Here is a 44,443-nt window from a genome sequence, read left to right as displayed (position 1 = left end):
GTCGAAAGACCCCGCCCTGTTCTAAAGGGATTGAAACTTGCTTGTTACTGCCCTTAACTCACCGAGGTTAGTCGAAAGACCTTGCCCTGTTCTAAAGGGATTGAGACCGCTAGAAGCCATAATTGAGGCGGTGTTCAGAGGTCGAAAGACCCCGCCCTGTTCCAAAGGGATTGAAGCATTTAAAGTGAAACCGGGTAAGAATCCGCAAGAGTGTGTGGTATGTAACACCCAAAAAACCGGTAATACGAAAGGTTGAACTTCAAATTGATCAGTAGGATGGTAAGTACAAAAGGGAGGTGAGTAACATCCCTTTTTATACTGGTTTTAGACTATTTAATCGCACAGCCTTATTAAGGTTTATATAAAAGGACTTGCACTACAAACAAATAAAACCTATGCTAAGGCATATAACATCAACTGCCTGGAGGGAATTATGGAAGAGCGTATTGCCAGTCTTTTTAAAAATGGGCGAAGTCAAGCCGTAAGATTACCTGTTGATTTTGAATTTGATGCGAAAAAAATTTATGTACGAAAAGAACCGAATGGGGATGTTGTTTTATCAATGCGATCAAAACAACAGGCCTTGTGGGATAAAATGTGGGCGGCCTTAGATAGCTTAGATAAAATGAATAGTCACGATTTTCTCACTTCGGAAGAACGTAATCAGGAGGTTTTTTCTCGTGATATTTTTGATGGAATTCCCTTATGATGTATATGCTTGATACAAATACTGTGAGTGATATTGTACGCAAAGATATCGGTGTACTTAGACACCTTAAATCAATTTCACCCAATAATATTTGTATTTCAGGGATTACGGCGGCAGAAATTATTTATGGGTTAGAAAAACGTCAAAGCACTAAATTAAATCAAATCATGCTTCCGTTTTTAGAGGCCGTGACCATTTATGATTGGCATTATTCCGTTGCACGTTGTCATGGTAAGTTAAGAGCGCAAATGGAGAAGCAAGGCTTTATTATGGGAACGTTGGATCTCATGATAGCCGCACACGCCCTTACTGAGAATTGTACGCTAGTAACAAGCGATAAAGCATTTAATATGGTACCGGGGCTGATTATTCAAAATTGGCGAGAAAGTATTTAATTTTCTACTGCTTAAAACAGGAGAGTCACAATGGATGCGCAACGATTTGGTTATTCCGTTGGCCAATTTTTTAAGAAAATTGACCGCACTTTTGACAATATCTCCACCTTTATAAGACTCTCGATTACCATTAGTAAATGAGGATGCTATATTCCTCAAATAAAATCCCGCCCAAGTCATCGCGCCAAACCACAAGTTCGGCAAAATAAGAAATAAGCTAGCCTGCTCCAAAGGGATTCCCCATTCGGCACCAAAGTGCGGTGTGTTTTTTTAATAAATTACACCTATCAAATTTCTACGAATGAATCAGTAAAACTAAATTTTTCATTTTTTCTCTTGAAATTACTCAAAACGATCTTATTTAAATTTGGCGAACAAATGTTCAACAGAACATTCATGGAACGAAGAAGGAATACTTATGAATATTGAAAAATTTACCACTAAATTCCAACAAGCCATTGCTGAAGCGCAATCTTTAGCGATTGGCAAGGATAATCAATTTATTGAACCGGTGCATTTATTAAGCGCCTTGTTAAATCAACAAGACGGCTCAGTGGCGCCAATTTTAACCGCAAGCGGCGTAAACGTTGCCGTATTGCGTAACGAACTCAACAATGAACTTGCCAAACTTCCGCAAGTGTCCGGCAATGGCGGTGATGTGCAACTTTCCCGTCAATTACTTAACCTGTTGAATTTATGCGACAAATTGGCGCAACAACGGAAAGATAAATTTATTTCCTCCGAACTCTTTTTACTTGCTGCCTTGGAAGAAAAAGGCACCGTCAGCGAGATACTGAAAAAGTGCGGTGCGAAAAAAGAACAAATTTTACAAGCCATCGATCATATTCGTGGAGGACAAAACGTGAATGACCAAAATGCGGAAGAAAGCCGCCAAGCCTTAGAAAAATATACTATCGACTTAACTGCCCGCGCGGAAAGCGGGAAGCTGGATCCAGTGATTGGGCGTGATGAAGAAATCCGCCGCACCATTCAAGTGTTGCAACGCCGCACCAAAAATAACCCTGTGCTTATCGGTGAACCGGGCGTGGGAAAAACCGCCATTGTGGAAGGGTTGGCACAACGTATTGTGAACGGCGAAGTGCCGGAAGGCTTGAAAAATAAACGCGTGCTTTCCCTTGATATGGGCGCGTTAATCGCCGGCGCAAAATATCGCGGTGAATTTGAAGAACGCTTAAAAGCCGTGTTAAATGAACTCGCCAAAGAAGAAGGCCGTGTAATTTTATTTATTGATGAAATTCACACCATGGTCGGTGCGGGTAAAACCGATGGCGCCATGGATGCGGGCAACTTGTTAAAACCAAGTTTGGCACGCGGTGAATTGCACTGTGTGGGCGCGACTACGTTAGACGAATATCGCCAATACATTGAAAAAGACGCCGCACTTGAACGTCGTTTCCAAAAAGTGTTTGTGGATGAACCGAGCGTGGAAGATACCATTGCTATTTTACGTGGTTTAAAAGAGCGTTATGAAATCCACCACCATGTACAAATTACTGACCCGGCTATTGTGGCGGCGGCAACCTTGTCCCATCGTTACATTTCCGATCGTCAGTTGCCGGATAAAGCCATCGACTTAATCGATGAAGCGGCTTCCAGCATTCGGATGGAAATTGACTCCAAACCACAGCCGTTAGATCGCTTAGATCGCCGTATTATCCAACTCAAATTGGAACAACAGGCGTTACAAAAAGAAGATGACGATGCCAGCCGCAAACGCTTGGAAATGTTAGAAAAAGAATTGGCGGAAAAAGAGCGGGAATATGCTGAATTAGAAGAGGTGTGGAAATCCGAAAAAGCGGCGCTTTCCGGTGCGCAACACATTAAAGCGGAATTGGAAAACGCCCGCACCCAAATGGAACAAGCCCGTCGTGCCGGTGATTTGAACAAAATGTCCGAATTGCAATACGGTAAAATTCCGGAATTGGAAAAACAATTAGCGGCAGCAGAAGGTGCGGAAGGCAAAGAAATGAGCCTATTACGCTATCGTGTTACCGACGAGGAAATTGCCGAAGTGCTTTCCCGAGCCACCGGCATTCCGGTCTCCAAAATGATGGAAGGCGAAAAAGAAAAACTCTTGCGCATGGAAGAAGAATTGCATAAACGGGTTATTGGGCAAAACGAAGCCGTGGACGCCGTGGCGAACGCCATTCGTCGTAGCCGTGCCGGTCTTTCCGATCCGAATCGTCCGATTGGCTCCTTCTTGTTCTTAGGGCCAACCGGTGTGGGTAAAACCGAATTGTGTAAAACCTTGGCAAAATTCTTGTTTGATAGCGAAGATGCCATGGTGCGTATTGATATGTCTGAATTTATGGAAAAACACAGCGTGTCTCGCTTGGTCGGTGCACCTCCGGGCTATGTGGGCTATGAAGAAGGCGGTTATTTAACCGAAGCCGTACGTCGCCGTCCGTATTCTGTGATTTTGCTCGACGAAGTGGAAAAAGCACACAATGATGTGTTCAACATCTTGTTGCAAGTGCTGGATGACGGTCGTTTAACCGACGGACAAGGCAGAACCGTGGATTTCCGCAATACGGTAGTGATCATGACCTCTAACTTAGGTTCCGATTTGATTCAAGGTAATCAAACCGAAAGCTACGATGAAATGAAAGCCTTGGTAATGTCCGTGGTGAGCCAACATTTCCGTCCGGAATTTATTAACCGGATTGATGAAACCGTCGTGTTCCATCCGTTGAATAAAGACAACATTCGCGCCATTGCGGAAATTCAGTTAAAACGCTTAATCAACCGCATGGAAAGCCGTGGCTATGTGTTGCACTTTACGGACAACACCCTCAATTTCATTAGCGAAATCGGCTATGACCCGATTTACGGCGCACGTCCGTTAAAACGTGCGATTCAGCAAGAAATTGAGAACCCGTTAGCGCAACAAATCCTTTCCGGCAGTTTGCTACCGGAAAAACCGATTAGCGTGGATTATGTTGACGGCAAAATTGTGGCTAAACAATAAGCTACAAATATGCTAAAAACAAAAGCCATTTAGTAAATGCTAAATGGCTTTTTTATGTGTTTTCAACGCAGTTATTCGCTGTGTTGCTCAAACCAACTTTCTAAAATTAAGCAGGCGGAAATGCCATCCACTTTGCTTTTATTTAAAGCTCGATAACCGCCGCGGCTGAAAATTTCACTGCGGGCTTCCGTGGTTGTGAGGCGTTCATCCTGTAATTCCACCGGTAAATTAAAGCGTCCGCTCAAGCGATTAGCAAATTTTTTAGCGCGTAAGGTCAGTTCTTGTTCGGTGCCATCCATATTCAGCGGCAAACCAACGACTAATCGTGCCGGCTGCCATTCTTTGATGACGTTACCGATAGCGTCCCAATCAGGAATGCCGTCTTGCGCTTTAAATGCCGGCAATGACTGCGCTGTGCCGGTGATGCTTTGCCCCACTGCACAGCCAATGCTTTTTGTGCCGAAATCAAAGGCTAAAACCGTCATTCCCATTAACAATGTCCTACTTGACCGACAAAATTATGCGTATCAATGCCAAGCAATTGATTGGCAGCAAACCAGCGTTGATCGCATGGCAAATCAAACAAAATTTGTTCCGTCGCCGGCACGACCAGCCAAGAATCATGGGCAATTTCTTGCTCCAACTGATTAGCTTCCCAACTGGCACAACCTAAAGCAACCAAATATTTTTCCGGTTCTTCAAAGGTGCCAAATGTATCTACTACATCGGCAGACGTTGTTAGCACAAGATTATCATTCACCTTATAACTGTGATTAAATACTTTTGGAACAGGCGTATGCAAAATGAAACCGCGATCAACGTTCACCGGCCCACCGGCAAGCACCAATTTATTGTTATAAGTGCGGTCGGTTACCATCATGAAATTCATTTTTGCACTCAGTTCTGCAATGGTTAAGTCAGTGGGCTGATTAATCACCAATCCCATAGACCCTTTTTCATTATGTTCACAAATATAAATGACTGTCCGATAAAAATAACTGTCCTCTAAATTTGGCATAGCAATGAGCAAATGATCTTGTAAATCCATCATAATGTTTCCCCCAAATCACCAAAACAGACTTGCAACGCGGTTATTGCTGCCATTGCTGCCGTTTCGGTGCGTAATACACGTTTTCCTAATAACACTTCCACAAAACCTTGTTGTTCGGTTTGTGCGATTTCTTGCGCTGATAAGCCGCCTTCAGAACCAATTAATAAGCGCACGCCGGCAGTAGGTATCTTTGGCAATGTGCGAATGGAATGTGTTGCTCTCGGATGAAGATTTAATTTCAGTGCGCCATCTTGTTCGGCACACCATTGTTGTAATTTCATTAATGGGCGAATTTCCGGAATTTTATTCCGGCCACATTGTTCACACGCCGCAATGGCGATTTTTTGCCATTGTTGGATTTTTTTATCCATACGATCACCGTCTAATTTCACGCCACAACGTTCCGACCACAGCGGTGTAATCACGTTCACGCCTAATTCAACGGATTTTTGAATGGTAAATTCCATGCGCTCACCACGCGAAATCACTTGCCCAAGGTGAATAAACAATGGGCTTTCCCGATCGTCAAATTGCTGGCTTAAAATTTCTACATCGACGCTTTTTTTACTCACCTGTGTAATCATCGCTTGGTATGTCTGGTTACTGCCATCAAAAAGTTCAAGGTGTTCACCGGGCTGCATACGCAAAACACGTCCCACATGGTTGGCACCGTCTTCAGACAAAGTGCAAAAAGTAAGATGATTCAACGATGTAGGATGATAAATTCTAGGTACTCGCATAATAGAACATTAACTAAAAATCATGGTTCTATCATAACAGAAAAGAAGAGAGCAAAGAGAGAAATGAGAAATTAATATTCCCATTTGGTCGGATCAATACCTAACTCACGCATAATTACTTTCGCTTCTTCAGGAATTTCATCGCTGCGCTCTTTGAGCAAATCTTCATCTGTTGGCAAAGGCTGACCGGTAAAGGCGTGCAAAAAAGCTTCACAAAGCAATTCACTGTTTGTTGCGTGGCGTAAATTACGAATTTGACGACGAGTGCGTTCATTTGTCAAAATTTCAAGCACTTTAATTGGAATGGAAACCGTAATTTTTTTCACTTGTTCGCTTTTTTTGCCATGTTCTGCATAAGGGCTAATGTATCGTCCGTTCCAATTCGCCATAATTGATTCCTGAAATAACCTTAGTAATTGTCTCAATATTCTAATAAAAAAGAATAAAAATAACAATCTAGCCGTGAAGACTGCTAGATTTCCATGTGATGCGTCTTCCCTAGACAACCTGACGTCTTCATCAACTCAAAAGTGCGGTCAGTTTTCTCAAGGTTTTTTCTGCTTCATGGCGAATTTTTAAGAAAATTTCTTTTACGGAGGACGACTAACCCCCATGAATTAACAGATAATGCGATTCTTTGCTTTAATAAAATCAATTAAGTCGGTAGAATACCTCTACTTTTTATCCATTTTTTAGAGGAAATCACTATGTCATTAGAAGTTTTAGATCAGTTAGAAAACAAAATTAAACAAGCCGTTGAAACCATTCAACTCCTTCAACTCGAAGTGGATGAATTAAAAGAAAAAAACGGCAGATCACAACAAGAAAACGATGCGTTACGCAGCGAAAACGAACAATTAAGAAGCGAACATCAAAATATTCAAGAACGTTTACGCTCACTTTTAGGCATCACTGACAGTATCTAATGATTCTTTATTAAACCAAGGCTTAGTTAATCTAAGCCTTCTTTTTTGGGAGAAAAAATGCAACCTCACATTTGCTTAATTACCGGCAGCACTTTAGGCGGTGCCGAATATGTTGCCGAACACGTAGAAAGCCGATTACAACAACAGGGTTTCAGTACTGAATTGCACCACGGCCCGGCATTAAATGACGTAATCAATGAAAAATTATGGCTAGTGGTAACTTCCACTCATGGCGCAGGCGAATTACCGGATAACCTCAAACCGTTATTTGAAGCTCTAGATGCAAGTGATAACGATCTTTCTCACTTAAGATTTGCGGTGATCGGTTTAGGAAATTCTGATTACGATACCTTTTGCCTTGCCGTGGACAAAGTAGAACAAAGTTTGTTGGCAAAAAGTGCGGTCAAAATAACCGATGCTTTACGCATTGATGTCTTAACAGTATCTGATCAAGAACAGTGCGCAGAAGACTGGTTACCTAATTTTACGCATAATATTTAATCAATAAAAAAGCAAACAGCATGTGGATAACTTCGTTGATTATTGTTAAAAATCTGTTTTTATGTGATGAATAAATTATGATACTAATCAACCTGTGGATAAATAAGGAAGTTATACACAAGAATTAACGGTATCGATCGGGAAGATCTTAACACGTTTGAAAATGATCTATGTGTTTCATTTACAACGTAAAAACGATCTTATTCAACGGTTTTGATGATCCTTATAATAGTAATAATAAAAGATCTCTATATAAAGATCTTATTTCTTATTAGAGAAGATCCTTCTCCCGATCCCTCTTTTTTCTTTCACTGAAACGCATCTTTTAACCACCTAAGATTTTCAGTAAAATAGCGACCAATTTTTTCAAGGATCAACAGATCCGTACCTCATTTAAAATAGAGATCATTCATAATCATGTTTTACACTGAAACCTATGATGTCATCGTGATCGGTGGCGGTCATGCAGGAACAGAAGCCGCATTGGCACCTGCACGTATGGGATTAAAAACCCTATTACTTACTCATAATGTAGATACTCTCGGACAAATGTCTTGTAACCCGGCGATTGGGGGAATTGGCAAAGGGCATTTAGTAAAAGAAGTGGATGCCATGGGCGGATTAATGGCGCATGCCGCCGATAAAGCCGGTATTCAATTTCGTACATTAAACAGCAGTAAAGGCCCGGCCGTACGCGCAACACGTGCGCAAGCGGATCGTGTGTTATATCGTCAAGCCGTCAGAATTGCCCTTGAAAATCAACCGAATTTAGATATTTTCCAACAAGAAGCCACGGATATTTTGATCGAACAAGATCGTGTAACCGGTGTTACAACGAAAATGGGGCTTACGTTTCATGCAAAATCTGTGATCCTAACCGCCGGCACCTTCTTAGCCGGTAAGATCCATATTGGTTTACAAAATTATGAAGGAGGACGTGCAGGTGATCCGGCTTCGGTAACCCTCTCTCATCGTTTAAGAGATCTTGGTTTACGTGTGGATCGCTTAAAAACCGGAACCCCGCCACGTATTGATGCACGTACGATCAATTTTGAAGTCTTAGCTAAACAACATGGTGATGCAGTATTGCCGGTGTTCTCTTTTATGGGATCCGTTTCTGATCACCCGCAACAAATTCCTTGTTATATCACTCACACCAACGAACAAACCCATGATGTGATCCGTAATAACTTGGATCGTAGCCCGATGTATACCGGTGTCATTGAAGGGATCGGGCCACGTTATTGCCCATCGATCGAAGATAAAGTAATGCGCTTTGCGGATCGTAATTCGCACCAAATTTATTTAGAACCAGAAGGCTTAACCAGCAATGAAGTGTATCCGAATGGGATTTCAACCAGTTTACCTTTTGACGTGCAAATGGGTATCGTCAATTCCATGAAAGGGTTGGAAAATGCCCGCATTGTGAAACCGGGTTATGCCATTGAATATGATTATTTTGATCCACGTGATTTAAAACCCACCTTAGAAACCAAATCCATTCAAGGTTTATTCTTTGCCGGTCAAATTAATGGTACGACCGGTTATGAAGAAGCAGCAGCACAAGGCTTATTGGCTGGGATTAATGCAGGTCTTTATGTACAAGAGAAAGAAGCCTGGTTTCCGCGCCGTGATCAAGCTTACACCGGTGTATTGGTGGATGACCTCTGTACATTAGGAACAAAAGAACCTTATCGTGTGTTTACTTCTCGTGCGGAATACCGTTTGTTATTGCGTGAAGATAATGCCGATATTCGTTTAACGCCAATTGCCCATGAATTAGGATTAATTGATGACGCACGCTGGGCTCGTTTTAACCAAAAAATGGAAAATATCGAGCAAGAGCGTCAACGCTTACGCAGTATTTGGTTGCATCCACGTTCTGAATACCTAGAAGAAGCCAATAAAGTATTGAATAGTCCATTAGTGCGTGAAGCCAGTGGTGAAGATTTATTACGCCGCCCAGAAATGACTTACGATATTTTGACTTCCTTAACGCCATATCAACCGGCAATGGAAGATAAAGAAGCGGTAGAACAAGTAGAAATCGCCATTAAATATCAAGGCTATATCGAGCATCAACAAGAAGAAATCGAAAAACAAAAACGTCACGAAAATACAGCTATTCCGGCTCACTTTGATTACAGCAAAGTTTCCGGTTTATCTAACGAAGTGCGGGCAAAATTGGAGCAACATCGTCCGGTCTCTATCGGACAAGCGAGCCGTATTTCCGGTATTACGCCGGCAGCGATTTCCATCATTCTGGTGAATTTGAAAAAGCAAGGCATGCTAAAACGTGGTGAATAATGACTAATTTAGAACTTCAATTAACGGATAAGCTAAAAACATTGTTAAAACAGACCGCACTTTCTGTGACAGAACAACAGCAACAACAGTTAGTGAAGCTGGTTTTGCTGCTGAATAAATGGAACAAGGCTTATAATCTAACATCTGTGCGTGATCCGCAGGAAATGATGGTTAAACATATTTTAGACAGTCTTGTGGTGAGCCCTTATTTACAAGGTGATCGTTTTATTGATGTCGGTACCGGCCCGGGCTTGCCCGGCTTGCCTTTAGCTATCATTAATCCGCAAAAACACTTTGTTTTGTTAGATAGCTTGGGTAAACGGATCAGTTTTATTCGCAATGCGGTATGTGAGTTAGAGCTTACCAATGTTGAAGCAGTGTTGAGTCGCGCGGAAGAATATAAACCCGATCACCAATTTGACGGGGTGTTAAGTCGTGCTTTTGCGTCGTTAAAAGATATGACCGACTGGTGCCATCATTTACCGAAAAAAGAGGGGCATTTTTATGCCTTAAAAGGCCTCTATCACAATGAGGAAGTTCAAGCCTTGGAGGGGAAATTTATGGTTAAAGAGGTGGTTAAACTCCATGTTCCTGAGCTTGTAGGTGAACGACATTTAATCATTCTGCATTAAATTTCTAAAAGTGTGATTTATTTAACAGTTTTTCCCCTTTTTTAAGTTGAATCTCTCTGTGCTAAATGTATAATTAGCCAGTTTTTGCATACTAAAAAATAATGTGATGTCTAGGGTTTTAACGCAAGCGAAGCATTGTTACCAAAAATCAATATGGATTGAAATGGGGATTTTACTCATTATCGGTGCGTTAATTTCACTTTGGCAGTGGAAAAGTGCGGTTGATTTCTGTCTTGGATTTTTCTGTGCTTTTCTGCCTTTTTGTGCTTTTGTGTATCTTATTTTTTATCGTAAACAGCATTTATCAACAAAATTGACCGCACTTTATCGTGGGGAAGCGGTAAAGTTTGCATTAACGATACTATGTTTTATTGCTGCGTTTAAAGGATTTCATGTAAGTGAATTCATTTTATTTTTTGCAGGTTTTTTCGTGGCATTAGTGTTGAACAATGTCGTTCCATTTTTGCTGAACAGGTCTTAATTTTAAGTTCTATATAAAGGGTCAACTATGTCCGGACAAACAACCTCTGAGTATATCGGCCACCATTTGTCTTTTTTAAAGACCGGTGAGGGTTTTTGGCATATTCATGTCGATACGCTGTTTTTCTCTATCGTATCAGCCATTATTTTCCTTTTCGTTTTTTCACGTGTTGCGAAAAAAGCGACACCGGGCGTGCCAAGCAAAATGCAATGTTTGGTCGAAATTTTAGTGGAATGGGTCAATGGTATCGTAAAAGAAAACTTTCATGGTCCACGCAATGTTGTTGCACCGTTAGCATTAACCATTTTTTGTTGGGTGTTCATTATGAATGCCATCGACTTAATCCCAGTCGATTTTCTTCCACAATTCGCAGGTTTGTTCGGTATTCACTATTTGAGAGCTGTGCCAACAGCAGATATTAGTGCAACGCTCGGCATGTCAATCTGTGTCTTTTTCTTAATTCTTTTCTATACAGTAAAATCTAAAGGTTTTGGTGGATTGGTTAAGGAATATACCTTACATCCATTTAATCACTGGGCGTTTATTCCGGTTAACTTTATTCTTGAAACCGTTACTTTACTGGCTAAACCAATTTCTCTCGCATTCCGTTTATTCGGTAATATGTATGCAGGGGAATTAATCTTTATTCTCATTGCTGTGATGTATTCTGCCAATATGGCAATTGCGGCATTGGGGATTCCATTACACCTTGTTTGGGCGATTTTCCATATTTTGGTCATTACGCTACAAGCATTCATCTTTATGATGTTGACGGTGGTTTACTTAAGTATCGCTTATAACAAAGCAGATCATTAATTTTATTTTTTTATTAACCGGCTCTAGGGCTAAACTTAACTTCTATTGGAGAACATTATGGAAACTGTAATTACAGCTACAATTATCGGTGCATCAATCCTTCTTGCATTCGCAGCATTAGGTACAGCTATCGGCTTTGCGATTTTAGGCGGTAAATTCTTAGAATCTTCCGCTCGCCAACCTGAGCTTGCTTCTAGCTTGCAAACAAGAATGTTTATCGTTGCAGGTTTATTGGATGCGATTGCGATGATTGCTGTTGGTATTTCTTTACTTTTCATTTTCGCAAACCCATTCATCGGTTTATTACAATAATCACCTTATTTGCTTATCAACGTAAAACAAGCAGATTAAGGAGGACGTTGTGAATCTAAATGCAACATTGATTGGTCAACTTATTGCATTCGCAATTTTCGTGTGGTTCTGCATGAAATTTGTTTGGCCACCAATTATTAGTGCAATTGAAAAACGTCAAAGCCAAATTGCGAATGCTTTAGCTTCTGCTGAAGCGGCGAAAAAAGAACAAGCAGATACTAAAATGCTTGTTGAAAAGGAAATTTCTGAAGCAAAAATTCAAGCCCAAGAAATTTTAGATTTAGCCAATAAACGTCGCAATGAAGTTTTAGACGAAGTGAAGGCAGAAGCCGAAGAACTTAAAGCGAAAATCATTGAACAAGGCTATGCTGAGGTTGAAGCTGAACGTAAACGTGTTCAAGAAGAATTACGTGTAAAAGTTGCGTCTTTGGCCATTGCAGGTGCTGAAAAAATTGTTGGACGTACTGTGGATGAAGCAGCCAACAATGACATTATTGATAAATTAGTTGCAGAACTATAAGAAGGTTGAGCTTATGTCAGAATTAACTACCATAGCTCGCCCTTATGCTAAAGCAGCGTTTGATTTTGCCGTTGAACAAAGTACATCTGACAAAAGTGCGGTAGAAAAATGGAATGAAATGTTAGGTTTTCTTGCTGAGTTAGTGAAAAACGAAACAATGCAGAATTATCTAACAGGTTCTCTTTCCGCACAAAAATTAGCAGATACGGTGATCTCAATTTGTGGTGAACAATTAGATCAATATGGGCAAAACTTAGTTCGGTTAATGGCTGAAAATAAGCGTTTAACTGTTCTTCCGCAAGTTTTTAAAGAATTCCAACATTATGTTGAGGAATATAAAGCTATTGCGGAAGTGAACGTCATATCGGCTCAACCATTAAGCGTCATGCAACAAGAAAGAATTGCAGCCGCAATGGAAAAAAGATTAGCCCAAAAAGTTAAGTTAAATTGCAACGTTGATAGCTCGCTCATTGCCGGTGTTATCATTCGTACAGAGGATTTTGTCATAGACGGCAGTAGTCGCGGACAGCTTGCTCGTTTAGCAAATGAGTTGCAATTATAAGAGGATTAGAAAATGCAACTAAATTCAACTGAAATTAGTGAATTGATTAAAAAACGCATTGCTCAATTTGATGTGGTGAGCGAAGCCCGCAATACAGGAACGATTGTTTCTGTTAGTGATGGGATTATTCGTATCCATGGTTTAAGCGATGTGATGCAAGGCGAAATGATCGCCTTACCGGGCAACCGTTATGCCATGGCACTTAACCTTGAACGCGATTCGGTTGGTGCGGTAGTTATGGGGCCTTATGCCGATCTTGCCGAAGGAATGGAAGTGCAATGTACCGGCCGTATTCTTGAAGTACCGGTTGGTCGTGGTTTATTAGGTCGTGTTGTAAACACCCTTGGTCAACCAATTGATGGTAAAGGTGAAATTGAAAATGACGGTTTTTCTCCGGTTGAAGTTATCGCGCCGGGTGTAATTGAACGTAAATCCGTTGATCAACCAGTACAAACCGGTTATAAAGCGGTTGACTCCATGGTGCCAATCGGTCGTGGTCAACGTGAATTGATTATCGGTGACCGTCAAACCGGTAAAACAGCATTAGCGATTGATGCCATCATTAACCAACGTAATTCAGGCATTAAATGTATCTATGTGGCAATTGGTCAAAAAGCATCAACAATTGCTAACGTAGTACGTAAATTAGAAGAACATGGAGCATTAGCTAATACTATTGTGGTTGCGGCGTCTGCGTCTGAGTCTGCAGCGTTGCAATATTTAGCGCCTTATGCCGGTTGTGCAATGGGTGAATATTTCCGTGATCGTGGTGAAGATGCGTTAATCGTTTATGACGATCTTTCCAAACAAGCAGTTGCTTATCGTCAAATTTCCTTATTATTACGTCGTCCGCCAGGTCGTGAAGCATATCCTGGTGACGTATTCTACTTACACTCACGTTTGCTTGAACGTGCTTCTCGTGTAAATGAAGAATACGTAGAAAAATTCACCAAAGGTGAAGTAAAAGGAAAAACCGGTTCTTTAACTGCTCTTCCAATTATTGAAACTCAAGCGGGTGACGTTTCTGCATTTGTTCCTACTAACGTGATTTCTATTACCGATGGTCAGATTTTCTTAGAATCTAACTTGTTTAACTCAGGTATTCGTCCTGCGGTGAACCCGGGTATTTCGGTTTCTCGTGTAGGTGGTTCTGCACAAACTAAAGTTATTAAGAAACTTGCCGGTGGTATTCGTACTGCACTTGCACAATATCGTGAATTAGCGGCATTTGCTCAGTTTGCTTCAGATCTTGATGATGCAACTCGTAAACAACTTTCTCATGGTGAAAAAGTAACCGAATTGTTGAAACAAAAACAATTTTCTCCGCTTTCTGTTGCTGAGCAAGCCGTGGTGTTATTTGCGGTTGAATTTGGTTATTTAGACGATGTTGAGTTATCTAAAATTGCAAGTTTTGAAACCGCACTTCTAGATTATGCAAATCGTAATTATGCCGAGTTTATGCAAGAGCTTACTAAAACTGGTAACTATAATGATGAAATCAAAGATACATTAAAAGGTATTTTAGATAGTTTCAAAGCGAATAGTGCTTGGTAGTAACGGAGAAATAAGATGGCAGGTGCAAAAGAGATAAAAACCAAAATTGCCAGCGTACAAAGTACGCAGAAAATTACCAAGGCAATGGAAATGGTTGCAACCTCGAAAATGCGTAAAACGCAGGACCGTATGGCGGCATCTCGTCCGTATTCTGAAACTATCCGTAGTGTTATCAGCCATGTGTCTAAAGCAAGTATCGGTTATAAACACCCGTTCTTAGTTGAACGGGATGTGAAAAAAGTGGGTGTTTTAGTGATTTCTACTGATCGTGGAATGTGCGGTGGTTTAAACGTGAATTTATTTAAAACCACACTTAACCAAATTAAAGATTGGAAATCACAAAATGCGACGACTGAGCTTGGCTTGATTGGTTCTAAAGGGATTAGTTTTTTCCGTTCCCTTGGTTTTAAGGTAAAAAGCCAACTTTCCGGTTTGGGCGATAACCCTTCTTTAGAAGAATTAATTGGTGTGGCAAATACCATGTTTGATGCTTATCGTAATGGAGAAATTGATGCAATTTATATTGCATACAATAAATTCATTAATACGATGTCGCAAAAACCGGTTGTACAACAATTAGTTCCTTTACCGGAAATGGAAAACGATCACTTAATCGAAAGACAACAGGCATGGGATTATATTTACGAACCTGAACCAAAAGTGTTATTAGACAGCCTTTTAGTTCGTTATTTAGAATCTCAAGTTTATCAAGCGGTTGTAGATAATTTAGCTTCAGAACAAGCGGCTCGAATGGTAGCAATGAAAGCAGCAACAGATAATGCAGGAAATTTAATTAATGACCTGCGGTTGGTGTATAACAAAGCTCGTCAAGCAAGTATCACAAATGAATTAAATGAAATCGTTGCCGGTGCGGCTGCGATTTAATAGAAGAGGAACGGTAATGGCGACAGGTAAAATTGTACAAATCATCGGTGCGGTGATTGACGTCGAATTTCCACAAGATGCAGTACCAAAAGTTTATGATGCATTAAATGTTGAAACAGGTTTAACCCTTGAAGTTCAACAACAATTAGGTGGTGGTGTGGTACGTTGTATCGCATTAGGTGCCTCCGATGGTTTAAAACGTGGTTTGAAAGTAGAAAACACAAATGCTCCAATTCAAGTACCGGTAGGAACAAAAACCCTTGGTCGAATTATGAACGTGTTAGGTGATCCAATTGACGAACAAGGTCCAATTGGTGAAGAAGAACGTTGGTCTATTCACCGTTCTGCACCAAGCTACGAAGAACAATCAAACAGTACCGAATTATTAGAAACCGGTATTAAAGTTATCGACTTAATTTGCCCATTTGCAAAAGGGGGTAAAGTTGGTTTATTCGGTGGTGCGGGTGTAGGTAAAACCGTAAATATGATGGAATTAATTCGTAATATTGCGATTGAACACTCCGGTTATTCTGTATTCGCAGGTGTAGGTGAGCGTACCCGTGAAGGTAACGACTTCTACCACGAAATGAAAGATTCCAACGTATTGGATAAAGTATCTTTGGTTTACGGTCAAATGAATGAGCCACCGGGTAACCGTTTACGCGTTGCGTTAACCGGTTTAACCATGGCGGAAAAATTCCGTGATGAAGGTCGTGATGTATTATTCTTCGTGGATAATATCTATCGTTATACTCTTGCTGGTACGGAAGTGTCCGCACTTTTAGGTCGTATGCCATCAGCGGTAGGTTACCAACCGACCCTTGCTGAGGAAATGGGTGTATTACAAGAGCGTATTACTTCAACTAAAACAGGTTCTATCACGTCCGTACAAGCGGTTTATGTGCCTGCGGATGACTTGACTGACCCATCTCCGGCAACCACCTTTGCGCACTTAGACTCAACCGTTGTATTGAGCCGTCAAATTGCGTCTTTAGGTATTTATCCTGCGGTTGACCCATTAGATTCTACATCTCGTCAATTAGACCCATTAGTTGTTGGTCAAGAGCATTATGATGTTGCGCGTGGCGTGCAAGGTATCTTACAACGTTATAAAGAATTGAAAGATATCATTGCGATTCTTGGTATGGATGAATTATCTGAAGAAGATAAATTGGTTGTAGCGCGTGCGCGTAAGATCGAACGTTTCTTATCACAACCGTTCTTCGTTGCTGAAGTATTTAACGGTACACCAGGTAAATACGTTCCGTTAAAAGAAACCATTCGTGGCTTTAAAGGTATTTTAAACGGCGAATACGATCATGTTCCGGAACAAGCGTTCTACATGGTTGGTTCAATCGATGAAGCGCTAGAAAAAGCCAAAAATATGTAATCACTTCAAGCTGATGCATATCAAACTTGAAGGAGAAAAACATGGCAACATTTAATTTAACAGTCGTAAGTGCAGAACAAAAAATCTTTTCCGGCAACGTGAAAAGTGTTCAAGCAACAGGTATTGAGGGTGAGCTCGGTGTTTTGCCGGGGCACACTCCTTTATTAACCGCGATCAAGCCGGGTATTGTTAAATTTACTTTAGAAAATGATAGCGAAGAAGTTATCTATGTTTCCGGCGGTTTTTTAGAAGTTCAACCAACGATTGTGACTGTTCTTGCGGATGTCGCAATTCGTGGTCAAGAGCTTGACAGCGAGCGTATTCTTGCTGCTAAGAAACGTGCGGAAGAAAACATTCATCAACATCACCATGATGCTGATTACGAATTGTTAATGCTTAAACTTTCTAAAGAATTAGCGAAACTTCGTGCTTACGAATTGACAGAGAAGTTAGTGAAATCTAAACGTTAATTACAGCGGGCACAGTGATTTTATAAAAATTAAGGACTGATTCCTAAGAGAGTCAGTCCTTTTTTATTATAGCCAGCCACAAAGTCTGGCGATAAAAACCATACGCGATGCGTATGGAGCTAAATAGATTAAGCGATGAACTGAAAAAAATTCTCGCGATATAACGAAAACAAGACTGAAAACCGAAACTCAATATATAGGAAGATTATTTCCCCCTCGTAGCGTGCAACTTGTTGCACGAATAATTAACCTCGATGCGTAATTCATACATTTCATGCGTAGCGTGCATTTCGATGCGCTATCAAATCATGCGCGAAACATTTATTTAACCCTTTTGGGTATTCACGATTTCGTGCAACAAGTTGCAGGCTACGATTCACTAATTATGAATTAAAGAGAAAATTAATCAGTCAATTTGATTAAGAATATCTTCTGATAAGGCCGGAGTTGCTTTTTCTTCTTTCTTATTAGCACGAATGCGGTAGTCAATATTTTGGAAATAAGCTTCGCGGAAAGTAACATAAGGATCTTGAGCCTGATCTAACAATGCTTCTTTATCCATTAAACTTGCACGCGTATCAATCCCTTGAACCGTCCATTTTAATAAACTCCAAGGGCCTAATAATGACAACATTGGATAGGTTGTATCTGCTAGGTTTCCAATATCTTGTCGTGGTGTTGCCGGGCCATAGACAGGAAGCATAATATAAGGACCGGTTCCCACGCCATAGCGACCTAACGTATCGCCGAAACGGGAATTTTCTTCTTTTTTAAGTGGTGCGCTGTAGTTTGCAATATCAATTACGCCACCTAAACCAAAAATACTATTTAACCAAAAACGGTTGAAATGAACCATTGCCAATTTAAATTCACCTTGCACTAAACGGTTAGCAAAGCTTGCAGGCTCATCGAGGTTATTAGCAAAGTTAACAATTCCGGTTCGAATTGGGGAAGGGACATATTCTTTCCAGCCTTGAGCAAGAGGTTTTAATACGTAAGGATCCGCAACATGGTAGTTAAAATCCCACATTTTACGGTTAAAACCCTCTAAGGCATCTTTACGTTCTCCGGTTTCCGGATCAATGGTTGATGAACAACCGGTGAGTGTTGCGGAGCCTAATAAGAGCGCAATGAATAATTTTTTTGTCTGCATAATTTGTACTCAGGCGAATGAAAAGTGGGCACATTGTAAACAACTTAGTGACTAACTACAAAAACTTTCTAAAAACCCACCGCACTTGATAAACAAAAGGGCACGAGATTTATCGTACCCTTTATGAAAAAAGAAAGATTAAAGAATAAATCGACTTAAATCTTCATTTTCTACCACTTCACCTAATGCCTCACTGACATATGCGGCATCAATGTTCACGGTTTGTCCATCCATGTCGCTGGCGTTGAAAGAGATTTTATCCATTAAACGCTCCATCACCGTATGCAAACGGCGCGCACCGATATTTTCAGTTTTTTCGTTAACACGAAATGCCGCTTCGGCGATTTTCTTAATGGCATCTTGTGTGAATTCAATATTCACCCCTTCCGTTGCCATTAAGGCTTTGTATTGCTCGGTTAAAGAGGCGTTCGGCTCAGTCAGAATACGCTCGAAATCCTCGGCAGTGAGCGCTGATAATTCCACACGAATCGGCAAACGCCCTTGTAATTCCGGGATTAAATCTGACGGGCGAGCCACTTGGAATGCGCCGGAAGCGATAAACAAGATGTGATCCGTTTTCACCATACCGTGTTTGGTGTTGACGGTTGAGCCTTCCACCAACGGCAATAAATCGCGTTGCACGCCCTCACGGGAGACATCCGCGCCACTGTATTCGCCTTTTTTACAAATTTTGTCGATCTCATCGATAAACACGATACCGTTTTGCTCCACCGCATCAATGGCTTTTTGTTTCAGCTCTTCCGGATTCACCAATTTCGCCGCTTCATCGTCAATTAAGGTTTTTAACGCATCCTTAATTTTCATTTTACGTTTTTTGGTTTGGCTGCCGGAAAGGTTCTCAAACATGGATTGTAATTGACTGGTCATGTCTTCCATGCCCGGAGGTGCCATGATTTCCACGCCCATCGGCACGCCTGCTACATCGATTTCCACTTCTTTATCGTCTAACTGACCTTCGCGTAGTTTCTTACGGAAAATCTGACGGGTGTTGCTTTGACTATCGCGGTTTTCCACTTCACCCCATTGGTTCTTCGCCACAGGTAATAAGGCATCTAAAATTCGCTCTTCTGCCGCTTCTTCCGCTTTAGCGCGATTTTTGACGATTTCCTGTTGGCGTACCAACTTCATGGCGCTGTCAGTTAAATCGCGAATAATGGAATCCACTTCTTTGCCCACATAACCCACTTCGGTAAATTTAGTGGCTTCTACTTTAATGAACGGCGCATTGGCTAATTTTGCCAAACGGCGGGCAATTTCGGTTTTTCCCACGCCGGTCGGCCCAATCATAAGAATATTTTTTGGGGTCACTTCATGGCGCATTGGCTCTTGCAGCTGCATTCTGCGCCAACGGTTTCTTAGGGCAATCGCCACTGCGCGCTTAGCGTCGCTTTGACCGATAATATGTTGATCTAATTCAGAAACTATTTCACTAGGCGTCATTTCAGACATGGTTTATTCCTTATAAATTTTTAATTCGGCAATTCTTCAATGGTGAAATTGGTATTGGTAAACACGCAAATTTCACCGGCAATTTTGAGAGATTTTTCTACAATTTCACGCGCCGATAATTCCGTGTTTTCCACCAACGCACGGGCGGCAGATAAAGCGTAGTTGCCACCGGAACCGATAGCAAGAATCTGATCTTCTTCCGGTTGTACTACATCGCCGATACCGGTAATGATCAGGCTTTCTTTTTCATCCGCCACAATTAGCATCGCTTCCAATTTACGCAACGCACGGTCGGTGCGCCAATCTTTTGCTAATTCCACCGCACTTTTCAGCAAATGCCCTTGGTGCATTTCTAATTTACGCTCAAAAAGCTCAAACAATGTAAAGGCATCTGCCGTGCCGCCCGCAAAACCCGCCAACACTTTGCCGTTATACAAACGACGCACTTTACGCGCATTGCCTTTCATCACCGTATTGCCAAGGGAAACCTGTCCGTCACCGCCCACAACCACTTTGCCGTTGCGACGTACACTTACAATCGTAGTCATAATGTTGTCCTTTATAAAACAGAAATATGCAAACTATATTGAGGTCAATTGAGAGAATTCAAGGGATATGAAAGGAATTTACGCTTTGTTTTTTCATGCCATTTTTATTTTGGCATACAAAAAAATCAGCGCCTAATCCATTAGGACGCTGATTTTGACTAAATAAACAAGCTAACTATTCGATAACTAATTTACTGATTTGTTCACTTTTTATTTATTTAATTTTGCTTTATAAGTCGGATTCATCAAGTTTTCCACGGAAAGGATGTCATCCAATTGTTCTTGGGTTAACAAGCCTTTTTTCAAGACCACTTCACGTACGCCTTTACCGGTTTGCGCACAGATTTTACCCACTAAGTCGCCGTTGTGGTGACCGATGAATGGGTTCAAGTAAGTCACGATACCGATAGAATTGTAAACGTAGCTTTCGCAGGTTTCTTTGTTTACGGTGATGCCATCAACGCATTTATCACGCAAGTTCACACAGGCGTTGCCTAAAATCTCAATGGATTCAAACATGGCTTGTACAATCACCGGCTCCATCACGTTTAATTGTAATTGACCTGCTTCTGACGCGAAAGTCACCGTGGTGTCGTTACCAATCACTTTGAAGCACACTTGGTTCACCACTTCCGGCACAACCGGGTTCACTTTTGCCGGCATGATGGAAGAACCGGCTTGTAATTCAGGCAAGTTAATTTCTTTAATACCAGCACGAGGGCCGGAAGACAGTAAACGTAAGTCGTTACAGATTTTTGACAATTTCACGGCAGTGCGTTTTAACGCGCCATGCACGGAAACATAGTCGCCACAGTCAGCAGTCGCTTCAATTAAGTTTTCTGCGCCACTGCAAGGTAATCCGGTGACTTGTGATAAATATTTAATCACAGTTGGTACATAACCTTGCGGTGTATTTAAACCGGTACCGATTGCGGTCGCACCCATGTTGACTTCAAGCAAGTGTGCTGCAGCGGCTTTTAAGTGTTTCACTTCTTCTGCCATTAACACTGCAAACGCTTTGAATTCTTGACCAACGGTCATTGGCACCGCATCTTGTAATTGGGTACGACCCATTTTCAAGACTTTCTCGAATTCTTTCGCTTTATTTTCAAAACCTTGTTGTAAATAAGCGACTTTTTCGAGAAGTTTGAGCACGCTGTTGTACACGGCAATGTGGAAACCGGTAGGATACGCATCATTGGTAGATTGGCTGGCGTTAACATGATCCATCGGATCAAGGTACTTATATTCGCCTTTTTTGTGACCTAAAATTTCTAACGCTAAGTTGGCAATCACTTCATTGGTGTTCATATTGACGGAAGTGCCTGCGCCTCCTTGATAAATATCAGACGGGAATTGATCTAAACATTTGCCGTTCACCAATACTTCATCACAAGCTTTTACGATTGCCTCTGCAATTTCTTTTGGAATCGCACCCAATTCACCGTTCGCCAATGCGGCTGCTTTTTTCACCATCACCATGCCGCGAACAAATTCCGGCACATCAGAAATCGTTACTTTCGAAATGTTAAAATTTTCCACCGCTCTTAGGGTGTGAATACCCCAGTAAGCATCCGCAGGAACTTCACGTTCACCTAACAAATCCACTTCCTTTCTATATTGTGTCATTTGCGTTCTCCTTTATGCTTAACACGTTTGGCTGAATTGTCTAAATTATAGAAAATTCGATTAAAATTAAATTGATCCAAGTCACAGATTTTTATACGCATTTAAGAGTTATTTTTATTTTTCAGATTAGTTTTTCTAACCTGAAAGATGTAGCCATGAATAAAAGTTGCACCGCAAAATAAAGCGGGTAATATGCACATCCAACGTGTTTTTAAGGAGCTGCTATGCCATTTATCGCCTTTCTTTTTGCTGTTTTTCTATTTATTTATGTAGAACTGAGCCTACTGGTTTGGGTAGGAAGCCATTTGGGTATCCTCATGCTCATTTTGTTGTTGATTGGCTCCTCACTACTGGGCATTGTCATCATCCGCGCTCGTGGTTGGTACAGCCTCACGCGGGTGAAACAGCAACTCACCCAAGGTCAACTGCCCACCGATGCGCTTTTTGGCTCGCTACGTTGGCTTGTTGCCGGAATCTTGTTTGTCATTCCCGGTTTTGTCACCGACATTCTCGCTTGTGTACTGTTAAGCCCGCTCGGCCGTTACCTGATAAATACATTCATTCGTAGCCGATTCGTGTTCTTCCAACAAAACATCTTTAAAACCAACCGCACTTTTTATTCGTCCCAAGGCAATCGCCAGAACGATAGCGAAATTTTTGAGGCGGAATTTGAAAAGGAAGCGGATGAAAATAAACGGTTAAAATAATTTTGCCTTTCCCTTGAAAGCGTAAAAATGATTCCCATATAGAAAAAGCTTTTTTATTAATTTAAGAAATAGAGGAAATTTCAGATGAATATTCGTCCATTACACGACAAAGTGATTTTAAAACGTGAAGACGTGGAAACCAAATCTGCCGGTGGTATCGTATTGACCGGTTCGGCAGCCACCAAATCTACCCGCGCGAAAGTGTTAGCGGTCGGCCCTGGTCGTTTATTAGAAAACGGTAGCATTCACCCAATGCACGTAAAAGTGGGCGACATCGTCATTTTCAGCGATAGCTATGGCGTGAAAACAGAAAAAATTGATGGTGAGGAAGTGCTCATACTCTCCGAAGAGGATATCTTAGCGATCGTTGAATAAGCAAAAACACGCTGAAAAACGACCGCACTTTAAACGAAATAGATCATGGTGGGAGCAATCCCGCACAACAAAATAAAAGGAAATTAAACATGGCAGCAAAAGACGTAAAATTTGGTAACGACGCACGCGTGAAAATGTTAAAAGGTGTGAACATCTTAGCCGATGCAGTAAAAGTCACCCTGGGTCCAAAAGGCCGTAACGTAGTATTAGACAAATCGTTCGGCGCACCAACCATCACCAAAGACGGTGTGTCTGTAGCACGTGAAATCGAATTAGAAGATAAATTTGAAAACATGGGTGCACAAATGGTGAAAGAAGTGGCTTCTAAAGCCAATGATGCCGCCGGTGACGGTACCACCACGGCAACTGTTCTAGCGCAAGCCATCGTGAACGAAGGCTTAAAAGCCGTAGCGGCAGGCATGAACCCAATGGATTTAAAACGCGGTATCGACAAAGCGGTTACTGCCGTCGTTGCCGAGCTTAAATCCCTTTCTAAACCTTGCGAAACCTCTAAAGAAATCGAACAGGTGGGCACCATTTCCGCAAACTCCGACAGCATTGTGGGTCAATTAATCGCACAAGCCATGGAAAAAGTGGGTAAAGAAGGCGTGATTACCGTAGAAGACGGCACCGGCTTAGAAGACGAATTGGATGTGGTTGAAGGGATGCAATTTGATCGCGGTTACCTTTCTCCGTATTTCATCAACAAACCGGAAACCGCGACCGTAGAATTAGATAACCCATTCATTTTATTAGTCGATAAAAAAATCTCGAATATTCGTGAATTATTACCGGTATTAGAAGGCGTCGCGAAAGCAGGTAAACCGTTATTAATCATTGCTGAAGACGTAGAAGGCGAAGCATTGGCAACATTGGTAGTAAACACCATGCGCGGCATCGTGAAAGTAGCAGCAGTGAAAGCTCCGGGCTTTGGTGACCGTCGTAAAGCGATGTTACAAGACATTGCGATTTTAACTGCCGGTACGGTGATTTCTGAAGAAATCGGTATGGAGTTAGAAAAAGCCACGCTTGAAGATCTTGGTCAAGCGAAACGCGTTGTCATTAACAAAGACAACACCACAATTATCGACGGTATCGGCGATGAAGCACAAATCCAAGGTCGTGTGGCACAAATTCGTCAACAAATCGAAGAATCCACTTCCGACTACGACAAAGAAAAATTGCAAGAACGCGTGGCGAAACTCGCCGGTGGCGTTGCGGTGATTAAAGTTGGTGCCGCAACCGAAGTAGAAATGAAAGAGAAAAAAGCCCGCGTGGAAGATGCACTACACGCAACTCGTGCAGCAGTGGAAGAAGGCGTGGTTGCCGGCGGTGGTGTGGCGTTAATTCGCGCAGCCAGCAAAGTGGCTGATTTACGTGGCGACAACGAAGAACAAAACGTGGGGATTAAACTTGCCCTTCGCGCTATGGAAGCGCCATTACGTCAAATCGTCACAAACGCCGGTGAAGAAGCCTCTGTGGTTGCAAGTGCGGTGAAAAACGGCGAAGGAAACTTTGGTTATAACGCAGGTACTGAGCAATACGGCGATATGCTCGCGATGGGTATTTTAGATCCGACTAAAGTAACTCGTTCTGCATTACAATTTGCAGCTTCTGTCGCCGGTTTAATGATCACTACTGAATGTATGGTGACCGAATTACCGAAAGACGACAAAGCTGACCTCGGTGCTGCCGGCATGGGTGGCATGGGAGGTATGGGCGGAATGATGTAATTCCTCGGATTCCGTCTTACCTCCAAATGATTCGCACCTTAGTAAGTAACCTTGCTAAGGTGCGTTTTTTATGAGTCGGATTATTTTTGTGTTCTTACCCATAAATCAGCGTATTTCACAAAAGTGGAATGTGCTGAAAGAATCGCCAGTAATAAGCCGGCTTTACCATCTAAGAATCCCAAACGAATAAAATACATTTTGACAAAACAGCCTACAGCATGGCTGATGCCTTGCCATAACGTCGCTTTTTTACCGGCTTTTTCTCGTTGGTCAGCCCACGCTTTGGCATAGCCGGCAGATTTAACTAGGTAATGATGGATATTTTGGTAAGTATAATGCAACAAATCCCCTTGTAGCTTTTGAATATTGGCGTTTGTTGGCAGTTCTACTTTTTCATGCACCAGTTGATCGCCATAACGGGCAAAATCTTTACGATATAACCGAATAACATAATCCGGATACCAGCCGGAATGACGAATTTTATGACCAAAAATTTCACTTAATCGTGGGATTTTATAGGCGGTATTCGGCGCATCTTTCTCAATGGCAGTTTGAATAGATTGACGTAGCTCTGGGGTTACCCGTTCGTCTGCATCGAGCCATAAAACATAGTCGGAGGTGACATACTCTTGTGCTAATTGTCGCTGTTTACCGAATCCCGGCCAATCGGTATTTTGGTAGAATTTTGCGCCGTATTGTTCAGCAATCTGTTGGGTCGTATCGGTGCTGCCGGAATCTAAAATCACTATTTCATCCACCCACGCTTTTACTGTGTCCAAACATTGTGCAAGGTGGTGGGCTTCATTTTTAACAATCATTGCAACACTAAGAGTCGGCATCGTTTTTATCCTTTGTGAATGAGTGACAAACGCTTATACTAAACACCTGTTTGTCTTGATTAATTTTGCAATTCTAGCATAAGCCGACACATTTGCTATGTTACGTTTTTTCTATACCTGTTTGATGTATCTTGCTCAGCCTCTACTGTGCCTTTTTATGGTCTTGCGCAGTTTTCGTGCGCCCCACTATCGTAAACGTCTCGCCGAGCGTTATGGCTTCTATGGTAACACGCAATCTCCTTCGCCGAACGGTGTCTTACTTCACGCCGCGTCTGTTGGTGAGGTGATTGCCGCCGTTCCTTTAATTAAGCGGATTCAGCAAGATTATCCGCAACTGGCGATCACAGTGACCACAATGACGCCTACCGGTTCCGAACGGGTAAAAGCGGTTTTTGGCGACAGAGTGACCCATGTGTATTTGCCCTATGATTTGCCGGGTGCTGTGTCCCGTTTTATTGAATTTGTACAACCGCGCGTCGGCATTGTTATCGAAACGGAACTTTGGTTTAACCTAATTCACCAATTCGCACGGCGCAGTATTCCCTTTATCATTGTGAACGCTCGCTTATCCGCACGTTCTGCCACGCGTTACGGTTGGTTTAAAGAACCGTTAAAACCGCTGTTGAATAACATCACGTTAATTGCCCCGCAAGATGACGTGAGTGGGCAACGTTATGCGCAATTAGGCATTGCACCCGAACGATTGGTCGTAACCGGCAATATCAAATATGACTTGAATGTGAGCGATGAACTCTTTCATCAGATTACAACATTAAAGGTACAATGGAATACACAGCGCCCTATCTGGATTGCCGCCAGCACACACGAAGGCGAAGATGAAATCATCTTAAAAAGTCACCGCACTTTATTGTGCCAATATCCTGATTTATTGCTGATTTTGGTGCCGCGCCACCCAGAGCAGTTTAATTCGGTGGCTCAACTGATTGAACAAGAGGGCTTTGGTTTCATGCGCCGTAGCAGTCACGAAATACCGACAGAAGAAACGCAGGTCTTGCTCGGTGATACCATGGGAGAACTCATGTTGCTATACGGTATGGCAAAGGTAGCGTTGGTTGGTGGCAGCTTGGTGGCGCACGGTGGGCATAATCCCTTAGAACCGCTGGTATTTAAATTGCCGGTGATCAGCGGAAAACATACCTTTAACTTTCCTGAGATTTTCACAAAATTAATTGAACGGGAAGGTGTGTTAATCACGGAAGATACGCCGCAAGCCGTAGCTAAAGCGGTGGCAACCTTTTTGCGGTCGCCTGAGCTTGGCGAACGTTATGGTCAGGCAGGTTATGCTGTGTTAAATGAAAATCGCGGCGCGTTACAACGCGTGATGAATTTATTAAAACCTTATTTGAACTAGGATGAAGCAATGACAACGGTAATCTATCCCGGCACATTTGACCCGCTTACGAACGGGCATTTGAATATTATTGAGCGAAGTGCGGTGATTTTTTCAAACGTTTTGGTGGCGGTGGCGGAAAGCCCAAGTAAAAAGCCTTTGTTTACGTTAGACGAACGTGTCGAGTTGGTACGTCAATCGGCGGCGCATTTGTCGAATGTTAAGGTCATTGGGTTTAATAATTTACTTGCGCATACCATCGCGGAGTATGACGTCAAAGCCATTATTCGTGGGGTACGGAGTACGACGGATTTTGAATATGAAGTGCAGTTAGCCCATCTTAACCGACTTCTTACCCATGGTGTGGAAAGCCTATTTTTCCCTCCGGTGGAACAGTGGTCTTACGTTTCTTCCACCATGATTCGCGAAATTTATTTACACAACGGCGACATGAGCCAACTCGTCCCACCGGTGGTGTTAAAGGCGTTGCAAGAGAAACGGAAATAACTTTTTAATTTTATCTTATTCGTGCAACAAGTTGCACGCTACCTTAAGACCGTAGCGTGCATCTTGATGCACGAAATAAAACCCCGGCAAATTTGAACGCATACGCCAAAACACGTCCCAAAACCACCGCACTTTTTAAGGGAATGATTTGTCTGTTTGTCCAACAAGTTGTATGTGATGTCGGTTTTGCATATTGAAATGCGCCAGCTCCGGTTTGGTGTTCTGGCGCATTAATGAGGGCTATGTGATTGGGCTACGCTTAAAGTGCGGTGGATTTTTCCGATGTTTCTTCCGAGGATAAGGTGGCTACCGACATGGCGGATTTCAACCCTTCTTCGCGTAATTTCTGTGCCGTCTCTTTATCTCCCACTTGTTCGAAGACGTAAGAGGCCATGTGAATGTCATTAGGATCTAATTGATCTTTATGAGCAATCAGTCCTTTAAACACTTCACTGGCATGAGTAAAATCGTTGTTGCGCACATATAAATACCCCAATGCGCGTTGGGCGCAGCATTGTATTGACGGGCTGGCGGTTTTTAGCCACTTGGTAACAATTTTTACTAACTTGCTGTTATCTTCTGGTTGTAAGCGGCTAATTTGTTTAAATAACGGTTGCATTAGCGGACTGTCGGTCTCTAATTTTTTCGCCAATTCCAACGTTAATTCATAGGCAGATTCATGATCATTGCCATCAATCAAACGTCGAATCACACCTAATTTCACATAGGCATCTTGGCGACGTTGGCGCGATTGTTCATTCCACCATGCCAGCAAACCATCTACGCCTTCTTCGTTAATTTTTTCATCTAACAAGCCGTCTTCCACTTGATGTTGGAGTTGTTCGAGCTCAGCGTGGCTATAGAGAGCGGATTTTTCTACCTGTTCAAGAATATTATCCAAAGCTTGGTAAGCATTTGATTTTAAATAAATATCTACGGCTAATTTCAAGACTTCTTTATTGCGACCTGCCATGACCAATAGGCTATCTACGGAACTGCGCGCGGCAGGCAATTTGTTTTGTTGCAATAAAATGCGGGTGCGGGCAATTTCTAGAATCAGGCTGTCGGTACCGGCAAGTTCTGTCGCTTGAATTAAATAACGGTTGGCGCTGAACTCATCACCACGCTGTTGTGCCGCTTCGGCCGCTTTAATAAAGTTTAATACCGGCTCATCGGAATGTTTAGCGTTTTTGCCGATGAGTTTTTCCGCTTTAGAATAATCGCCCTCATCCATACGCATTAACCCTTCCAAGGTTTGTTTTTGCGCTTTTACGCGTTTACGGCGGGAAAACCAACTGTAAGTGTTATTACTTAAACGGCAAAAACGGCTGATTGCCGCTTCAATGCTATAGACCACCGCCAGTGAAATCACAAAGAAAATCACCAATGTGGTAAGAGACATTTCGACAATGTTGTCGGCAGTTTCAATACGGACATAACCTTGCTTGCCGGATAAATACGGGCCGGCAAGCAATCCGGCTAATAATAGCAACATTAAAAATAGTGATCTTATCATGGTCTATTTCTCCTGTTGTTCAGGTTGATTCGGAGCAGTGCTTGTATCCGCGCCATTTCCTTGCTCTGCAGGGCTTGTGGCATGGTTTTCTGTCGCTTTGGCATTTTCCGGATCGAAATCTTTGTCAGCGGAAAGCGTGATTTTTTGCACTTCTTGCGGTTGTTTATTCAGTAATTTATCCAAGGCATTTAAGCTGCTAAGCTGGGTTGGCACATCCACGTAAATGGATTGTTCTGTCAATTCATCCAGTTTTTTCAGGAAGTTTTGCGCTACTTCCGTGCTGGTATCAAAATAGGTACGAACCCAAGAAGCCACCGTTTCCAAAGATTGTTTATATAAATCATCCTGTTGACGTGGCACGGCTAAAATCGCAATTTGTAAGCGTAAACGAATGTTTTCACGTAAATAAATGTCTTGATTTGGTGCTAATAAGGCTTTGTTATCCGCTTTTTTTGGCGTGATGCGAATAAAATGATTTAAAAAACTGACCGCACTTTTTTCAGCGTTGGATTTCCAATCTTCCAAAGAATCGGTAAGTTTGTCCGTGTTTGGATCTTCATCAAAATTCACATTCAATACGTTCAACTCATCTACGTCATTTGCCAACTGGGACAATTCCTGCATGATAGCGTTTTGATCCACGTTGTTGAGGGATAACAGCTTCTTCAAATCAGCATTAATTGCGCTACGAACAGTGGCGACTTGTGGCATTGCCACTTTGGACAAGGTCTCGCCAGCCACTTTTAATAGCGATACGCTGGTGTCCACATCGTTATCCAACACCAATTTACGCAAGGCATTGTTTAATAAAAAATCTGCTTCGGTCAGCAACCAATCGTTTGGTTGTTCCGATTTGCTTTGATTGGTCAAACGCTGAACTTGTTGTTGCAACGCCGATAACTGTTGTTCTTTGGCGGCTAATTCTTGATTTAAGGCACTGATTTGGTCGCTCGCCACTTGAGAAAACTCGGCTAACTTCGCCAACTGACTTTTTTCTGCTTCAAAGCTTGGGAGATTGACGGGTTCAGCCGTATTTTTTTGCTGAAGTTGCGTTTGAAGTGCGGTCAGTTTTTGTTGCATTTCGTCAACCTGTTGCTGCCCGAAATAATAACCGCTACCGCCCAAGCCAAGGGCAATCAAAATCGCTAATACGCTCAACGCAGAACCGTTTTTTTTCACAATAACGGTTTCGTGTGGAGTGGACGCGGAAGACTGTCTATTTTCGTTCTCTTTATGTTGCATGGTTGCTTGTTTATCCTCTACCTTGGGGTCAACGTGTTCATTTTCTGTGGTGTCTTGTTTTGCTAAATCAAGATCCTTATTCACATCAATTTCGTGTTCAATTTCTGCATGATTTTCCAGATGATTCGATTTCTTGTTAGCCATATTGATTACCTATAAAAGAGACGTGTTGCGTTAACGACATTGTAATAAGGTTTGTAATAATGTTTGATTATCTGCACGAGGTGAAACAATCACATTCTGCCAGCCCAATGCCTGCGCCAAATGGGAAATTCGCTCACTGACGGTAATGAGTTGACAACTTTTTAGCCAATTATGTTCATTTCGTGGGACAAAATCCAGCAGTTGCGTCAGAATTTCCCCGCTAGTCGCCACAATGGTTTGAATACCGGCACGCTTACACAAACTGGTTTGCTCCACATTATTATAAACAAGCGGTTCTCTTCGGTAACATTCAACGATCTCAACGTTAGCACCGCGTTGTTGCACTTGTTCTGAGAGGAGTTCGCGTCCGCCATTACCGCGCAAAATCAAAACGGTTTTACCTTGTAAATTTTGCATTGCAGGAAGTTGTAATACGCCTTCGCTGTTTTCTTGGGTTGTCGGATAATGCACTGCCGTGGCGGTTGTAGCGGCAAAATACTGTGCGGTACCTTGCCCTACGGTGAAATAGTGTAAATCATCACGCCATGCAAAACCGGTGTCTTTTAAGGCTTTGTCGGCAAAATCTACCGCACTTTTGGAGACGATAAAGACATAATCATCCGCTTTTAATTTGGCAAATTTATTCGGTAACTCATTGAGTTCTGCACCGGCTTCAATGGTAAATAAAGGCAAATGAATGGCGACGATTCCGGCTTTTGCCAGCATCTCCACGAGTTGTTGCCCACGTTCATCAGGGCGAGTTACCAAAACAGCCATTGTGCCCCCACGATTTATGAATAAATTGCTTGCAAAATTTTGTCAGCGCCTTGCGCTAAAAGCTGTTCGGCAATTTGTACGCCTAAAGCCTCGGCATTTTCCACCGGACTTTTACCTTCCGCGCGAATAATGCGACTGCCGTCAATATCGCCCACTAAGGCTCTTAAATACAACTGCCCTTGTTGCAATACCGCATAACCGCCAATTGGCACTTGGCAACCGCCTTGTAAATGATTATTCATGGCGCGCTCTGCCCGTACACAATACGTGGTTTCCGCATCCGCTAACGGTGCTAATAAGGCCTGCACTTGCATATCATCGGTACGACATTCAATGCCGACAGCACCTTGTCCGGCCGCCGGTAAGGATTGTTCAACGTCAATAAAAGATGCGATACGATCTGCTAAGCCTAAACGAATGAGACCGGCAGAAGCTAAAATAATGGCATCATAATCGCCGTTATCTAATTTGCTTAAACGTGTTCCTACATTGCCACGCAAGGAGCGAATATCTAAATCAGGACGCAGGGCTTTTAATTGGCATTGGCGACGTAAACTTGATGTCCCGACCACTGCACCTTGCGGCAACTCTGCAAAAGTGCGGTAAGAATGAGACACAAAGGCATCACGCGGATCTTCGCGTTGGCAAATCACGGCTAATCCCAAGCCTTCGGGAAATTGCATCGGCACATCTTTCATGGAGTGCACGGCAATATCCGCCTCTTTATTCAACAAGGCATTTTCTAACTCTTTGACAAACAAGCCTTTGCCACCGATTTTCGCCAGTGGTGAATCTAAAATCACATCGCCTTTAGTTACCATCGGCACTAATTCAATGGTTAAATCGGGATATAACTGTTGCAGACGGTCTTTCACATAATTTGCCTGCCATAACGCCAACGGGCTTTGGCGAGTCGCAATTTTTAAGGTTTTTTCAAACATAATAACAACATATTGATCAGGTCTAATGAAGGATTATCCTATCACTGTTAACTTCAAAAGTCAGTGTTCATTTAATTTTTTTGCTTTCCGTCAATACTGATGATAGAGTAGCCACTAGCGAAGCATGACCGTCGTAAAAAACAGGATATTACTTGAAGTTTGATCTCGATAAAGCTAAACAACGTGTGGACGATTTAGATAGGTTGCGTATCCAGCGGGCTTTATCCGACACGCCTGAATCCTTTCAACATATTTTCAAACTGATCCCATTATTACTCCATTTTAATCATCCTGATTTGCCGGGCTATGTTTCTGATGCGCCCACCGGCATTGCCCATTTTTCCCCAACGCCATTCCAACAGGAATATCTTGCACATACGCTGACAGATGAAAGCGTGAAAAACTTCCTCAAAAAACACCGCACTTTTGAATCGGAAGCCATTCTTGGCGTCTATGTGATGGGCAGCATCGCCTCTATTGCCCAAACGCCACAATCTGATTTAGATATTTGGCTGTGTCATCGAGAAGATTTGAGTCCATCAGCACGTGAACTTTTACAGCAAAAAGTCGAGCGCATTCAACAATGGGCAAAGCGTGTTCACGTAGAAATGAATTTCTATTTAATGGATCAAAGACGGTTTCGGTGTTTTCGTTATGTCGAGCCAATGACTGCCGAGAATTGCGGTTCGGCACAATATATGTTGTTGCTGGATGAATTTTACCGTTCAGCCATACGCCTTGCCGGGAAGCCGTTATTGTGGCTGCATTTGCTGATTGAAAATGAAGCGGATTATGAGGCAGAAATCGAACGTTTAACGCAAACGCAGCAATTGGATTTAAATGATTGGGTGGATTTCGGGGGGTTAGGCACCTTGTCCGCCAATGAGTATTTTGGTGCGACCTTATGGCAGCTGTATAAAGGGATTGATTACCCTTATAAATCCCTGCTCAAAATTTTGTTGTTAGAAACCTATTCTTGGCGTTATCCAAACACGTATTTGATTTCTCGTGAATTTAAACACGCCTTATTAACCGGTGAATTGAACGTTGCTCATCAATTTGATCCTTATTTGGCGATGCTGCAACGGGTAACGGCTTATTTGACCGAACGAAAAGAATATAAACGGCTGGGTTTTGTACGTTGTTGCTTTTATATCAAAGTGCATGAGAACGAAGCAGAGGTAAATAAAAGTAACTGGCGATTGGATGCATTACTTAAGCTGACGCAACAATGGGGCTGGCATTGTGGGCAAGTGGAATTATTAAACCAGCGCCAACAATGGAAAATTAAGCAAGCCGAAAAAATGCATAATGACCTGATTAAGTTTTTAATGTTGAGTTATCGTAACTTAGTGAATTTTGCCCGCAAACATCAGGTCAATGTCAGCATTATGCCGCAAGATATGAGCATATTAACCCGTAAACTTTACACGGCATTTGAAGAATTGCCGGGCAAAGTGACCTTGCTGAATCCACAGTTTGCTGTGGATTTATCGGAACGCTATCTAACGTTTATTGAAGTGCGTAATAACCGTCAGTTTAAGGACGGTTGGTATATGATTAACCAAACGCCGGACATTCACGGTTTTTGTCGTCCACGTTATACAGAATATAGCCAAAGCCTGAATAAATTAGTGGCGTGGGCGTATTTCAATCGTTTGCTTACGGCAAATACCGAGCTCTTTGTTGCCAGTAAAAATGTCGAGCTTAACACGTTGCGCCAGTTTGTGACGGATTTGCGATTGACATTTCCTATCGACAACACCTCTGCCAGCAATTCCGACCTGAGTCATCCTTGCGAAATTCGCAGTCTTGCGGTCATTATTAATTTAACCCAAGATCCGACCGCACATTTAACCGACATTAAATCCAGCATCCAATCAAGCGACTTATTTAGTTTCGGTGCGAACGAAGAAAGTTTAGTCGGCAGCATTGATCTCACTTATCGCAACGTTTGGAACGAAGTGCGGACATTGCATTTTGAAGGGCCGAATGCCATTTTGTTGGCGTTAAAAGTGCTTTCCAACAAAATTTATCGTGGTGCGCCGTTGCCAAAATTGGTGCAAGTGTTTTGTTATAGTCGTTATTATCGCCGCGCTTTACGTCGCATTGTGACGACCTTGATTAATAAATGCATTAGCATTCAAATCGGTGCATCTCAACCACCGAAAAATAATTTATTGCGCGTGGCAGGGAAAAACTGGCAGTTTTTCTTTGAAGAACGCGGCATTAGTTTACAAGAAATCCACAATGCTAAACTCACTAAAACAAGCCAAATTGACACCGCACTTAGCTACAAAGTCAATCCGACTTATCCTGCCGTGGTGAAACATCATAAATACCCGCGTGAAATTGACGCCTTTGCCAGTGAAGGGTTCTTGCAATTCTTTTTTGAAGATAACCCGAACGGGAGTTTCAATGTGTACATTTTAGATGAGCTCAATCGCATTGAGATTTATCGTAACTGTGATGGCACAAAAGAGAAAAAAATTCACGAAATTAACCGAATTTATCAAGCGTCAGGGTTGGATGAAAATAACAATCCGTATAAAATCGTGCAACGTGATTTCAATTATCCGCAATTTTACCAGCTATTAACGACAAAGGACGGGATGACTATCGTGCCGTTTCATAGTCGCCTAGCCTTATCTTAAGGGGGTCACATGACTGATAAATTAAAAGTATTAATTATTGACGATCATCCGTTAATGCGTCGAGGCATCAAACAACTTGTTGAATTGGAAGAGGGGTTTGAGGTCGTCGGTGGTGCAGGGAACGGCAGCGAAGGCATTAGCTTGGCATTACAAACGTCACCGGATCTCATCATTTTAGATCTGAATATGAAAGGGTTGTCCGGTTTGGATACGTTAAAAGCGTTAAGATCGGAAGGCGTGGATGCCCGTATTGTGATCTTAACTGTATCTGATGCGAGAAGTGATATTTTCACCTTAATTGATGCCGGTGCGGATGGCTATTTACTCAAAGACACCGAGCCGGATACCCTGCTTTCCCAACTTAAACGCATTGCGCAAGGGGAAGTGATTTTAAGCGATTCCATTAAAGATTTACTGATTGAACGCCAATCTTCTCAAGAGCCGATTTATTCTTTAACGGATCGTGAAATGGATGTGTTGCGTTTAATTGCCACCGGACTTTCCAACAAACAAATTGCCGGACAATTATTTATTTCGGAAGAAACCGTTAAAGTACATATCCGCAATTTGTTGCGTAAACTGAACGTACATTCACGCGTTGCCGCCACGGTGTTATATTTTAAACACCAAAACGGATAACGTTTTTTCCTTTCTGCAATAGCCGGTTTCTTCCGGCTATTTTTTTCTGTTTTTTCATCGTTGCCGGATTCCGGAAATTTTTTAAAAATCCACCGCACTTTACATTGCAGGGCTATGGTCTAAACGGTTACACTACAAGCCTTTAATTTTGGGGTAAGTATGAAGCAACTGAGTAGCAATATTACAACGTGGCGCCTGTGTGCGCTTCTTTCTTTCGGTTTATTTGGATCTACTGTTGCCTGGGCGGAAAATCCGGTGGAATTACGCATTGAAGGCGTTAAAAATCATGCCTTGGATGAAAATATTCGACTTCACCTCAATGCCGTTGAGAAATATGATACGACGGATATTGCACGCTATCAGGATGTGGTCAGCGCTGCGATTGATAAGGGATTGCGCGCCTTAGGTTATTATGATTCGACGATTCGGTTTGATCTGAAACCCCGCGAAGGCAAAGCGCCTTTGCTTATTGCGCATGTGTCACCGGGAGAACCGGTGAAACTTGCCGGAACCGAGGTCATGATTCGCGGTGATGCCGAACAGGATCCGTTCTTTCTCAAGCTAAAGACCCAACTACCGAAAGTCGGCACCGTGCTGAATCATGAGGTGTATGAGGACTATAAAAGTCAACTACAGCAACTGGCGCTCACCCGTGGTTATTTTGATGCGGCATTTGAGCTTTCTCGCTTGGAAGTGATGAAATCCACTCATGAGGCATGGTGGAAACTCGCCTTTAATAGCCAAAAACGTTACCGCTATGGAAAAATTAACTTTCTGCACGCCCAAATTCGTGAAGAATTTTTGCGCAATATGCTTAATATTAAACCCGGTGAACCTTATTTATTAAGCGATCTTTCTACGCTAAACAATAACTATTCTTCGAGTAATTGGTTTAGCTCCGTGTTATTACAGCCGCATCTTAATGAAGAAAGCAAATCGGTGGATTTAGATGTGTTACTGTATCCGCGTAAGAAAAATATTATGAGCGTCGGGATAGGCTATTCCACCGATGTTGGCCCTCGTTTACAATGGAGTTGGACCAAACCTTGGATTAATGATCGCGGGCACAGTATTCGCAGCAATCTGTATCTTTCTTCTCCGAAACAAACCCTTGAATTAACCTACAAACAGCCGTTGTTAAAAAATCCGCTGAATTATTACTATGAATATTCGGCAGGTTTTGAGCGTGAAAATAAAAACGATACCCAAACCACCGCCACGACGGTTGCCGCCTTGCGTTATTGGAATCACCCGACTGGCTGGCAATATTCGCTCGGTTTGCGGATGCGCCATGATTCCTTTACGCAAGCGGATATTTCCGACAGCACGCTATTACTCTATCCAACAGCTTCCTTAAGCCGTACCCGTTTACGCGGTGGGGCTTTTCCTGATTGGGGTGATTCGCAACGCATTACGACAGATTTCGGACGTAAACTGTGGCTATCGGATGTGAATTTCTGGAAAATTCAAGGCTCTACCGCGTGGATTCGCACCTATGCGCAAAATCACCGTTTTCTCACTCGTTTGGACGTGGGCATATTGAATACTGCCAATATTCACCGCCTTCCTCCTGCCTTACGTTTTTTTGCCGGTGGCGATCGTAGTGTACGTGGTTACGGATACAAAAAAATCTCACCGAAAGATCGCAACGGCAAACTTATCGGCGGTTCACGCTTGCTGACCGGTACGCTGGAATATCAATATCAGGTTTATCCGAATTGGTGGTTGGCGACCTTTGTGGATAGCGGATTGGCAGCCAATACGTTTGATCCGGACGAATTACGCTATGGCACCGGCGTTGGCGTACGATGGGCATCGCCTGTGGGCGCGATTAAATTCGATATTGCCACACCGGTACATGACAAAGACAACAGCAAAAATATTCAATTTTATATCGGGCTTGGCGCCGAAATATAGACAGCCAAACGGATACAGCAATGACAGAACACACGGAACAAGCGCCTGAAGCGCCTAAACCCCAAAAACAGAAAAAATCCCTTTGGTGTCGTATTGGATGCGTATCAAGTGCGGTCATTTTTTTGCCTGTTTTTACGCTGCTAGGGCTACTCGCGACACAAGGCGGACAGCATAAACTCATCCAATGGACAGATGCCTTGCTTGATGAACTTTCGATTGAACAGGTCGAAGGGAATTTGAGCGAAGGGCTGGTGCTAAAAAACCTTCGCTTCCAAACAGCCGGAGTCGATACACAAGTGGCGGAAGCCCGTCTGCAACTGCAATTAAGTTGTTTATGGCGGGCAGATATTTGCATTGATGACATTCGCTTGCAAAAGCCTTCCATTCAAATTGACACCGCGTTATTGCCACCTTCGGAAGATAAACCGGACACCGACAGCGCACCCATGAAGCGGATTCAACTGCCTATCGGGATAGACGTTCATCAGGTCGCCATTCATGATCTGAGCCTCATCATTGATCAGCAGAAAATGACGTTGGGCACTTTTCAAACGGCGGCGTCTCTCAATAATGAAAGCGGTTTAACGTTAGCGCCCACAACAATTCAGGATTTTGTCTTTATCCATGAAATGAGTGATGCCTCGGAAGATGAGCCTCAGCCGCAAGCCACGCCCAATAACCCGATTGATTGGGCGGCATTAGAACAAACGCTTAGCCAACCGCTTCTCGCTGATTTAGGGCAACAAATCGAACTGCCTTTTGATATGCATATTCAAGGCATTCACGGCACAAACTGGCAATACCAAGCCATTAACACAAAAGGCGAAAGCGAATTCGAGGTTAAAGTCAGTTCTGCCGATTTGTTGGCGGATGCCACCGGGGATAACGTGCAATTACAGACATTGTCGGTGACAAGTTCACTTGGCGAAGTGCAAGCCAAAGGGCAAATCCAGCTGCAAGCCGATTTTCCGCTCCAACTGAATATCAACGCCGATTTAAACGCCTTAAAACAGAAAGAGACGGTGCTGCTGCCGGCAACAAAAGCGAATTTAACGCTGTCAGGAACGCTAAAAAAACAGACCGCACTTTTATTACAAACACAAGGTGCAATCGATGCCGAGCTCAAGGCTGAAGCCCAGTTGACCACGCCGAAAACACCGTTAAACGTCAAATTAGCCGTAGCCCGAGGTCAATATCCTTTTGACGGCAATGATCCGTTAAGCATAAAAGACGTTAATTTAACAATTAACGGCGATGTATTGACCTCTCAAATTCAGTTAAACGGCGCTGTCAGCGGCATGGGCATTCCTGCCAATAGTCTTGATTTACAGGCGGTCGGCCATTTATCCAACATTGAAATACACCACTTAAAACTTAACGCCTTAGAGGGGTCAGCCGAACTGAAAGGCGATGTGAATTGGCGTGATGGGGTGGAATGGGATAGCCATTTGCAGTTAGCCAAAATGAATCTTGGTCGTTATTTATCTGCGTTTCCTGCGGTGTTATCGGGCGAGTTAAGCTCACAAGGTCAGGTTAATCAAAAAGGTTGGCAAGTGGCGGTACCACAAGTGGATATTCAAGGCACCTTGGCACAACATCCTCTCACATTGCAAGGTGGTTTAACAGCCGGAGACCAACAGGGGGTAACGATTCCGCAGTTGGTGTTGACTTATGGGGAAAATAAGATCCATGCGCAAGGTTCGATGGGGAAACAATCGGATTTCACCTTAAACATTCATGCGCCGAATTTACATGGGTTATGGGCGGATTTATCTGCAGGCGTTGCCGGTCACATAAAATTAAATGGCGATGTGATGCGCCCACAGGTGGATGTGGATCTCACAGCTAACCACGTGGCTTTTCAGCAAATGCATTTGAATCAAGCGGTGATAAAAGGTCAAATTAACGGCGAAGAACGCGTAAAAGGCGAACTGGATATTCACCTCAACGGTTTTCATTATAACGATATTAGTATTAACCAGCTGAAACTTGCTGCCTCGGGCGATGAGCAAAAACACGTGCTACACCTGACTTCTGATGGCAAGCCGGTGGCGGCAAATCTGAATTTAACCGGCAATTTCGACCGCACTTTACAGCGTTGGCAAGGCACGTTAAGCCAAGCCATGATTAAATCGGAATTTGGTAATGTCCAAACCAACCAAAACGTGGCGATAACCTTTGATAATAAAACTGCGGAAACGACAATTTCCGCCCATTGCTGGATGCACAGCAACACGGATCTTTGCTTTCCACAGACGTTCAAGGTAGGGGCGAATGGCGATGTTCCGTTTGAGATTAAACGTTTTGACCTCGCGTTAGTGAATAAAATCTTGGCACAAGAGATGCTCACCGGTCATCTTTCCGGCAAGGGGCGCGTGGCTTGGTTTAGCGATAAGCCGATGTTGGCGGAACTGCAAGTGAAAGGCAATCATCTTTCCCTGACGCAAAAGTTGGAGAATCGCACACTCAAATTGGATTTTCCGCAAATTAGCCTTAACGGAAATTTAGCCAATAATAATTTGGCGCTTAAATCGGAAGTGAACATTCACAACCAAGGCAAAATCAGCACCGATTTAACCTTACAGGATATTGCTAACGCACGTAAACTTGGTGGAACTTTTCATATTCACAACTTAACTTTAAGTCTTGCCAATCAATTGTTAGCCAGCGATGAAAAGGTTGATGGCGAACTCAAGGCGAATCTGACATTAGGCGGTAATCTGAATGCGCCAACCTTAAATGGAAGCGTGAATTTAGATAAACTCACCGCCAAAATGCGTTCTTTGCCGTTTGATATTAAAGAAGGTGAACTGGCATTACACTTTACCGGAACGCAATCCACGCTCAAAGGTCATCTACAAACAGCCGACAGCCGACTCAACCTTAGCGGCGATGCCCACTGGAAAAATATCAACGATTGGCGCACTCGTTTGCGCGCGCAAGCGGATCAATTTAAAGTGAATATTCCGTCCATGGCGAGCTTAAAAATCAGCCCGGATGTGGAAATCAGCGCCTCACCGAAATTATTGACCTTGTCCGGTAATGTGGATATTCCATGGGCGAGGATTGCGATTGAGTCCTTGCCGGACAGTGCCGTAGAAGTGAGTGCCGATGAGGTTATTTTAGATGGAAAAGCCGCAAAAGCCTTGCCGAAAACGATCCCATCGGAAACACGAGGTGGGATGGAAATCCGATCAGATCTTAAAATTAAAATCGGTGATGATGTCCGTTTAAATGCTTACGGATTGAATACGAATTTGCACGGTTTACTCTCCGTGAAGCAAGAACGCGGCAATTTAGGATTGTATGGCGAAGTGAATTTGAAAAACGGGCGCTATGCCTCTTTTGGTCAAGACTTATTGATTCGTAAAGGATTAATCAGTTTCGTGGGACAGCCGTCGCAACCGTCTTTAAACATTGAAGCCATTCGCAATCCGGAAGCGATGGAAGACAGCAGTGTCACCGCCGGGGTGAAAGTCACCGGTATCGCTAGCGCGCCAAGCGTGACGATTTTTGCTGAACCGGGTATGCCGCAAGATCAAGCACTTTCTTATATTTTAACCGGTCGTTCATTGGAAAACAGCAGTGATTCGACATCCAGCGGTTCTGTCGGTGCCGCTTTGTTAGGCATGGGATTAGCAAAAACAGGCAAGGTGGTCGGCGGTATCGGAAAAGCATTTGGGATCAACGATTTGAACCTCGGTACGCAAGGCGTAGGCGACAGCTCAAAAGTGGTGGTAAGCGGCAGCATTACGCCACGTTTACAAGTGAAATACGGCGTTGGACTATTTGACGGCTTAGCCGAAGTCACATTGCGCTATCGCTTGTTACCGCAACTTTATGTACAATCCGTGTCAGGCGTCAATCAGGCTTTTGACTTCCTCTACCAGTTTGAATTTTAGCCAATAGAAAATCTTCCGAATTATGAATAACGAAAACTTACTGAGCAAAGCCGGTGAATTGCATACAAGACGGGGCGAGGTGCGCGAAATTGCCGCTATCGATCTCGGTTCCAACAGCTTTCATATGATCGTTGCCCGCATCGTTAACGGCACATTGCAAGTGTTATCGCGATTGAAACAAAAAGTGCAATTAGCGGAAGGCTTGGATGAAAATCAAGTGTTAAGCCAAGCGGCGATTGAACGCGGGGTAAATTGCTTGGCATTGTTTGCCGAACGTTTGCAAAGCTTTCCGGCGGAGAATGTCAGCGTGGTTGGCACTTATACGCTACGTCGCGCCATCAATAACGAGGAATTTTTACGTCAAGCCGCCACGGTTTTTCCTTATCCGATTAACATCATCAGCGGCAAAACCGAAGCTAAAACCATTTATGCCGGTGTTTGCCACACTCAACCGGAAATGGGGCGAAAATTTGTCATTGATATTGGTGGCGGCTCCACTGAGATGATTATCGGCGATAATTTCACCCCTTTAATTTATGAAAGCCGTCACATGGGCTGTGTCAGTTTTGCCAAGAAATTCTTCCCGAATGGCGAAATTTCCGAAGAAAATTTCCGTTTAGCCAAACAAAGTGCGGTGAATAAAATCGAAGATTTAGCATGGGAATATCGCAACTTGGGCTGGCAGTCGGTGCTTGGTTCATCGGGGACGATTAAAACCGTGCATCAAGTAATCAGTGAAAATATCGATCCGGACGGTATTATCACCGCAGAACGGTTGGATCACCTTATTCAGCAAACCTTGCCGTTTTCTCACTTTGAACAACTGAAATTTCATGGCTTAAACCCTGATCGCGCCGATGTGTTTGTTCCCGGCTTGGCGATTTTAAAAGCGATATTTGAGAATTTCCAAATTGAAAAAATGCGTTATTCTGACGGTGCACTGCGTGAAGGCGTGATGTATAGCCTAGAAAAGAATTTTCAGGTCAATAACATTCGTGAGCGCACCGCGTTAGGCTTGGCGGAACAATTTAATATCGACCAAGCGCAGGCGGAGCGGGTGTATCAAACCGCGGCATTGTTATTTGGGCAATATGCATGTTGGCAAAATCCGGAACTGATTGACGACATGCAAGATGTTCTGTTTTGGGCGGCACGCTTGCATGAGGTGGGCATTGTGATCAACCACAAGAACCTGCAAAAACACTCTGCGTATATTTTATATAACACCGAATTACCGGGTTATGACAACGAACAACATCGTCTTCTTTCCACGCTGGTGCGTTATCACATGGGGAATTTTAAATTACCGGAAATGTTCAAATTTTCCCGCTATCATGAAAAAGATGTGTTGGCGCTCATTCGGATTTTACGTTTAGCTATTATCCTAAATCGTTCCCGCCAAGCCACAGAAAAGACGGAAGAAATCACCTTAAAAATCGACCGCACTTTGCATCATTGGACGTTGCAATTTTCAGCGGATTACTTGCAACATAACCCATTAATCAAAAACGAGCTGCTGCTTGAACATCGCTTTTTGCAAGGGTTAGGGTTTGGTTTGACAATCTTCAATTCACACTAATTTGATTACCGATCCCGAAAACAGACCGAATGCGGAAGCGTGCATATCGGTCTGTTTTGTATGAAGGCATTTTTCTGCTTAACGTCTTCCCCCTGAAAGAGCAGGACAAAACCTAAAAATCTGCTATACTGCCCGCCGAGTTTTTACTCAATTCTTTTCTGAAAATTAACCACTCGCTATTGTTAGCTTTGGAGGACAATAAATTGAAAAATTTGTTTGCAAAAACGCTTAAATCCCTCGGCTTGACGCTGACTCTCCTTTCCACCACCGCCTTTGCGCAAGAAAAACTGTACGTTTATAACTGGACCGATTACGTCCCTTCCAGTCTCGTTGCTGAATTTACCAAAGAAACCGGTATTGAAGTGATTTATTCCACCTTTGAAAGCAACGAAGAAATGTATGCCAAACTCAAGCTGATTTCCGATAACGCCGGTTATGACTTGGTGTTTCCGTCAAGCTATTATGTGAACAAAATGGCAAAAGACGGCATGCTGCAAAAGCTCGATCACAGTAAGTTAAGCAATTTCAAACAAATTCCCGACAATTTATTGCATAAAGACTTTGACCCGAACAACGAGTATTCCTTGCCTTATGTTTACGGCTTGACCGGGTTGGCGGTGAATTCTGAAGATATTGACCCGAGCAAAATCACCAGTTGGGCAGATTTGTGGAACCCGGAATACAAGGGCAAAGTGTTGTTGACCAGTGATGCACGCGAAGTGTTTCATATTGCGTTGTTGTTAGACGGCAAATCCCCGAATACGACTAACGAAGAAGAGATTAAAGCGGCTTATGAACGTTTGGTGAAACTTCTGCCGAACGTGGCGGTGTTTAACTCCGACTCACCGGAAGTGCCTTATGTGCAAGGCGAAGTGGCATTAGGCATGATTTGGAACGGTTCTGCTTATTTGGCACATAAAGAGAACGACAAAATTGCCTTTGTTTATCCGAAAGAGGGAGCGATTTTCTGGATGGATAATTACGCTATTCCAAAAGGTGCAAAAAATGTCGAAAATGCCTATAAATTCATTGACTTCTTATTACGTCCGGAAAACGCCAAAGTGGTGTTAGAACGATTGGGCTATTCCATGCCAAATAATGGCGTGAAAGCTTTGTTGACACCGGCTATGGCAGAAAACCCAACCTTATTCCCACCGGCTGAGGAAGTGGAAAAAGGCATTATCCAAAGCGATGTGGGCGAAGCTGTCGATATTTATGAAAAATATTGGAGCAAATTAAAAACCCATTAATCCTTTCCCACCAAGTGCGGTCAAAATTCACGGTAAATTTTGACCGCACTTTTTTCTTATAGCCAGCCAAAGTCTGGCTATCTGTTGCATGAATAATTAACCTCAATGCGCAATTCATGATTTCGTACGTAGCGTGCATCTTGATGCACGAATGATGACCTCGACGTGTAATTCATGATTTCATGCGTAGCGTGCAACTTGTTGCACGAATGATTAACCTCAATGCGTAATTTATGATTTCATGTGTAGCGTGCATCTTGATACACGACCAAACTACGCAAAGAACGTTATTTAATCCTTTCGGGTATTCACGATTTCGTGCAACAAGTT

At 42.8% G+C, this 44,443-nt stretch carries 40 protein-coding genes; 27 read left to right on the top strand and 13 right to left on the bottom strand.

From position 1 onward, the window contains the following. Positions 1–433 precede the first annotated feature (433 nt). The 3 genes from HMPREF9065_RS04595 to clpB all read left to right on the top strand — a co-directional run bounded on the left by HMPREF9065_RS04595 (position 434) and on the right by clpB (position 4,093). Entirely contained in the window at positions 434–709 is a 276-nt protein-coding gene (locus HMPREF9065_RS04595; protein WP_021616125.1) for an antitoxin, read from the top strand. Continuing rightward, positions 709–1,104, top strand: a complete 396-nt coding sequence (locus HMPREF9065_RS04600) for a type II toxin-antitoxin system VapC family toxin (protein ID WP_033002544.1) — start codon at positions 709–711, stop codon at positions 1,102–1,104. Before HMPREF9065_RS04595 ends, HMPREF9065_RS04600 begins: the two co-directional genes overlap by 1 nt. Positions 1,105–1,522: 418 nt before the next feature. Then, positions 1,523–4,093, top strand: coding sequence for an ATP-dependent chaperone ClpB (gene clpB / locus HMPREF9065_RS04605; protein WP_021616123.1), 2,571 nt, complete (start codon positions 1,523–1,525; stop codon positions 4,091–4,093). A gap of 71 nt (positions 4,094–4,164) precedes the next feature. On the opposite strand, the gene ruvX is transcribed toward clpB, so the two are convergent. The 4 genes from ruvX to metJ form a co-directional block, all read right to left on the bottom strand. Continuing rightward, complete coding sequence (ruvX, locus tag HMPREF9065_RS04610; protein ID WP_021616122.1) at positions 4,165–4,584, bottom strand: Holliday junction resolvase RuvX; 420 nt, start codon at positions 4,582–4,584, stop codon at positions 4,165–4,167. Next, entirely contained in the window at positions 4,584–5,144 is a 561-nt protein-coding gene (locus tag HMPREF9065_RS04615; protein ID WP_021616121.1) for a YqgE/AlgH family protein, read from the bottom strand. The genes ruvX and HMPREF9065_RS04615 overlap by 1 nt, the downstream gene beginning before the upstream one ends. Continuing rightward, on the bottom strand, positions 5,141–5,884 hold the full coding sequence (rsmE, locus tag HMPREF9065_RS04620) for a 16S rRNA (uracil(1498)-N(3))-methyltransferase (RefSeq protein WP_033002534.1): 744 nt from the start codon (positions 5,882–5,884) through the stop codon (positions 5,141–5,143). The genes HMPREF9065_RS04615 and rsmE overlap by 4 nt, the downstream gene beginning before the upstream one ends. Positions 5,885–5,955: 71 nt before the next feature. Further along, positions 5,956–6,273 (bottom strand): met regulon transcriptional regulator MetJ, encoded by a 318-nt coding sequence (metJ, locus tag HMPREF9065_RS04625; RefSeq protein ID WP_021616119.1) that lies wholly within the window; start codon positions 6,271–6,273, stop codon positions 5,956–5,958. Between the two features lie 318 nt (positions 6,274–6,591). Between metJ and zapB the strand changes: the two genes are divergently transcribed. The 13 genes from zapB to HMPREF9065_RS04690 all read left to right on the top strand — a co-directional run bounded on the left by zapB (position 6,592) and on the right by HMPREF9065_RS04690 (position 17,240). Continuing rightward, complete coding sequence (gene zapB, locus HMPREF9065_RS04630; protein WP_021616118.1) at positions 6,592–6,810, top strand: cell division protein ZapB; 219 nt, start codon at positions 6,592–6,594, stop codon at positions 6,808–6,810. A 57-nt stretch (positions 6,811–6,867) separates the two neighbouring features. Beyond that, a complete protein-coding gene (mioC, locus tag HMPREF9065_RS04635; RefSeq protein WP_021616117.1) occupies positions 6,868–7,311 on the top strand; it encodes an FMN-binding protein MioC in 444 nt (147 codons plus the stop codon). Positions 7,312–7,728: 417 nt separating this feature from the next. Then, positions 7,729–9,618 (top strand): tRNA uridine-5-carboxymethylaminomethyl(34) synthesis enzyme MnmG, encoded by a 1,890-nt coding sequence (gene mnmG / locus HMPREF9065_RS04640; RefSeq protein ID WP_021616116.1) that lies wholly within the window; start codon positions 7,729–7,731, stop codon positions 9,616–9,618. Further along, positions 9,618–10,250 (top strand): 16S rRNA (guanine(527)-N(7))-methyltransferase RsmG, encoded by a 633-nt coding sequence (gene rsmG / locus HMPREF9065_RS04645; RefSeq protein WP_021616115.1) that lies wholly within the window; start codon positions 9,618–9,620, stop codon positions 10,248–10,250. Before mnmG ends, rsmG begins: the two co-directional genes overlap by 1 nt. Positions 10,251–10,356: 106 nt before the next feature. Next, positions 10,357–10,731 carry an ATP synthase subunit I gene (locus tag HMPREF9065_RS04650; RefSeq protein WP_021616114.1) on the top strand — a complete coding sequence of 125 codons (375 nt, stop codon included), beginning with the start codon at positions 10,357–10,359 and terminating at the stop codon, positions 10,729–10,731. A 27-nt stretch (positions 10,732–10,758) separates the two neighbouring features. Next, positions 10,759–11,547 (top strand): F0F1 ATP synthase subunit A, encoded by a 789-nt coding sequence (gene atpB, locus HMPREF9065_RS04655; RefSeq protein ID WP_021616113.1) that lies wholly within the window; start codon positions 10,759–10,761, stop codon positions 11,545–11,547. A gap of 57 nt (positions 11,548–11,604) precedes the next feature. After that, on the top strand, positions 11,605–11,859 hold the full coding sequence (gene atpE / locus HMPREF9065_RS04660; protein ID WP_021616112.1) for a F0F1 ATP synthase subunit C: 255 nt from the start codon (positions 11,605–11,607) through the stop codon (positions 11,857–11,859). Between the two features lie 49 nt (positions 11,860–11,908). After that, positions 11,909–12,379, top strand: a complete 471-nt coding sequence (gene atpF / locus HMPREF9065_RS04665; protein WP_021616111.1) for a F0F1 ATP synthase subunit B — start codon at positions 11,909–11,911, stop codon at positions 12,377–12,379. 13 nt (positions 12,380–12,392) lie between these two features. Then, entirely contained in the window at positions 12,393–12,941 is a 549-nt protein-coding gene (atpH, locus tag HMPREF9065_RS04670; RefSeq protein ID WP_033002533.1) for a F0F1 ATP synthase subunit delta, read from the top strand. Between the two features lie 12 nt (positions 12,942–12,953). After that, positions 12,954–14,495, top strand: coding sequence for a F0F1 ATP synthase subunit alpha (gene atpA, locus HMPREF9065_RS04675; protein ID WP_021616109.1), 1,542 nt, complete (start codon positions 12,954–12,956; stop codon positions 14,493–14,495). Positions 14,496–14,510: 15 nt separating this feature from the next. After that, positions 14,511–15,380, top strand: coding sequence for a F0F1 ATP synthase subunit gamma (gene atpG, locus HMPREF9065_RS04680; protein WP_021616108.1), 870 nt, complete (start codon positions 14,511–14,513; stop codon positions 15,378–15,380). 16 nt (positions 15,381–15,396) lie between these two features. Further along, a complete protein-coding gene (gene atpD / locus HMPREF9065_RS04685) occupies positions 15,397–16,770 on the top strand; it encodes a F0F1 ATP synthase subunit beta (protein ID WP_021616107.1) in 1,374 nt (457 codons plus the stop codon). Between the two features lie 41 nt (positions 16,771–16,811). Then, entirely contained in the window at positions 16,812–17,240 is a 429-nt protein-coding gene (locus tag HMPREF9065_RS04690; RefSeq protein ID WP_021616106.1) for a F0F1 ATP synthase subunit epsilon, read from the top strand. A gap of 406 nt (positions 17,241–17,646) precedes the next feature. Here the strand turns inward: HMPREF9065_RS04690 and HMPREF9065_RS04695 are convergent, their stop codons facing one another. The 4 genes from HMPREF9065_RS04695 to aspA all read right to left on the bottom strand — a co-directional run bounded on the left by HMPREF9065_RS04695 (position 17,647) and on the right by aspA (position 22,040). Further along, positions 17,647–18,393, bottom strand: coding sequence for an MlaA family lipoprotein (locus tag HMPREF9065_RS04695; protein ID WP_021616104.1), 747 nt, complete (start codon positions 18,391–18,393; stop codon positions 17,647–17,649). Between the two features lie 138 nt (positions 18,394–18,531). Then, positions 18,532–19,863 (bottom strand): HslU--HslV peptidase ATPase subunit, encoded by a 1,332-nt coding sequence (gene hslU, locus HMPREF9065_RS04700; protein ID WP_021616103.1) that lies wholly within the window; start codon positions 19,861–19,863, stop codon positions 18,532–18,534. Between the two features lie 20 nt (positions 19,864–19,883). After that, positions 19,884–20,411, bottom strand: coding sequence for an ATP-dependent protease subunit HslV (gene hslV, locus HMPREF9065_RS04705; protein WP_005704683.1), 528 nt, complete (start codon positions 20,409–20,411; stop codon positions 19,884–19,886). Between the two features lie 210 nt (positions 20,412–20,621). After that, the gene (aspA, locus tag HMPREF9065_RS04710) at positions 20,622–22,040 is read right to left on the bottom strand and encodes an aspartate ammonia-lyase (protein WP_021616102.1); all 1,419 of its coding nucleotides are present in this window, start codon (positions 22,038–22,040) and stop codon (positions 20,622–20,624) included. A 224-nt stretch (positions 22,041–22,264) separates the two neighbouring features. Here aspA and HMPREF9065_RS04715 point away from each other — a divergent pair, with 224 nt between their 5' ends. The 3 genes from HMPREF9065_RS04715 to groL all read left to right on the top strand — a co-directional run bounded on the left by HMPREF9065_RS04715 (position 22,265) and on the right by groL (position 24,855). Further along, positions 22,265–22,747 carry an FxsA family protein gene (locus HMPREF9065_RS04715; RefSeq protein ID WP_021616101.1) on the top strand — a complete coding sequence of 161 codons (483 nt, stop codon included), beginning with the start codon at positions 22,265–22,267 and terminating at the stop codon, positions 22,745–22,747. A gap of 84 nt (positions 22,748–22,831) precedes the next feature. After that, positions 22,832–23,122, top strand: coding sequence for a co-chaperone GroES (locus tag HMPREF9065_RS04720; RefSeq protein ID WP_021616100.1), 291 nt, complete (start codon positions 22,832–22,834; stop codon positions 23,120–23,122). Between the two features lie 89 nt (positions 23,123–23,211). After that, positions 23,212–24,855: a chaperonin GroEL gene (gene groL, locus HMPREF9065_RS04725; protein ID WP_021616099.1), complete on the top strand. Its 1,644-nt coding sequence runs from the start codon at positions 23,212–23,214 to the stop codon at positions 24,853–24,855. A gap of 80 nt (positions 24,856–24,935) precedes the next feature. Here the strand turns inward: groL and HMPREF9065_RS04730 are convergent, their stop codons facing one another. After that, positions 24,936–25,694 (bottom strand): glycosyltransferase family 2 protein, encoded by a 759-nt coding sequence (locus HMPREF9065_RS04730; RefSeq protein ID WP_021616098.1) that lies wholly within the window; start codon positions 25,692–25,694, stop codon positions 24,936–24,938. A gap of 97 nt (positions 25,695–25,791) precedes the next feature. On the opposite strand from HMPREF9065_RS04730, the gene waaA reads away from it, so the two are divergent. Further along, positions 25,792–27,066 (top strand): lipid IV(A) 3-deoxy-D-manno-octulosonic acid transferase, encoded by a 1,275-nt coding sequence (gene waaA, locus HMPREF9065_RS04735; protein WP_033002531.1) that lies wholly within the window; start codon positions 25,792–25,794, stop codon positions 27,064–27,066. Positions 27,067–27,075: 9 nt separating this feature from the next. Beyond that, positions 27,076–27,552, top strand: a complete 477-nt coding sequence (coaD, locus tag HMPREF9065_RS04740; RefSeq protein WP_021616096.1) for a pantetheine-phosphate adenylyltransferase — start codon at positions 27,076–27,078, stop codon at positions 27,550–27,552. A gap of 259 nt (positions 27,553–27,811) precedes the next feature. Here coaD and HMPREF9065_RS04745 read toward each other — a convergent pair whose 3' ends face one another. The 4 genes from HMPREF9065_RS04745 to hemC are packed head-to-tail and all read right to left on the bottom strand — an operon-like array spanning position 27,812 to position 32,172. Further along, entirely contained in the window at positions 27,812–29,068 is a 1,257-nt protein-coding gene (locus HMPREF9065_RS04745; RefSeq protein ID WP_033002530.1) for a heme biosynthesis protein HemY, read from the bottom strand. A 3-nt stretch (positions 29,069–29,071) separates the two neighbouring features. Further along, positions 29,072–30,454, bottom strand: coding sequence for a uroporphyrinogen-III C-methyltransferase (locus HMPREF9065_RS04750; protein WP_021616093.1), 1,383 nt, complete (start codon positions 30,452–30,454; stop codon positions 29,072–29,074). A gap of 30 nt (positions 30,455–30,484) precedes the next feature. Further along, entirely contained in the window at positions 30,485–31,231 is a 747-nt protein-coding gene (locus tag HMPREF9065_RS04755) for a uroporphyrinogen-III synthase (RefSeq protein WP_021616092.1), read from the bottom strand. Between the two features lie 14 nt (positions 31,232–31,245). Next, positions 31,246–32,172, bottom strand: a complete 927-nt coding sequence (hemC, locus tag HMPREF9065_RS04760) for a hydroxymethylbilane synthase (protein ID WP_021616091.1) — start codon at positions 32,170–32,172, stop codon at positions 31,246–31,248. A 152-nt stretch (positions 32,173–32,324) separates the two neighbouring features. On the opposite strand from hemC, the gene HMPREF9065_RS04765 reads away from it, so the two are divergent. The 6 genes from HMPREF9065_RS04765 (at position 32,325) to HMPREF9065_RS04790 (ending at position 44,113) form a co-directional block, all read left to right on the top strand. Next, positions 32,325–34,826: a class I adenylate cyclase gene (locus tag HMPREF9065_RS04765; protein WP_021616090.1), complete on the top strand. Its 2,502-nt coding sequence runs from the start codon at positions 32,325–32,327 to the stop codon at positions 34,824–34,826. Between the two features lie 9 nt (positions 34,827–34,835). Further along, positions 34,836–35,465: a two-component system response regulator NarL gene (gene narL / locus HMPREF9065_RS04770; protein WP_021616089.1), complete on the top strand. Its 630-nt coding sequence runs from the start codon at positions 34,836–34,838 to the stop codon at positions 35,463–35,465. A gap of 159 nt (positions 35,466–35,624) precedes the next feature. Further along, entirely contained in the window at positions 35,625–37,382 is a 1,758-nt protein-coding gene (locus HMPREF9065_RS04775; protein ID WP_021616088.1) for an autotransporter assembly complex protein TamA, read from the top strand. Between the two features lie 20 nt (positions 37,383–37,402). Beyond that, positions 37,403–41,284, top strand: coding sequence for an autotransporter assembly complex protein TamB (locus HMPREF9065_RS04780; protein ID WP_021616087.1), 3,882 nt, complete (start codon positions 37,403–37,405; stop codon positions 41,282–41,284). A gap of 22 nt (positions 41,285–41,306) precedes the next feature. Continuing rightward, a complete protein-coding gene (gene ppx, locus HMPREF9065_RS04785) occupies positions 41,307–42,863 on the top strand; it encodes an exopolyphosphatase (protein WP_021616086.1) in 1,557 nt (518 codons plus the stop codon). A 203-nt stretch (positions 42,864–43,066) separates the two neighbouring features. Beyond that, positions 43,067–44,113, top strand: a complete 1,047-nt coding sequence (locus tag HMPREF9065_RS04790) for an extracellular solute-binding protein (RefSeq protein WP_033002529.1) — start codon at positions 43,067–43,069, stop codon at positions 44,111–44,113. The last annotated feature ends 330 nt before the right edge of the window (positions 44,114–44,443 follow it).

This window comes from Aggregatibacter sp. oral taxon 458 str. W10330 (assembly GCF_000466335.1).
Taxonomy (GTDB): domain Bacteria; phylum Pseudomonadota; class Gammaproteobacteria; order Enterobacterales; family Pasteurellaceae; genus Aggregatibacter.
This window is presented reverse-complemented; position numbering and strand designations above follow the sequence as displayed.

Bases quoted from the DNA above. Each gene is read 5' to 3' on its own strand.
- HMPREF9065_RS04595 (WP_021616125.1), top strand. From the start codon at position 434: ATGGAAGAGCGTATTGCCAGTCTTTTTAAAAATGGGCGAAGTCAAGCC.
- HMPREF9065_RS04600 (WP_033002544.1), top strand. From the start codon at position 709: ATGTATATGCTTGATACAAATACTGTGAGTGATATTGTACGCAAAGAT.
- clpB (WP_021616123.1), top strand. From the start codon at position 1,523: ATGAATATTGAAAAATTTACCACTAAATTCCAACAAGCCATTGCTGAA.
- ruvX (WP_021616122.1), bottom strand. From the start codon at position 4,584: ATGGGAATGACGGTTTTAGCCTTTGATTTCGGCACAAAAAGCATTGGC.
- HMPREF9065_RS04615 (WP_021616121.1), bottom strand. From the start codon at position 5,144: ATGATGGATTTACAAGATCATTTGCTCATTGCTATGCCAAATTTAGAG.
- rsmE (WP_033002534.1), bottom strand. From the start codon at position 5,884: ATGCGAGTACCTAGAATTTATCATCCTACATCGTTGAATCATCTTACT.
- metJ (WP_021616119.1), bottom strand. From the start codon at position 6,273: ATGGCGAATTGGAACGGACGATACATTAGCCCTTATGCAGAACATGGC.
- zapB (WP_021616118.1), top strand. From the start codon at position 6,592: ATGTCATTAGAAGTTTTAGATCAGTTAGAAAACAAAATTAAACAAGCC.
- mioC (WP_021616117.1), top strand. From the start codon at position 6,868: ATGCAACCTCACATTTGCTTAATTACCGGCAGCACTTTAGGCGGTGCC.
- mnmG (WP_021616116.1), top strand. From the start codon at position 7,729: ATGTTTTACACTGAAACCTATGATGTCATCGTGATCGGTGGCGGTCAT.
- rsmG (WP_021616115.1), top strand. From the start codon at position 9,618: ATGACTAATTTAGAACTTCAATTAACGGATAAGCTAAAAACATTGTTA.
- HMPREF9065_RS04650 (WP_021616114.1), top strand. From the start codon at position 10,357: ATGTCTAGGGTTTTAACGCAAGCGAAGCATTGTTACCAAAAATCAATA.
- atpB (WP_021616113.1), top strand. From the start codon at position 10,759: ATGTCCGGACAAACAACCTCTGAGTATATCGGCCACCATTTGTCTTTT.
- atpE (WP_021616112.1), top strand. From the start codon at position 11,605: ATGGAAACTGTAATTACAGCTACAATTATCGGTGCATCAATCCTTCTT.
- atpH (WP_033002533.1), top strand. From the start codon at position 12,393: ATGTCAGAATTAACTACCATAGCTCGCCCTTATGCTAAAGCAGCGTTT.
- atpA (WP_021616109.1), top strand. From the start codon at position 12,954: ATGCAACTAAATTCAACTGAAATTAGTGAATTGATTAAAAAACGCATT.
- atpG (WP_021616108.1), top strand. From the start codon at position 14,511: ATGGCAGGTGCAAAAGAGATAAAAACCAAAATTGCCAGCGTACAAAGT.
- atpD (WP_021616107.1), top strand. From the start codon at position 15,397: ATGGCGACAGGTAAAATTGTACAAATCATCGGTGCGGTGATTGACGTC.
- HMPREF9065_RS04690 (WP_021616106.1), top strand. From the start codon at position 16,812: ATGGCAACATTTAATTTAACAGTCGTAAGTGCAGAACAAAAAATCTTT.
- HMPREF9065_RS04695 (WP_021616104.1), bottom strand. From the start codon at position 18,393: ATGCAGACAAAAAAATTATTCATTGCGCTCTTATTAGGCTCCGCAACA.
- hslU (WP_021616103.1), bottom strand. From the start codon at position 19,863: ATGTCTGAAATGACGCCTAGTGAAATAGTTTCTGAATTAGATCAACAT.
- hslV (WP_005704683.1), bottom strand. From the start codon at position 20,411: ATGACTACGATTGTAAGTGTACGTCGCAACGGCAAAGTGGTTGTGGGC.
- aspA (WP_021616102.1), bottom strand. From the start codon at position 22,040: ATGACACAATATAGAAAGGAAGTGGATTTGTTAGGTGAACGTGAAGTT.
- HMPREF9065_RS04715 (WP_021616101.1), top strand. From the start codon at position 22,265: ATGCCATTTATCGCCTTTCTTTTTGCTGTTTTTCTATTTATTTATGTA.
- HMPREF9065_RS04720 (WP_021616100.1), top strand. From the start codon at position 22,832: ATGAATATTCGTCCATTACACGACAAAGTGATTTTAAAACGTGAAGAC.
- groL (WP_021616099.1), top strand. From the start codon at position 23,212: ATGGCAGCAAAAGACGTAAAATTTGGTAACGACGCACGCGTGAAAATG.
- HMPREF9065_RS04730 (WP_021616098.1), bottom strand. From the start codon at position 25,694: ATGCCGACTCTTAGTGTTGCAATGATTGTTAAAAATGAAGCCCACCAC.
- waaA (WP_033002531.1), top strand. From the start codon at position 25,792: ATGTTACGTTTTTTCTATACCTGTTTGATGTATCTTGCTCAGCCTCTA.
- coaD (WP_021616096.1), top strand. From the start codon at position 27,076: ATGACAACGGTAATCTATCCCGGCACATTTGACCCGCTTACGAACGGG.
- HMPREF9065_RS04745 (WP_033002530.1), bottom strand. From the start codon at position 29,068: ATGATAAGATCACTATTTTTAATGTTGCTATTATTAGCCGGATTGCTT.
- HMPREF9065_RS04750 (WP_021616093.1), bottom strand. From the start codon at position 30,454: ATGGCTAACAAGAAATCGAATCATCTGGAAAATCATGCAGAAATTGAA.
- HMPREF9065_RS04755 (WP_021616092.1), bottom strand. From the start codon at position 31,231: ATGGCTGTTTTGGTAACTCGCCCTGATGAACGTGGGCAACAACTCGTG.
- hemC (WP_021616091.1), bottom strand. From the start codon at position 32,172: ATGTTTGAAAAAACCTTAAAAATTGCGACTCGCCAAAGCCCGTTGGCG.
- narL (WP_021616089.1), top strand. From the start codon at position 34,836: ATGACTGATAAATTAAAAGTATTAATTATTGACGATCATCCGTTAATG.
- HMPREF9065_RS04775 (WP_021616088.1), top strand. From the start codon at position 35,625: ATGAAGCAACTGAGTAGCAATATTACAACGTGGCGCCTGTGTGCGCTT.
- HMPREF9065_RS04780 (WP_021616087.1), top strand. From the start codon at position 37,403: ATGACAGAACACACGGAACAAGCGCCTGAAGCGCCTAAACCCCAAAAA.
- ppx (WP_021616086.1), top strand. From the start codon at position 41,307: ATGAATAACGAAAACTTACTGAGCAAAGCCGGTGAATTGCATACAAGA.